Source organism: Pelagibacterium lentulum (assembly GCF_003992625.1).
GTDB lineage: Bacteria > Pseudomonadota > Alphaproteobacteria > Rhizobiales > Devosiaceae > Pelagibacterium > Pelagibacterium lentulum.
In genome coordinates, this window is the sequence record NZ_RZMW01000038.1 from 301 (window position 1) to 56,533 (window position 56,233).

Here is a 56,233-nt window from a genome sequence, read left to right on the forward strand (position 1 = left end):
TGGCGCTGCCCAGCCGGAGGGCCAGTGAAATCCATAGGGCGGCTTTAGCCCGTCATGGATTTTACGGTGCGGCCCGTGAGGCAGAACAAGAAAGCGTTCAGCTTTTCTCGTCGTAGCCTTCAGAATATTTCTGCGCGACGGCATCGAGCACGCCATTGACCATCTTGGGCACGTCGTCTTCATAAAACGCCATAGCCACATCCACATACTCGCGGATGACAACCTTGAACGGGATATCCTTGCGCTGTGTCAGTTCAAACACGGCAGAGCGCAGCAAGGCCCGAAGGGTGGCATCGATCCGCGTGATCGACCAGCCGCCCTTTCGCGTCGTATCGTCAATAATCGGATCGAGCCTGACCTGATTATGAACGACACCCCGCACGATATGGCGGAAATAGTCCGCGTCTGCGGGAAGATATTGCTCGCCTTCGACTTCGCGCCCAAGGCGGTAGGATTCAAATTCAGCGAGTGTGTCTTCAAGCGAAACCTGCCCGACATCCATCTGATAGAGCGCCTGAACCGCCGCCAAGCGCGCCGAGCCTCGCTGATTGGCACGTTTAGGGTCAATTGGTGGCGTGGAGGTCATCGCTCAGTCCTCCAGTTTCGTTTTGAGAGCCGCCATGGCCATGGCGGCAATTGCCGCGCCGCCCCCCTTGTTTTGCTCCGAGACGCGGGCGCGAGCCCAAGCTTGTTCCTCGTTTTCCACGGTCAGGATGCCGTTGCCAAGGGCGATACCGTCGGCAATCGTCAGATCCATCAGCGCACGGGCGCTTTCGTTGGAGACGATTTCGTAGTGGGTCGTTTCTCCGCGAATAACGCAGCCCAAGGCAACATAGCCGTCATAACGGTCACCTTGCAGCTCGCTTGCCATGGCCACTGCCGCCGGAATTTCGAGTGCGCCCGGCACGGTTACGACGTCAAATGTCGCGCCGGCGGCATCGAACGCCTCACTGGCGCCCTTGAGCTGCTCATCGGCAATATCGCTGTAAAAGCGCGCCTCGACGATGAGATAATGCTGCCCCTTGGCGGAGCCGGGCTGAATGGTGAAGCTGTCGCCTGAAGAGGCCATCATTTATTCCTTGTCTGATGCGCTGCGCATGTCGAGCAGGCGGGCGGCATAGCGTGCCATCGGGTCAACTTCAAGATTTACGCTGTCACCCTGCCGGTAATCCGGCCAATTGGTCGCAGAAAGCGTGTGCGGGATCAGATGAACGCTAAACCTGTTGCCCTCGACCCAATTGACCGTCAGTGACGTGCCATTGAGCGCCACGCTGCCCTTTTTGGCAATGAATTGTGCCAGTTCTCCTGGCGCCTCGAGAACGTAAGTGGTCTGATCGCCGATGTCTTTGCGCTCGACAATCGTGGCAAGGCCGTCCACATGCCCCGAAACGATATGGCCGCCCAACTCGTCCCCGACCTTGAGCGATCGTTCCAGGTTGATACGTCGCCCCACTTTCCAGTCTCCGAGCCGGGTGACGTCGAGTGTCTCGCGGGCGGCAAAAACGTCGAACCAGTTGCGCCCCTCGGATTCGCCCCTATCCGTCACTGTAAGGCAAACGCCTTCGCACATGATCGAAGCGCCCAGTTCCATGCCGTCGGGCTCGTATCGGGTCGCGATGCGCAGACGGCGCCCGTCATTGCGCTCGTCCACTTCAATCAAGGTGCCAATATCGGTGATGATGCCTGTAAACATTGCTCAGTCTGACTTTTCAAAGGATGTCAGTCTATCGCACCCCAACGCGCGCCGATCAACCGCCCTGAAGCCCAGTTCAGACAAACGCTCTGATAACGGAAAACGAACGCTGGCTGGAACGCCCTCCGGGCCAACAATCTTGTCGCCTTCCAGCAGTTCAAATCGATCGACCAGCCCTGCGTTTAGCAGGCTCCCGGTCAGTCGTGCGCCCCCTTCGACAAATAGACGCGAGATGCCTCTTTCGCCCAATCTTCGCAGGCCGGCAACCAGATCGGGGGCGCTGCCAACGCCGTCGACCTCGATCAGTTCGACATTTTCAGAAACCGATTCAAGATGGCCTTTTTTTGCAATGACTACAGTATGTTGAACACTCGAATTTGCAAAAAGATTCAGTGCGGGATTGAGTTCATTCTTGCCGGCCAAGATGACGCGCAAGGGCCTGCGATTTTCTAGGCCAGAGAGCCGGACACTGAGTCTCGGATCGTCCAAGCGTGCCGTTCCTGCTCCTATCATGACCGCATCAGAGAGTGCGCGCTGCATATGGGTCCAGCGCTTTGCCGTCTCGCCGGTAATTGGCACATTACCTTTGTCCGGCAACCCGATCATACCATCCTTGGACACAGCAAGTTTTGCCGTTACCAGTGGCCGCCCCGTCAAGATGCGTTTGAAGAACCCCTGATGCAGCTTTCGTGACAGCATATGATCAGGCGCAACGATGACATCGATACCGGCTGCGCGCAGCTTGGCGACACTTTTTCCTGCCGTTCGGGAGTCGGGATCGACGCAGCCACAAATAACCGTTGCGACCTTGGCCGCGATAACTGCGTCCACGCAGGGCGGCGTCCGGCCCCAATGATTGCAGGGCTCCAGCGTTACATAGAGGGTCGCTCCGGCAGCGCCCTGCCCGGCCATTGCCAAGGCCTGCGGCTCGGCGTGCGGGCGTCCGCCCGGAGCCGTCACGCCGCGTCCAAGCAGTCGTCCCTCGGGCGAGACGACTATTGCTCCAACGGTAGGATTTTCGGCGGTCGTCCCCAGGAACGGTAATGCCAGGCGAGCCGCAGCGTCCAGCCAGCGCAATTGAGCTGGCGCGGCTGTGCTCACTTATCGTCCTCGACGAGAATTTCGCCGCTTTCAAGCGTTTCGAGGAAGGATTGGAAATCCTCCGCGCGGGCAAAATTCTTGTAAACCGAGGCAAACCTGACGAACGCAACGTCATCGAGGCCCTTCAGGCCATCCATGACGTACTCGCCGATCTGATCGGAACTGACCTCGACATCGCCAACGCTTTCAAGTTGACGCACGACGCCTGAAATCATGCGCTCAACCGTTTCAGGGTCCACCTGCCGCTTGCGCAGTGCCGTATAGATCGACCGTGAGAGTTTTTCGCGATCGAAGGGAACCTTGCGGCCGGACTTCTTTACGACCGTAAGGTCACGAAGCTGCACGCGCTCAAACGTCGTGAACCGGCCACCGCAGCCGTTGCAAACGCGGCGGCGGCGAATCGCGTTGGAATCCTCTGTAGGCCGGGAATCCTTGACCTGTGTGTCATCGTTCCCGCAGTAAGGACATCTCATGCAGTTTATCCGTAGATCGGGAAGGCAGACGTCAGCTTGATGACCTTCTCTTTGACTTGCGCCTCAACCGCACCGTTATTCTCGTCGCCGTTGACGGCAAGACCGTCCAGAACCTCGACCATCAATTCGCCGACTTGCCGGAACTCTTGCTCGCCAAAACCCCGTGATGTTGCAGCGGGCGTTCCCACTCGGATACCCGATGTAATTGCCGGTTTTTCCGGGTCGAAGGGAATGGCATTTTTGTTACAGGTTATATAGGCGCGCTCCAAAGCAGCCTCTGCGGCTTTGCCTGTCACTTTCTTTGGACGGAGATCGACCAGCATCAAATGATTGTCGGTGCCTCCCGTTGCAATCTCCAGCCCACCCTTGACCAAGGTGTCGGCCAGCGCCTGAGCATTGGCAACAACCTGACGTGCATAGGCTTTGAATTCCGGCGTCAGCGCTTCGCCGAATGCCACAGCCTTGCCAGCAATGACGTGCATCAGCGGGCCGCCCTGGATGCCGGGGAAAATCGCAGAATTGACCTTCTTTGCGATCGCCTCGTCATTGGTGAGAATCATGCCGCCGCGCGGTCCTCGCAGAGTTTTATGGGTCGTGGTGGTGCAGACATGAGCATGTGGCACCGGGTTAGGATAAACACCGCCAGCAACCAGACCGGCCACATGCGCCATATCGACAAGCAGATATGCGCCGACCTCATCCGCAATCGCGCGAAATTCCGCCCAGTCCATCGTGCGCGAATAGGCAGAAAAACCAGCAACGATCATCTTGGGCTGATGTTCCTTGGCAAGTGCCCGCAGCTCGTCCATATCGACGCGGCCATCCTGCTGACGCACGCCATACTGAATCGCATTGAACCACTTGCCTGACTGGTTCGGCTTGGCACCATGCGTCAAGTGACCGCCGGCATCCAGACTCATACCCAAAATCGTATCGCCGGGTTGCAAAAGGGCCTGATAGACCCCCTGGTTGGCCTGGCTGCCCGAATTGGGTTGCACATTGACAAATTCGCAGTCGAAAAGCTGCTTTGCACGATCGATCGCCAGTTCTTCGACGACATCCACAAACTGGCAGCCGCCATAATAACGGCGACGCGGATAGCCTTCTGCATATTTGTTGGTCAGGACCGAGCCTTGCGCTTCCAGCACGGCCTTAGACACGATATTTTCCGAGGCAATAAGCTCGATTTCGTGCTGCTGGCGGTGCAGTTCATCTGCAATCGCCTTAGCGATGACCGGATCACCCTCGGCAATCGATCGCGTGAAAAACTGGGGAAATAGTGTAGCAGTCCCGGTGGCGCTCATGGGCAGACCCTCGACCTTTGTTTGAAGCAGTAAGGCAAGCAAGCGCGATCCGCTTAGCACAGGCATCCGCGCGATTCCAAGCAAACTTAAAATCAAGCAGCGATTTGCCGCTAAACGAGCCGACCAGGACGCGAGTCGGTCAGGATGCCTACCTCTTGTTGCAACCGCCGAACAAGCTTGGCCATGGCCACAGATTTCATATGCTGTTGGCTGGAAGAAACCGGCGCAATAACAACGACTTCGATACCGGTTTCCGAATCTATGGCAGCCACGCGGACCTGCTGGCCCACGTGGTGAAATTCAAACAGCACTTCGCGAGATGAGGCGGATGTCCGGCTCATCTCAAATGCGTCCGCTTAGGAAATCTCGGGAAATTCCGTGCGGCCTTCGCTATCGAAGTCATAGACGTCATCGCGGAAGCTTACGACGCCGTTGCGATTGGCCCAAGCCGTAAAATAGGTCGTGAAGATCGGCACTGGCGAGTTAACCGCGACGTCACGGCGCTCTCGGGAAACAAAAGCCTCGGTGACCGCACCCAGATCATAGCCATTGTCACGCAATACCCAAGCAATGAAGCTGTCCACATCAGCGACACGCACACAGCCTGACGAATGAAAGCGCGCATTTTCCGAGAAAAAGCCGCGCTGCGGCGTGTCATGCAAATACACAGTATGCGGGTTGTGGAAATTGATCTTGGCGTGCCCCATGGCGTTGTTTTCACCAGGATCCTGACGGAACGTATAGTTTGCCGCTTCCTCTGTATTCCAGTTGATGGAATCTTGGGAGATCTGATTTCCACGACCATCCAGAATGCGGATTCCGTATTCATTGAGATAATTTGGATTATCGCGAACCATCGGAATGATATCGCGGCGGACAATCGAGGTCGGGGCCGTCCAATAGGGATTGAAGTTGATCTCGTGGATACGGCTCTGCAGGATCGGGGTTTGCCGATCGATTCGACCGACCACTGCAGTATGTCGCTGGACGACTTGCCGGCTTTCAACCGCTTCAATCGCGGCTGCGGGGATGTTCACGTTGACATACCGGTCGGTCAACCGACCTTCGAGACCGCGCACGCGCTGTAGGTTGAGGTTAATCTGATGCAAGCGGGTCGACGCCGGCACCGTCATTGCCCAATAGGTATATTCGTCCACCTTGCCGGAAATCTGCAAACCATGGCGCGCCTGAAATCCGCGCACGGCCACATCGACATCGGCATCGAACAGTTCCGACATCTCGGCTTCTTGCGAAAGGTCGCCTGTATGCATCAAGTACCGACGCAGGTCACGAACAGCACTACGACTATTGCCCAGCACAAGTCCGAAGACGCCGGTGGGCACTTCAGGCCAACCACCGATATTGACCAGGCGCTCGTAGTACTCAGCGACGCGCTGAAGGTTATATTCGGTATCGAGCGATATGATTGGGTCTGTCGTGCCAATTGCACGCATTGCGAAAATTGAGTTGGCTTCACGGTCAGTGTCACGCAACACGCGCTGCTGTGCGAACTGTCCAAAGATAGATGCCTTGGCAACGGCTGGCGCAAACAGTGTCGCTCCAGCAGTGAAGGCAGCGATCGACTTGATCGCGTTACGTCGATTAGTTGTGGCTTTCTCTTGCCGCATCTGTCCTATCACCATCAAAATCTCAGCATGAACGCTAAATAGCTTTTTGCCGTAAGTCGGGCTTCGCCGCAATCGTCCTCACTACCCTTTTACCGCAATACAAGCCGGGCCAGAGGGGCGCCTTTTCAGCGCGCTCTATACGATGAACTGTTGGAGCTATATAGAGTTTAAGGCGCAAATAAGAAACGCCGACCCTGGGACCGGCGTTTACTAGGCAGGTGTGGCAGCAATATCACAGCAATGCGTACTGTTATAATTTGTAGAGGATCTGATCCACCCAGAAGCGTTCGAGACGCGAAAGCGCTGTATTGAGTCCGGAAAAGTCGGCTTCGCCAAGCCCGCCGACCTTCTCGATAGAATTGAGATGCCGCTCATACAGTTCGTCGATGACTTCAGCGACTTCTTCGCCTTTCGGTGTCAGGCGGATACGAACCGAGCGACGGTCCGTTTTGGAACGCTCCTGGAAGATGTATCCGGTTTCAACCAGTTTCTTGAGGTTGTAGGAGACGTTCGATCCCAGATAATAGCCCCTAGTCCGCAATTCGCCGGCCGTTAATTCGCTATCGCCGATATTGAACATCAAAAGGGCCTGAACAGGGTTGATGTCGTCCCATCCCATGCGGTCGAACTCGTCCTTGATCAGGTCGAGCAGACGGCGGTGCAGACGCTCCACACGGGAAACAGCTTCAAGATAAAGAGGTTTGAGACTGCGTTCCCGTTCTGGAGTGTCAGCCTTCGCTGCAGAAAGATTGTTAGCCATTGGTTATGCCTCACTGTCAAATTCGTCGCACGATTTTTCGTGTCTGTGAGGACAAATTACCCCGAGCCCAATAAGAACGGTTTAAGAGACAGGCTTAACTTTATCTTACGGGAAAACTTGGCATTTTTTGCTTTCCAACCCGTTACACCCGGTGTGAATTTTGTAACCTTTACAGGCTGTGAACAAGTCAGGCAGGCGGCCGAACAGGCTATCCTGTTTGCATAGTGGGCGTTTGCCACGGGTCACGAAAAATTCTTTCCACAGCGCTGAACTTGCGCATGCATTGAGAAAAACGCTTTTGATGGCTAATCGGCACGCTGCCGACGATCAAGGTTATGCGCCAGCACCAAAAGCAATATGGTTGCCAACATCAGCACAAGTTTGAAGATAAACCCAAACAAACCCGATCTAACTGTGAGATTGCCCGCCAGCGAAAAGCCGATTTCGACTGCCAATGCAATAACCAGCAGTACCGCCCCCCACTGCGCCTTCATCCAAAGCCCCAATGCCGCAAAAAGGCGCGAGGTAGAAAGCACGGTGAGCAGAATGAACCCTGTTGGGCCAAGTGTCGCCAATGGGCTTCCAGACGCTCCGGTTACACCCAACAAACGTGCAGCGTCGCTCAACCCCAAGAAGAGGCTGATCACGGCAAGCACCCGCGCATAAATGCCAGTGGGTTCGATTCTGAAATCCATTGCAGAGTCCCTCGGTCGGGACTCTGCTAACGTGATTTGGCGCCGAAGCGCAAGCAAACTAGGCGTTTCGCTTCTGCATCCACATCTTTGTAAGTATGATGCCAGCTACAAACAGCGCCACTCCCGGAACAAGGAAGACGCCGGCCAGGGTCAGGTTTGCAAAATCGAACGTGACAAGAACAAGGGAAGCCAGAACCCAGCCCCAATCAACAGCCAGATGCACGCGATACATGGCGTCTGGTAGGGAACTCAAGCGTGCGCATATGGCGTTAAACACTGCCCAGGCTATCAATGAGATGCCAAGCCAAACAACAGCGACCGGCGGCAAACTGATGCCAAGCCATTCGACTATGAATGGCGCCATAGTCGCAAATATCAGCCCCAGCCCCGCGCTTCCAACCGCGTCAAAGCCATAGATGTTGACCAAGCTGCCACGTCTTTCGAGTCCATGTACCTGTGTCATTTCCAACTCCAAATTTCATTACACCTGGAAAATGACGTTGATAGGTAAGCACAGCAATTACCTCGGAGGTAATGGACGCATATATATATTTGATGGTGTTCAATAAGGCTATGGAGGCACGGTCGATGCTTGGAAGCATTCTGAAACATTGGCGAGACCTGCGAGGAATGAGCCAACTCGATCTTGCTTTGGAAGCGTCCGTTTCGGCGCGGCACCTGTCCTTCATTGAGTCGGGACGAACCCGGCCCAGCGCTGCGATGGTATTGAGGCTGTCGGAAGCTCTTGCGCTCCCTTTACGGGAGCGTAACGCGCTCTTGCTGGCAGCAGGATATGCCCCCCGGTTTAGCGAGAGCGATTGGTCGAGCAGCAGTTTGGAGGCAGTTCGCGCAGCGGCAAAACTAATCCTGCACAACCACGAGCCCTATCCTGCGATTGTCCTCGACAGTAGCTTCAACGTGCTGGAAGCCAATGCAGCCGCCTGGTCGCTGCTTGGCACTGAAGCAACGCAAACCGCAATCAACATGGTCGATGCCGTATTCCTGCCCGGACCGATCCGCGATTCAATTGAAAACTGGGACGAGATTGCCAATTACTTCATTCATCGCTTAAGGCAGTCGGTACGTTTTCGGGGCACCAATTCGGCAGTGGCTGCGAAATTGAAACAGGCACTTTCGGCGCCGGGCGTAAAATCGCTTATCGACCAACCGTTGGGAACGACGAATACCGTCCTGCTTCCTGTAGTTCTGCAAAGCAATGGTGAAACCACACGCTGGTTTACGACGATCACCAGTTTCGGCGGTGCAATGGACGCGCTGGCAGAAGAGATCATGATCGAACAATTTCATCCCGCATAGCGACCAACTGCGGCACACAAGCGCTTTGCGCCCCTGGTCGCGCGCTGCTAAATGTTGCCGCACATATCTATTGGAGTGAGTTACGTGAGCGGAACTTGGGAAAAGCACGACATGGGATTTCTTGCAGGCCGCCGTTTGCGGCGCCCTCGCATGGCCGGTTGGAGTCGCGATCTGGTGCGCGAAACCACGCTTGCGCCGTCCGACTTCATATGGCCCATCTTTGTTGTCGACGGCCAGAATGAGCGCCAGGCAGTTGGGTCGATGCCCGGCGTTGAGCGCATCTCAATCGATCTCGCCGTCGAAGCAGCAAAACAGGCGAGTGCAGAGGGTATTCCGGCACTTGCGCTTTTTCCCAATACAGATCCATCTAAGCGCACGGAAGGAGGAGAAGAGGCCTTCAATCGCGACAATCTTGTCTGTCGCGCGCTTTCGGCGATCAAGAACGCGGTGCCGGAGATCGGTCTGGTCGCCGATGTCGCACTCGATCCGTACACCAGTCACGGTCATGACGGCGTGATGGAAGGCGAGGAAATCCTCAATGATGAGACCGTCGAGATTTTGGTCAAGCAGGCGCTTGTTCAGGCGCATTCGGGCGCAGACGTCATAGCGCCCTCGGATATGATGGATGGGCGCGTCGCCGCCATTCGCGCCGCATTGGATGCCAACGGTTTGGAAAAGACGATTGTCCTTTCCTACGCCGCCAAATACGCTTCTGCGTTTTACGGGCCATTCCGCGAGGCCGTGGGATCGGGAGCGCGACTCAAAGGGTCAAAGCTGACCTATCAGATGGACCCGGCCAACCACGAAGATGCTGTGCGGGAAGTTGGTCAGGATATCGCCGAAGGGGCAGACTGGATCATGGTCAAACCCGGCCTGCCGTATCTCGATATCTGCCGCCAGATAAAGGATCGCTTCGATATTCCGGTTTTTGCCTATCAGGTCTCCGGCGAATACGCGATGATCGCAATCGCCGGTCAGGCAGGTGCAATAGATCGAGAGGCCGCAATGGCCGAAAGCCTAATGGCCTTCAAGCGCGCTGGCTGCTCCGGGATTCTGACCTACTTTGCCCTGGAGATGGCGCGAAAACTCAACGCGTGAGTGTGAAGGACCTTGTTTTTCGCAGCAACCACACCATTTTGTGAGCGAAATGGAGGCAGCTGATATGGCTACAGATTTTTTTGGTCGTATTATTCGTGACGATCTGCCCAATCCGGCGGAATCTCCCGAGTTGTTCGAGGAGATCCTGTCGCGGCGGGTCGTTGCCTTTCTGATTGACTGTATCATCATGGGCGTCCTGATCGTGGCGGCATTCATATGCACTGCGATACTTGGCATTGTTACGCTGGGCCTGGCTTGGCTGACCTTCCCGATCATCGTGCCCATTGTATTTATCGCTTATTATGCAGTGACCCTTGGTTCATCCGCGCGTGCAACAATCGGCATGCGGGCGATGGATGTAGTCCTGACGCCCACGCGCAGCGCCACCCTTGATGGGTGGCTGGCGTTTCTGCATGTCATCCTGTTCTGGATTTCATGCTCGGTTCTAACGCCGTTTGTTTTGGCTGTCGGCCTTATCACAAACCGCAGGCAGTTGCTTCACGACATTGTCGCCGGCGTTTTGATGGTGCGGCGCTCGCCGATGGAACGGCATTGGGTGAACTATCACCGTCCCACTATTGGAACGTGATCGCTATTGCGTGCCTGATTCCGTTGCGCCCGATACAGCTCAAGAGTAGAGTTCCAGCAGGGTAATGCTGTGAACGACTTGAGCAAAAGATGGACCACACACCGGAAAGCGCCCAGTTCTTTTTGACCGCTCCGTTGCCCTGCCCCTACCTTGACGGTCGGCAGGAGCGCAAGCTCTTTACCCATCTGAGTGGCCGCAGAGCGGGATCGCTCCATCAATTGCTTTCCGATCATGGCTTTCGTCGCAGTCAAAATCTGATTTACCGTCCAGCCTGCCTTGATTGTGACGCCTGCCAATCCGTGCGCGTCGTGGCAAATCATTTTCACCCCTCATCGCGCCACCGTCGCAATTTGAAAGCGAATTCCGATGTCGTAAGCACCGCCGTCGCGCCGAATGCATCTAGCGAGCAGTTCAACCTTTTCCGCCGTTATCTCGAAGCCCGCCATCAGGGCGGCGGCATGACCCAGATGTCATATCCTGATTACGAATTCATGGTGGAAGACACGCCAGTCCAATCCATACTTGTCGAGTATCGGCTGACCTCAGACTGCGAGGAGGGTGATAAAGGGCAATTGATTGCCGTTGCACTGACCGATGTTCTGAACGACGGGCTGTCGATGGTCTATAGCTTTTATGATCCGGCCATGCCCAAGCGCGGCCTGGGCAATTTCATGATTCTCGATCATATCCAACGGGCCAGGGCTATTGGTTCAGGCTATCTTTATCTGGGATATTGGGTCCCGAATTCGCCAAAAATGGCCTATAAGGCCACTTACCGTCCGCTGGAAGTGCAGCGTGGTGCCCGGGGGTGGGTGCCGCTCGACGCCGACAGCGATGGTGGCAGCTAACGAGTGATCCTAACTTGGCAGGCCTGAAACGTATTTTCTCAGCACTTTACGTGCTGGCAACGGTTGCCATATTCGGCGCTGCCATAACCGCAGTGCTCGGCTTTGCGCATCCGGCCATGGATTTATTCAATCATATCCAACCGGCGCTGTTTTTCGGGGCGCTGACATTGATGCTCCTGGCGCCGATCGCGGTACAAGCCCATCGCGCACGCGCTGTGGCGCTCGCCCTGGCGGCAACGGCACTTTCTGCATCAAGCATCATCTATATCCCGGAAGTGATTGCCGGATTTGCCGTATCTGCGCCAGCATCGGCCAGCAGCGACAGATCCCAATATCGCCTGATAACCTTCAATGTTTTTGGGCGCAATGACGATCCTCAGGCACTGGTTGCCAACATCATCGCCATAGATGCCGATATTGTCGCCTTGCAGGAGTACAGTCGGGAAGTGCGTCGCGCCGTCCATGGCGAACTGGCGGAACACTATCCCCATTTCCAATATTGTGTGGGCGGGCGCCGGGCCTTTGTTGGCCTTTACTCAAAACTTCCCTTTGAGCCGCTCGATGCTGATGCGTGCTCCGCCAGCGCTGTAAATGACGACCGCACTGCCCGGATTGTCGTGCGGTTTTTGCCTGATGATGCGGCACCCTTTACGCTAGCGACAACTCATAACGATTGGCCAGCGCCAATCACACGCCAGGTCGATCAATTCAACACGCTGCGCGATGCGCTCTCGAACATTACGCAGCCCCTCATACTGGCCGGCGACTTCAATTCCACGCCTTGGTCTTACACCTTGCGCAGGTTTGTGACGGAGGCTGGCATGATCCGGCACACCTTCAATCTGCCGACCTTCCCGACGCTCTGGTACTACTTGGGCGATTGGCGCCCCACTTGGCCTATTCTACCCATCGATCACGTCATGACTCGCGGAGATATTGTCATCCACGAGCTGGAAACAGGTGAACCCAGCGGTAGCGATCACCTGCCCGTCATAGTGACGTTCTCGGTCAACACCTCTTGGTAATTTACGCGATCCAGCAGGCGCTTACCCGGAGAACTTGTTGTTGCGCGGGAATCCGGTTGGCGGTTGACGGCCAGCCTGCGCACGATCTCCCAGCCAATCCTTGAGATCATCGATTGACTTGGTGAAGGTCCGGCCAGAACTATCGGTCCAGGTAAGCCCGTCCGCCGCGGCAAACAGCTTTGCATCCGAGATGCCGCCATCTTTGTACTTCTGCAACCTCACACCCTTGCCGCGCGACATTTCCGGCAGTTGCGTCCTTGGGAAGACCAGAAGTTTCCGGTTCTGCCCGATCACGGCGATCATGTCGCCTTCTGCGGGGACACAGAGCTTGGCTTCATGGGTTCCGCTGACATTGAGCACCTGCTTGCCCTTGCGGGTATTGGCGATGAGATCTTCTTCGGCAACGATAAAGCCATTGCCAATGTCGGAGGCAATCAGACGCTTAGCTCCAGGCTTGTGGACAAAAATGTCCACGATGTCGTGCCCCTCCTCGATGTCCACCATGATGCGCACCGGTTCACCATGACCGCGCCCGCCAGGCAGTTTATCGGCCCCTAGCGTATAGACTTTACCGCCGGTCGTAAGGAGCAGTAATTTATCGGTGGTTTCGCATGTGATCGCGATCTTGAGCCTATCGTCAGTCTTGAAGTTAAGACCGGACGTATCGTTATTGTGGCCCCTAAGCGCGCGAATCCAGCCTTTTTGCGAAAGAACAACCGTGATCGGTTCGCGCTCGATCATTGCCGTTTCGATATCGGCAAGATCTGTGTCAGGGGCCTTGGCAAATTGGGTACGGCGACGCCCCAGTTCGGTGTCAGGTCCATAGGCTTTTTTAAGATCAGTAACCTCGCGGGTTACAATGCCCCACTGCTTGCGCTCGGAATCCAGCAGCGCTTCGAGTTGCGCCTTTTCCTCGGTGAGCTTGTCGAACTCAGTGCGGATTTCGATTTCCTCAAGCTTGCGCAAGGAACGCAGGCGCATGTTGAGAATCGATTCTGCCTGTACGTCCGTAAGATTGAAGCGGGCGATCAATTCGCCCTTGGCGTCATCCTCTTCGCGGATGATGCGGATCACCTCATCGAGATTGAGATAGGCAATCAGATACCCCCCGAGGACCTCGAGCCGGTGCTCGATCTGCCCCAGCCTGTAGCGCGAGCGACGGACCAGAACCTCCTTGCGATGTTCCAGCCAAGCCTTGAGCGCGTCACCAAGGCCTATCACACGGGGGATCATACCTTTATCGAGCACGTTCATATTCAGCGGAATACGCGTTTCAAGCTCGGTGAGCTTGAACATCGACTCCATCAGCAGAACCGGGTCGACCGTGCGTGCCCGTGGCTCCAGAACGACCCGGATATCCTCGGCGCTTTCGTCCCGCACGTCCTTGAGCAACGGCAGGCGGCGGGCCAATAAAAGCTCGGCAATTTTCTCAATCAGACGTGACTTCTGGACCTGATAGGGGATTTCGGTGACGATGATCTGGTAGGTGCCGCGGCCATTGTCTTCGACTTCCCATTTCGCGCGAACGCGGAAACCGCCACGCCCGGTACGATATGCCTGCTCGGTCGCCGCTTCGTCGTCGACAAGAATGCCGCCTGTGGGGAAATCCGGTCCGGGCACAAAGCGTATCAAATCTCGGGCCGTTGCATCCGGGTGCATCAGAATGTAAAGCGCAGCCTCGCAAAGCTCGGCAACATTATGCGGCGGGATCGATGTCGCCATGCCCACGGCGATCCCGCTGGAGCCATTGGCCAACAGGTTGGGGAAATTGGAGGGCAGAACAATCGGTTCCTCGTCTTCCCCGTCATAGGTCTGGCGGAAGTCGACAGAATCTTCCGTGATCCCTTCCAATAGCCGCTGGGCCACCTCGGTCATCCGGCTTTCGGTGTAGCGCATGGCGGCAGCGCCATCGCCATCGATGGAACCGAAATTGCCCTGGCCATCGACCAGCGGATAGCGAACGGCGAAATCCTGTGCCAGCCGGACCAGCGCATCATAAACCGACTGGTCGCCATGCGGGTGGTACTTACCGATAACGTCACCCACGATACGGGCTGACTTCTTATAACCTTGGCCCGGATCCAGTTTCAAAAGACGCATCGCATGCAAAATGCGGCGATGAACCGGCTTGAGGCCATCGCGCGCATCAGGCAAAGCGCGTTGCGTAATCGTTGAAATGGCATAGGAGAGGTAACGCTCCTCCAATGCCTCTTTCAGATCGACTATGCGCTCGACGCCTTGGGGCGGATCGACGAGTTCGGCCATAAAGCCTCCTCAAACAAGAAACGAATCAGTGTTGAATTATAGCCTGCCGGACAACCGGTTCGTCAGCCATTCGCGTGTCGAAGGCATCTCAATTTGCCGCGCTGTCCACACATGCCTGTCCAGAAAGTGTCCCGTCAGGGCAAATGCGGCCGCGACGTCATCGACAGAGGCTTCCGCATCGCCAATTAAAAACGCCGGCAACGGCAGCAACCTATCGAGGTAGGGCGCCGCAGCAGCTTGGCAAACCGCCCTGCCCGTTTTGGGTGAAACGTACGTAAGATTCTCAAGCGCCCCCGTAACAGCGCAGGCTTCGAGATCAAGACCAAAACCGAGCTCATCGAGCAACATCATCTCGAACCGCGCCAGTTCGCCTCCCAGTTCAAGAGGCGCCCATTCTGCGTCCAGAAACATTTCAACCGCGGTTAGCAACCGGTCATGCGGATCACGCTCCGGCAGCAGGCGCAAATGTTCGGCCAAGAGTTGCGCCAGATACAATCGCGTTCGGTCAGCAATGAGATTTGCTGCACGCATTCGCGTGACTTCCGCCGTGAATGTGCCTAAGTGATCTTCTAGGCGAGCGCGCCATGTCAACTTCGCCGAATTGCCCGGCTGCAATGTTGCTGCCTGCTTGGGCGCCCGTCCTCCCCGCACCAGCCCCAGGCATCGCCCGCGGCCCGGCACCATTGTTTCAAGGATCAGGCTGGTTTCACCATGCTTGCGCACGCCGATAATCAGCCCTTCAGCCGACCATTCCATGCCGTATCCTCTTTGTGTGCGGACCTATTTGGTCCAGTCCAGTCCCATTTCGCGATAACGCTCGGGATCGTCGGCCCAGTTCGCGCGCACCTTGACGAAAAGGAACAGGTGAACCGGCACCTCGAACATCTCCATCATTTCCCTGCGGGCTTCTGCGCCAATCGCCTTGATGGTCTGCCCCTTGGCACCAAGCACGATCTTTTTGTGTGTGTCCCGCGTGACATAGATCACCTGATCGACCCGGTACGAGCCGTCATTTTGCACCTTGAAGCTCTCGGTTTCCACCGTCGCTTGATACGGGATTTCCTCATGAATGCGCAGGAACAGCTTTTCCCGTGTGACTTCAGCGGCCGTAAGCGCCAGCGTCAGATCGGTTAGATGCTCCTCCGGGAAATGCCATGCCCCCAACGGTGCCTTCTGTACGCACCAGTTGATGAAATCGGTCACACCATCGCCATTGAGAGCCGAAATCATGAAGGTCGTTTCAAAACGCGCCTTCTCGTTGAGTTCCTGGGAAAGCTTGAGCAGCGTTTCCGGCCTGACCTTGTCGATCTTGTTGAGAATCAAAACCTTGGGCTGACGGATGTGGTCCAGACCCGCGATCAGTGCTTCAATCTCGCTATTGATCCCTTTCAGGGCATCGACAATAAGCGCCACCATATCCGCATCGCCTGCCCCACTCCAGGCGGAATTGACCATCGCCCGGTCCAGTCGACGCTTGGGGGCAAAAATGCCGGGCGTATCGATAAACACAAGCTGGCTTTCATCGAGCGTGAGGACACCGCGGACCTGCGCCCGCGTCGTTTGCGCCTTGTGTGTGACTATCGAAACTTTGGTGCCTACGAGCGCGTTGAGCAATGTTGATTTGCCCGCATTGGGAGCACCGAGCAAAGCGACAAAGCCGCAGCGCGTTTCCGTGGTAGGCGTGCTGGTTTCACTCATCGATCTTCTTTCCACACGTGTTCGCGGATCAGGAATTTTTCTGCCGCCTGATGCTCCGCCAGTTTCTTGGACGTGCCGCTCGCCGAAATCGGTTCGTAGCCAAGCACCGAAACCGATATCGTGAAAACCGGAGCATGATCCGGTCCCTGTCGTGCTGTTTCCGTGTATAGCGGCGGTTCGAGCCCCTGCGCCTGTGCCCATTCCTGCAAAGCCGTTTTGGAGTCGGCTCGCCGGGCCTGCGCAACATCGAGATTATCGCCAAACATTGCGGAAACGAACTGATAAGCCGGTGTCAATCCGCCATCGGCATAGATCGCTCCGATTACGGCCTCGCAGACATCGCCCAATATCGCATCTTTTTCGGCGCCCCCGGTGCGCGCTTCGCTGTCACCGAGGTTAAGAAAGTGCCCAAAGCCGAGTTTTCTCGCCACTTTCGCGCAGGTTTCCTTGCGCACAAGACTATTGAGGGTTCTGGACAACTCGCCCTCATTGGCCGCAGGCAAGCGATTCAAAAGCATGTCTGCGACCACCAGGCCAAGCACCCGGTCCCCCAGAAACTCCAACCGCTGGTAGCTTTCCGAAGTCCGTCGCGATGGAGATATCGCACTGGAGTGGGTCAACGCACGCTTCAGCAGCGCCGGGTCCTTGAATGTGTAACCCAACCGCGATTCAAGCTGCTCGCGATCCTGCGCTCTCAGGCTCATTCGTAAACCGAAGTGAACATACGATCGAGGCGAACGTTGCCGGGCCAACGCCAGATCTGCCAAGGCGGAATATTGTCCTGAATAGAGAAGAACCGCCACTCGGCCTTGCCGACAAAGTTCTCGAACGGCACGTAGCCCACCGAACTGAGAGAGCGGCTGTCGAGTGAACGATCGCGATTGTCACCCATCATGAAATAATGGCCGGCAGGCACCACGTATTCCGATGTATTGTCAAACTGTGCGCTGTCAGAAACTTCCTGGATTTCGTAACTCACCCCGCTGGGCAGGATTTCTCGGTATACGCTGACGGGAAGCGTCATGCCATTGCTGTCACGATCTTCACGGCGTTCAATAAACTCGCGCTCAACGGGTTCGCCATTGATGTTGAGGATGCCATCAATCATCTGAATGCGGTCACCTGGCAGCCCTACAACCCGCTTGACGTAATTTTCCGACTGTGGAACCGGCCGAAACACCGCCATATCGCCGCGCTCGGGAGCGTTGCCCAAGATGCGACCGCGCCATGGTACTTCGCTGTAAGGCAATGAATAACGCGAGTAGCCGTAGCTGTACTTCGACGCAAGAATATAGTCCCCAATGAGCAAATTGGACTGCATCGATGCTGTTGGAATGGAAAATGGCTCGAAGGCAAATGTGCGGAACACAAGTGCGATCAATAGCGCCTGCACCAGAATAACAATTGTTTCGCGCAATTCGCCCTTGCCGGACTTTTTCTTCTTTTCGGCATCCGACATAGGTTTGCTCATCTTTTTAAACTCTATCGAAAATTTGTGTTATGCGAGCGGTCAGGCCCGGTCAACCGACAGGGCCTCGATAATCACGAAGGCTTGCGCCAGACCGTTATCGTCGGTGATGGTGACATGGATATGCGCCTCATAGCCTTCAGGCACAAGCGTTTCCAGCCGTTTTGCCGCACCGCCGGTCAGTTTCATCGTCGGTTTACCACTGGGCAGGTTCACCACGCCCATGTCGCGCCAAAATACGCCATTTGAAAGGCCGGTTCCCAAAGCCTTCGCGCAGGCTTCCTTTGCAGCAAAACGCTTTGCATAGGATGCTGCGCGCAAGCGGCGCCTGTCGGATTTGGCGCGCTCGATTTCGGTAAAGCATCGATGTGTGAACCGCTCTCCGAAACGGGCAAGCGTGCGCTCCACATGCGCAATTTCACAAATATCGTTGCCCAGCCCAATAATCATTGCAGTCCCCTGCTCCCAGGCTTGACTGCGGGTATGGCCGCCAGCTCTGGTGGCAAATCGTCTGGAGCGTAGGCAGGCACCTTATATTGCGTCAAGGCGACCAGCGGTACGCCAATATCCGCTTCGCCCGCGGACCGATCAACGATGCAAGCCGCCGCCACGACGTCAGCGCCCAGCGCCTTGATGCAATCGATGCACTCGCGAATGGAGAGCCCGGTCGAAACGATGTCTTCAACAACGATAACTTTTTCGCCTGGCTCGACGGTAAAACTGCGACGCAATTCAAACTCGCCGCTGACCCGCTCGGTGTAGATTGCAGGCACCCCCAGATGCCGCGCAGTCTCATAGCCGGGGATAACGCCGCCCATTGCAGGCGAAACGACCTGGGAAATATCCGAGAACCCTTCAGCACGGATTTTCTCGGCGAGCGCCTTGCACAGCTTTTCGGCCTTGTCAGGGTGCATAAAAACGCGAGCCTTCTGCAAGAAGACCGCGGACCGCAAGCCTGATGACAGGATGAAGTGGCCCTCGAGCAACGCATCGCATGAGCGGAAAATATCGAGAACTTCATCTTGTGTCATTGTTCAGTATCCAGCTTGGTTTCAAATACCCCTTCCATGCCGGTAATCGCACTTGCCTGCAAGACCGTAGCCCTTTGAACCTTGGTGAGGCCCGGCGTACGCTTGAGCGTTGCCAGCACGTCGGTCAATTGCGCGAGGTCTCGCACCTCAAGCTCAAAAATGAGCTCATGGAAATCATTGGCAAGCGCGCGCATTACAAGGTTGGAGATATTTGCATCACAGGCCGCAATCGCAGACGAAATCTGCGCCAGCGCTCCAGGGCGGTTCGCGGAATGCATTGAGATCGCAACTTTATGAAGCCTGTCGGTATTGCCTGCAAGATCCCATCGGACATCGATCCAGCCCACATCCTGATCGTGGTAGTGGGCCAGCGCATCGGAATCGATTGGATAGACCGTCATCGTGCCACTTTGATGCAGAATGCCAACGAGTCGATCTCCCGGCACCACCCCCTCGCGCGACACGCTCACGGGCATATTGAAATCGAACCCTACCAGCGCGGCAAAGCGCTTAACCGAACTGTGCTGCCCGCCCGGCATCCGGAACTTGAACAGTTCCCCTTGCCGCAGCGAGAACCAACCTTCCGCGTTGTCACCGACCGGCAAGCTGAGCTTGCTTTTGCGCCGCCTCTTGCCCTTAAGCGCCGCTGCTTCGCGCGAGAGGTCTTCAGCGGTAATCGTCCCCTCTCCGACCTCAACAAGCATTTCCTTGCGGCCCGGTTGATCAAGTCTTGCAGCCAGGGCCGCGACGTCCTCGTCCGTGAGCGTGAGATTTTCGCGCTCCAGCACCGCCATCAGAACCTGTTCACCGAGCGAATGGGCACGTTGCTGGGCGCCAATACGAACTGCTCTGCGGATCGCAGAACGCGCCTTCCCAGTAACCGCGATGTTCTCCCAGTTCGGCGGAGGAACATGGTCGGGATCGCGCATGATCTCGACCTCGTCACCCGAATGAAGTTGGGTGATCAACGGCATCACCGCGCCGTTGATCTTGCAGCCGACGCAGGAATCTCCAACGTCGGTATGCACCGCATAGGCGAAATCGATAGGTGTGGCGCCACGTGGCAGGGCAATCAAGCGCCCCCGAGGCGTGAAGCAAAATACCTGGTCCTGAAAGAGTTCAAGCTTTGTATGCTCGACAAATTCTTCCGGATTATCACCTTGCGTCAGGTGGGCAATCGTCGTCCGAAGCCAGTTATAGGCCTGACTTTCAGCTTCAAGGCGCCCCATATCGCCTGAAATCGCCTCTTTGTACAAGGCATGCGCGGCAATACCGTATTCGGCTATCGCGTGCATTTCATGCGTGCGGATTTGCAGTTCCACGCGCTCGCGGCTTGGACCTACGATTGTAGTGTGGATCGAACGATAATCGTTGTGCTTGGGGACCGAGATATAGTCTTTGAACCGGCCCGGTACGACTTTCCATTTGGTGTGAACGACCCCGAGTGTGTGGTAGCACTCGTCAATCGTATCGACGATGACGCGAAAGCCGATCATGTCGGACAGTTGCTCGAGAGCGATGGCTTTGCGCTCGATCTTTGAAAAGATCGACCAGGCCGATTTCAGCCGAGAGGATACCTCGGCCTTTATGCCCTTCTCAGACAAGTAGTTTTCAAGCTCGGTGCGAATCTCGGTGATGATTTCACGGTGGGACTGCTCCATGGCAGCCAATCGCCCAGTGATCGCAGCATAATGCTCAGGATGAAGCGACTTGAAGGAAAGGTCTTCAAGCTCGGATCGCATGTCCTGCATACCCATGCGTCCCGCCAGCGGAGCATAGATATCCATGGTTTCCTGGGCGATCCGGCCACGCTTATGCATGGGCATGAATTCGAGCGTACGCATATTGTGCAGCCGATCTGCCAGCTTCACCAGCAGAACGCGCACATCCTGCGAAATCGCAAGAAGCAGCTTGCGTAGATTTTCCGCCTGCGCTTCCTCACGGCTCATCAGATTGAGCCGTTCGATCTTTGTAAGACCATCGACGATCTGGCCGATCTCGGTGCCGAACATCTCATCGATCTCGGCGCGCGTAGCATCTGTATCTTCGAGCGTATCGTGAAGCAGCGCCACGGCAATCGTCGCATCGTCGAGCTTGAGCTCGGTCAGGATCGCTGCAACCTCCAGCGGATGCGCAAAGTAAGGGTCGCCGGAGGCCCTGGTCTGACTCCCGTGCTTCTGCATGCCATACACATAGGCCTTGTTAAGCAATGCTTCATCGGCCTTGGGATTGTAGGCCAACACGCGCTCGACCAATTCATACTGACGCATCATGCGTCGAGGTACTCCGCTCTACCTGTTCAAACAATAAAGGCGCCGGACTGAATGCCAGACGCCTTTTTAAGACAATACAGGCAAAGCCCGATTGCAATCAATCGTCACGACGCTCCGGAGGAGCCAGGGATTCGATGCCCCGCAGAAGCTCTTCTTCGCTGATCGTGTCGAAGACCGGGCCGTCCTCGTCGTTGGACGTGGAGATCATCGGAGCAGTTTCATGTTCAGGCTCGTCAACCTCAACATATTTCTGCATCGAATGAATGAGATCTTCCTTGAGATCTTCGGGTGAAATCGTTGCGTCGCCAATCTCGCGAAGAGCCACAACCGGGTTCTTGTCATTATCGCGATCAACAGTAATCGAGGCGCCAGAGGAAATCATGCGCGCCCGATGCGCTGCGAGCAGAACCAGATCGAACCGGTTCGGGACTTTATCAATGCAATCTTCTACGGTGACGCGTGCCACAGCCGGTCTCCATTGCTTTAGGGGAGAAAGAACGGCTCTCTTACACGAGGCCAATGCCAAACACAAGGGTTCCCGCGCGCGATCGCCGCGATATTCGCGTTCGGTCCTTGACGCCATTATTGTTTGCAGATCGGCAGTTGTGAACCAATCCGGGCCCTCCGGCGTTGTTCAACCATTGATACTGCACTCATCTCATTTATTCGAGGCATTTGATTCAATGTTTGATTCCCGAGAGAAGATGGTTCTGTTCATTGACGGAGCCAATCTCTACGCCACATCCCGCGCTCTGGGCATCGATATCGACTACAAACGGTTGCTCGGAGAATTCCAGGAGGCCGCCTATCTCCTACGCGCCTATTATTACACAGCCTTGGTTGAGGATCAGGAATACTCTTCCATTCGGCCACTGATCGATTGGCTCGACTACAACGGCTATACAGTCGTAACGAAGCCGGCCAAAGAGTTCACCGACGCCCAGGGCCGACGCAAGGTCAAGGGCAACATGGACATCGAGCTGACCATAGACGCCTTGGAGCTGTCTTCATGCTACGATCATCTGGTGCTGTTTTCCGGTGACGGCGATTTCACGGCGCTGGTTGCAGCACTGCAGCGAAAAGGCAAAAAGGTAACTGTCGCATCCACTCTGAAGACACCGACGCCAATGATTTCTGACGATCTGCGCCGGCAGGCCGATTATTTTCTTGAAATTGCGACTTTAGCCAAGACAGTGGGGCGCAGCCCTGTTGACCGTTCGGTTCCGACTTATCAGGATGCCGACAACTGATCGAAACCCTGAGTCCCCTGCCCTTGCTACAGACCAATCCCGAGCACGACTGCCCGCTATGCCCGCGCCTTGTTGCCTATCGGCGCGAGAACCAGCAACAGTTTCCCGACTGGTTCAATGCTCCTGTTCCCCACTGGGGCGATCACGAGCCGAGCCTGATAATCGTTGGCCTTGCGCCTGGCGTACGCGGGGCCAATCGCACGGGCAGACCATTTACAGGCGATTATGCGGGCGACCTACTCTATGCAACGATGTCGAAATTCGGTTTTGCCTCGGGCGAGTATCTGGCCGATCCTGATGATGGGCTGGAACTGCGAGATGCAATGATTGTCAATGCCGTACGCTGCGTACCGCCGCAAAACAAGCCGACCGGTGCAGAAATCAAGACCTGCCGACAATTCCTTTCGGCAACGCTCACGGTGAACACGAAGGCACATGCCTATCTTGCGCTTGGCCGGATTGCACATGAATCTTTCTTGCGCACACTGGGCCTGAAGCTGGCGGACTATCGCTTTGCTCATGGCGCCGAGCATAAATTACCCGATGGACGTGTCCTGTTCGACAGCTACCATTGCTCCCGCTACAACACCAATACCGGGCGGCTGACCGAAGCGATGTTTGAAGCCGTATTTGCACGCATCAGGCGAACGATTGGCGGTAACTGAGCCCGATCAGCCCTGCTTGAGAAGGCGCTGCTTGTCGCGAGACCAGTCACGATCCTTGAGCACCGCGCGCTTGTCGTAGTTCTTGCGCCCCTTGGCCAAGCCGATCAACAGCTTGGCGATGCCGCGGTCATTGAAGTAGAGCTTGAGCGGAACAATCGTATTGCCCGCCCGCTCCACCCCGCGGGTCAGCTTTGCCATTTCCTTGCGCGAAACCAGCAACTTCCGGCTACGTTTTTCGTCGTGATTGAAGCGGTTTCCTTGCACATATTCGGGAATGTTTGCGTTGATCAGCCAAAGTTCGCCATCCTCAGGCGAAACATAGGATTCGGCGATCTGCGCCTTGCCGTTCCGCAAGGATTTCACTTCAGTACCGCGCAGAACGATGCCGGCTTCCATGGTGTCGAGGATCTCATAATCAAACCGGGCACGGCGATTATCCGCAACCATGCCATGTTCGAGAATGCCTTTGTCCTTCTTGGGAGCCATATCAATCCTGTTCGGTCTGCGCCTTATTCAACCGCAGACTTGGGCGCTGTCGCTTACCAATTCAAGCAGCCATCGGCTCCAGCCCCGCATGGGCAATCGCAATGTCGATAACCTTGCGGGTCTCGGCCGTTACCGGAACAAGTGGCAATCGCAGTTCTTCGGAACACAATCCGATTTGCGACGCCGCATATTTCACACCGGCCGGGCTGGGTTCGATAAAGAGCGCTTTATGCAGCGGTGCCAGGCGATCCTGAATCGTTAGCGCTGTAGCAAAATCTCCGGACTGGCAGGCGCTCTGGAATGCTGAGCAAAGCGCTGGTGCAACATTGGACGTCACTGAAATGCAGCCACGGCCGCCATGGGCGTTAAATCCAAGCGCCGTAATATCTTCCCCAGACAGCATTACAAAGTCCGGCCCAAGCAGATTGCGCTCCATGCTGGCCTTGCCCATATCAGCCGTTGCATCCTTGATACCGATGATATTAGGGCAAGCGTCGCGCAAACGCTTGATCGTATCTACGGCCAGATCGGCGATAGTGCGTCCGGGCACGGAATAAAGGATGACAGGCAGAGCAACCGCCTTAGCGACCGCTCTGAAGTGCTCAAACAATCCCTCCTGGTTCGGCTTGTTATAGTAGGGCACAACAGTAAGAACCGCATCGGCCCCCGCTGCCTCGGCAAACTCGGCCAGATGAATGGCTTCGCGCGTCGAATTAGAACCGGCACCGGCAATTATGGGCACGCGCTTTTGCGCCGCCTCGATGGTGATCTCGATTATGCGGCGATGTTCTTCATGGCTCACCGTCGGCGACTCGCCGGTTGTGCCTACCGGCACCAAGCCATGCGTGCCTTGCTCGATTTGCCATTTGACGACGCGGGCCATAGCGTCTTCGTCAACTGCACCATTGCGAAACGGCGTAAGTAGCGCCGTGATCGACCCGCTGAACATCAGGTAGTCCTCATTTCGTGCCTCCGGCGTGCCCGGCGGCAAAGTTCATATTTTTGTTCTTCAAAAAGGGATTCGCATGCCCTTATCCTGAAAGTGGAGCGCACCATAGTGCCAGATTTGCGGCACGACAAGCAGCTAAAACGCAGGCATTCGGCATTGCTCGAACCGATGGGCGTGATAAGAGAAGTCATGTTCTGGCGCAAGACCTCAAATACCGATCTGCCGCAATTTGCCGGAATGCCGGTGAATTCCATTTGCGTTGGCCATGCGGATCGAATGCTTGCTGTGCATATTCACGGCGACCTCCGCCAATCACAGATGCCGATTGTCTGCCTGCCAGGATATGTGCGCAATATGCTCGACTTTTCCGAGCTTCCCACTGGCCTTGGTCGCGGCACTGCACCGGTGCCCCCGCTCGTTATGATTGACCTTGCTGGACGGGGCCGATCCGCACCACTGCCTGCCAAAGTCCCTTATTCAACATTATCCGATGCACAGGACGCTCTTGCCGTGCTCGATGCCCTTGGTATTGCGCGCGCAGTTATCTGTGGTCAGGGGCATGGCGGGCAGGTTGCGATGGTCATGGCGCGAGATCGCCCACGATTGTTTGGTGGAACGATCCTTATCGACGCCGGACCGGCGGTCGATCCACGCGGTCTGGTCCGGCTGCGCAACAATCTGCGGCATATAACGGGGCTCAAGGATTCCCGGCTCGTATCGGCTGATCTGCGGAAAATCCTTCTGACCGATTACCCCGACGCCAACGAAACGAAGCTGGAAAAGCTCATCGAGCGCTTATTTCGCCTTGATTCTCGCGGCCGTGCACATGGTCTATATGACGACCGACTGGTTTCCCAGCTTGAGCATCTCAGCTTTGACGATGTGCTTGAGCCGCAATGGGCGCTTTTCGATTGCCTGAGCCATGCGCCGATGCTGCTGATGCGGTCGCAGTTCGGCGATACACTGCGCGGATCAACCTTTGATGAAATGGCGAGACGACGACAGGATGCCAGAACGCTCGTCATCGAAGGTCGGGGAAGCCCTGCCCTTCTGGAAACGGCTCAAGAGTTGGACGCAATCGCAAGTTTTGCTGCCGATTGCGAGCCACCGACTAGCGAAGCCGATGATTAGGCTGAGGCTTTTGCCTTGTTCAGCGCCTTGGCCTGCCGCACCCAGTCGTCGCGCTTGATGCGCCCGCGAGCATTGAGCTTGGCATCCATCTCATCGATCGTACGCGCGCTCCAGCCCGCGATCTGCGCATAGGTCAGGATACCGGATGCCTTGAGTTCATTCTCAAGTTTTGGGCCTATGCCACTGATCTTCTTGAGGTCGTCCTCTTCCGTTCCGGCATCTATGGCTTGACTTTCAGCGCTGTCGGACTGTGGCGGCGTCTGTTTCCGGGCAGCGGGCCTGGCACCCTTTTTTGCCGGCGCAGCCTTTGTTGGCGAAGCAGCGGCAACTTTCTTCTGAGGCTTGGCCCCAACGGGCGCTTCTGCCTTTGTTGAGACGAGCTTGCTGGGCTTGGCCAGGAACCTGCGCAGCACGAAACCGATCGCGCAACCGATAAGGAAAGTTGCGAGCAGCAACAGCGCGCTTTCGAGAATATGGGGAGTGAAAGTCATAGAATAATCCTATTCCTGAACTGGCGCATCATCGTAACTGTACCAACCAGTCGCGATACCAATCAGCAAGGCCAGAACAAGAAATATCCAGTAAGTTTCAAGCAGATAAAAGACAGCTTCAAATGACATCCCAAACCTCTTTACTGCGCGGCAATGTCTTCGAAATTGAAGACGATACGCCGATTTTGCCGCCTGCCTTCCGCAGTTGCGTTAGACGCAATCGGCAAGCTGGCACCATATCCAACAGCATATAGGCGCGTAACCGCGACACCAAGATCAATCAGTTCATCAACCACGGTTTCAGCACGCGCAATCGACAAACGCAGATTGAGGGCGTCGCTGCCGTCAGAGTCTGTATGCCCTTCTACATAAACAGGCTGTTCGGGGCAAATGTTCAACCGCTCGGCAATGGCGGGTAAAAGTTCGCGTGAACTTTCGGTCAACTGAGCACTTCCCGAACCGAACAGCAATGCATTGGCGCTCATAAACTCGGCAATCGCCGCGCTGCAAACTTGCCCCGCCTTTGGCGCGGTGATCATGGTGCGCCAAACGCCATCTTCGCTCAGTCGTGACAGGATCGCTTCGGCTGCGTTTTTCTTTGTGTCAATGTCGGCATAACCGGTCAGCAGCCAATTACCATTGGCAAAAGCCACCTGACCGCTATCGAGTTCGCGCAGGGCTGAAATTCCGGCAAAGAGCGTTTGCATGAAGCCTTCCGGCGCGCCTTGGGCGACCGACACATTGTCGAGATCGTCAGCGAGATAGGACAGCAGGTTCCGGGACGAATTATCCGGCACCATGCCGCGAAAGGCCAGATTTCCCGATACGTCAAGTGTAGCCGACATCCGATAACTCGGATCGGCAAGAACTCCGGCGTTGACAGTTTCTTCCAACTGTTCGGTCAATTCCGCGTCGTCCCCGGCTTGTTCGATCACCGGCTCAGACACTTCCCCTTCGATACCGCCCGGTTCCTCATCGTCGCTGAGGTCCATTTCTTCAATCGACGGCGTATCGTCGTTCTCAACCGCGTCTGTTGCCGGCTCCTCGACGACCAGTTCCTGGTACTGCGCCAGCACGAGAGGTCGATCATTTGCCAGGGCGACAGCAGGGATCAATCCCAAACTGAAAAGCGCTACCCCTCCGAGCTTCATCAATTTGAACAGCGACGAAGCGGAACGATGAAGCATCAATGGCACCTTTTGGCGGCTGGGAGAATCATTGCGTGATATTAACAAGTTAGGCGGCGCTGTTAAACGCCAACGCCCCCCTCGAGGCAAAAGAAAAGGCCCGGCGCGAGGCCGGACCTTTCCATGTTTCGCTTAACGCGAAAGCCCTGATTAGAAGGACTTCGAAGCGTTGAGGTCGACGCGGTAAGCACCGTAGGAGTTGACGCGCAGCTTGCCGCCGGTGGCGAAACCGCCGCCAGGAGCATAAGCAAGACCAACTTCACCGTAGAATGCGCCATCATCTGGGATGCCGGCTGTGGTGAGGTCGTAAGCTGCAACGTTGATGTTGCCTGCGTTGGAGCCTGCGGCTTCATAACCGATCGTACCGGTAGCAGTGAGGCTTTCAGACACTGACGCAGCAACCTGCAGAGCAACGTCCCAGATCTCGGTGTTGTCTGCAACCTTGTTGCCCGAGTCTGCATCCCAGTAACGACCGCCAAGGTTAAGCGCGATCATGTCGGTAACCTGGAAGCCTACCGATGCACCGAAGCCAAGACCAACCAGGTCTTCGCCGGTGTTGTTGCTGGAATTGCCGGCGCCAACCGATGCGAATTCACCCGAAACAGCAAGGGTAAACAGATCGAAAGTACCCTTACCCGAGAGAACACCACTGAAGAACTCGTTGGAGTTGCCAGCGAGAGCTGCAGTTACGGCGAACTGGTCGAGGTTGGCAGTTGCACCGGTGTGGAATGCAAATACGCTGTCTTCAAAGCCGTTCAGAGCGTCGTCAACCATAAGGGTCAAGTGAGCGCCGCCCCAAGCACCAGTGGCTTCAACGAAACCAACAACGGTACCAGCGCGCGGATCGGTGATGATGTCGTTAACCATCCGGTTAGGGTCACCAGCAGGATTCGGAGTTGCCCAACGGTTGATGTTTTCAAGACCAACACCAGCACGGAAGCCATCACCGAATTCGCTTACAACGCTGAAGCCAGTACCGCCGGTGCGAACGTGATCGCCAAAGCGCCAGTCAGCACCACCAGCCGAGTCAGCTTCGTTGGCATTTACGAGGCCAAGGAAGTTGTAAGGCGAACCGTGACCAGTGCGAGCGATCGAAGGCTTCATACCAGCCGAAAGAACGGTGGTGTCGCCAAACGAAACATAAGCCTGCTCGGCACGGAGGTGGTGACCGCGATCGGTCGCGTTGTCACCGCCGCCCGAACGCTGACGCTCACGCAGACGGATTACAGCGCGAGCAGCGCCTTCGTCGGTCTGGGTGGTTGCTTCGAACTGAAGGATGGTTTCGAGACGCGAACGCCAATCGATTACACCATCATCATTGATGATGGAGGAGGTGCCGCCACCGTCATGATAGAAATAACCACGAGTCGTAGCAGGACCGTAGTCACCCCAACGGAATTCGTAGCTTACGCTACCCGAAATCTTCAAGCAGGTGTCGTCCGACGCAATGGTCAGACCGGAGATGCCGTATGCATCGCAAACGTCGAGCGATACAAAGCTGGCAATCGGATCAGCTGCCTGAGCACCCGTCGACAGGGCCAGAGCGGCTGCAGAACCCAAAAGAAGGCTCTTAAGTTTCATAATTGACCTCCAAAGTCAGTCATTCAAGTTGCCGGGCTATCCGGCGGTTTGTCGAAACGCGACCACATTATTGTTGGTGTCGTGTGTTGCCGTCGCGTTGCGACCGACAAACGATCCCATGCATGGATTCGCAAGACACACTCTAGCGATGACGGGAAAGCGCGCAACAAGGCAAATGCCCTAAATGGGGCCTTAAGGCAGGGTTGTGACGGCGCTGTTGCAATTTGACCACACATCTGGAAACTACTTGTTAATACATTCCTATTCGTTTGGTTTACGCAGCATTAACCCTCGATGTGACTCGCAGCGTGTACGGCCTTTTGTCTTGTCGCACGGGCCGTACCGTGAAATCCATGACGGGCTAAAACCGCCCTATGGATTTCACTGGCCCTCCGGCGGGGCGGCCAAAACGTTGGCCGGGGTCGTCACTCCGTTCCTCCGGGAGCGAGCCGGACAAGCATCTGGCTCTCCCTCACCCGCCAGTGGTATTTATTTATCAATCACTCCGCTCTAAGAGCGTCTCCGCATCACATTTGCGAGACAGGCGTCAAGCGCTCCAATTTCGCCACAAAGCCGCCGCCATGCGATATATATGTCATCTGGCAAGGGCGGAGACAGAGTCGGTTTGAGGACTATATTTATGAAATCTGGTGCCTGCCTGGCCCTTGGTACTGCGTTCATACTGGCATTGGCGGGAATGGGACAAAGCGCCAGCGCGCAAGAGTTGTCCGATGATGCGCGCGAGCAACTTCTGAGCGAACTCGACGCCATGATCATCGGAACCTCCGTAACGACCCGATGTGCACTCTATGATACCACGTTGACCTATCTCTCGCCCCTCGAGACCACAGGCGCCGAGTTGCGGATCGGGCAACTTCGCTCGACCCTTTCGGAATTTGTCGAGGAATTACCAGATCTTATGGCAACCATGCGCAGCGAGGCGAACGACATAGACTGCGGCAACCAGGGGCTTGAGCCCTTTATCGCGTTCAGCCGGGAAACCGCGCAGGATGTTATAGACATCGCGCTTTCGGTTTGGCGCGAGGTCTCTATCGACCATTGCTCGTATTTCGCCGATGACGGGTTCATGGATTCGGTCAAACATACCAAGATTTTGGCGGCGGAAACGACTGTGGAAGGACCGGACGTGCGGCGCGACTATATCGCGGAAAATGCCACCGTCTGGGTCCGGATTTTCAATGAAAACTGCTTCAATGTGAACTTTGATCCAGTGCCGACATTGCCCGGCCGGATTGCGCTTTCAGTGCCGATAGAGGAGTGAGATTCGGCAGAGGTGCATTTTTTCTTCGTTTTCTTAGCGGGGCGCAAAACCTGTTTATCCCCGCGCATTCACTTTGGGACCATAAATGTATAAAGCTCGCTCCAAACTACTGAATAACGTGTGTGGAGGTCGGTTTGAAAATCCTGGTTCCGGTCAAGCGGGTTCTTGATGCCAATGTAGCCGTGCGGGTGAAACCCGACGGATCGGGCGTCGAACTTGCAAACCTCAAGATGTCGATGAATCCGTTCGACGAAATTGCCGTCGAAGAAGCGGTTAAGCTGCGCGAAGCGGGCACGGCCAGCGAAGTGATCGTTGTGTCCATCGGCCCGGCCCAGGCAGCCGATACGCTGCGGTCCGGGCTGGCGATGGGTGCGGACCGCGCCATTCTGGTCAAGACCGAAGACGCGTTGGAGCCACTGGCAATCGCCAAGATCCTGAAACATATTGCGGGCACCGAAGCGCCGGACCTCGTTATCATGGGCAAGCAGGCGATTGACGACGATTGCAACCAGACCGCGCAGATGCTCTCGGCACTGCTGGATTGGCCGCAGGCCATGTTTGCCTCCAAGGTCGAGGTTTCCGGCCAGAGCGTGACGGTTACACGCGAGATCGATGGCGGGCTGGAAACGCTGGAAATGGACCTGCCGGCTGTGATTTCCACCGACCTGCGGCTCAATATCCCGCGCTATGCGTCCCTGCCCAACGTGATGAAGGCCAAGAAAAAGCCTTTGGAAGAGATCGCGGCAGAATCGCTGGGAATTTCTCTGGCGCCGCAACTGCATGTGGTCGCGACCAATCCCCCGCCCGAGCGCAAGCCCGGCGCGATGGTGGATTCCGTTGATGCCCTTGTTGAAAAGCTCAAGTCGGAGGCGCGCGTCCTATGAGCACGCTGATTCTCGCTGAACATGACAATGCCCACCTCAACCCGGCGACGGCCAAGGCGGTTTTCGCCGCGGCGCAATGGGGCGGTGGTATCGACATTCTCGTTGCAGGGCATAATTGCGCTGCCGTTGCCGAGGCTGCGGCAAAGCTGGACGGCATCAACAAGGTGTTGGTGCTGGACGATGCAGCCTATCAGCATGGGATGGCCGAGCCGCTGAGCGCCGTATTGGTTCATCTGGCGCCGAGCTATACCTACATTGCCGCAGCGGCAACCAGCTTTGGCAAGAATGTGATGCCGCGTGTTGCTGCCCTGCTCGACGTGATGCAGGTGTCCGACATAACCAAGGTTGTGAACCCCACAACGTTCGAGCGCCCGATTTATGCCGGAGGAGCAGTGCAGACGATCGAGGCCAAGTCCGAAAAGATCGTTGTCACCGTTCGTGCATCTGCGTTCGATTCGCAACCCGAGGGTGGCTCGCCTGCTCCAGTCGAGGCCATCAGCTTCGATGCGCCTGCGCCAAAGGCACGCTTTGTTTCCCGCGAAAGTGCGGGCGGCACTGGCCCCGATCTCGCGACCGCGCGCGTGGTTGTTTCAGGCGGGCGAGCACTCGGCTCGAAAGAGCAGTTCGATTCGCTACTTACGCCGCTGGCCGAAAAGCTCAACGCTGCACTGGGCGCCAGCCGCGCGGCCGTGGATTCGGGTTATGCGCCAAACGACTGGCAGGTTGGCCAGACCGGAAAGGTGGTGGCGCCCGATCTTTATGTTGCGGTCGGGATTTCCGGCGCGATCCAGCATCTGGCGGGCATGAAGAACTCGAAGGTCATCGTCGCCATCGACAAGGACCCCGAAGCGCCCATTTTCAAAGTGGCTGATTACGGGCTGGTGGCCGACATCTTTGAAGCCGTGCCGGAATTGACCGAAAAGCTTTAGAAAATGGGGCTTCCCTTGCCTCACGCGGCGCACCGGATTTGCGATGACGCTAGCCGCTATCGCAAATCCTGCCGCTCCGGCGGGGGCGCGCGAAACATCGCGCGAGGTCGTCGTCCAAGGCTCCTCCAAGCTCTTTCAAAGTGGCTGATTACGGGCTGGTGGCCGACATCTTTGAAGCCGTGCCGGAATTGACCGAAAAGCTGTAGCAAGCCGCCGCTGGCGATTGGATTCCGGACACACTCCCGGAATCCAATGAGCTGGTGAGGCACTGCACCACAGAATACCGTCGCGCGGAGCTTCCTTTTGCCGAGCCTTGCTTCGCCCCCTCTATTGCACCTCGATGATCGACCGGCCAAGCACCGCCTGGTTGCCGATGTCGAGAAAGCGGAACTCGTAGCTTCCCGGCGCATCGGGCATGGTGAACTTGGTTGCCTTTTCCGCGTTGGCGGGCTGCGCTTCGATCCAACTGAAATCAGCCTGATCGGCACGCGCGAGCGAAACACGGGCATTTTCGGCGTCTCCCGTCCAAGTCACCGTGACCGATGCTCCGGGTGCGGCGCTGGAGGGGGCCGATAGCCCTGCCCCTTCGTCGAGCGGCGCATCGGCGGCGACAACTTCAAACGTGTCGCTGGCGATCAGGCGCCGTCCAGCATCGAGCACATAACGGACTTCGTAAAAGCCTGGCTCGTCCGGAGCCGTGAACGTCGCTTGTGTGTCGCTACGCACCCGCTTGTAGCTGGCGCCCAATGAGCCGGATTCGCTGCCCGCAGGAACGACTGCAACGTAGTCGTTGGAATTGACGGTGTTGCTCCATGATACTGAAATTTGCGTGCCTGCCCTCACGGTTCCGGGGCCAGTGACGATGACCTCGGAATCGATAAGTTCCAATGGCGCCGATGCCAGCGTGACGCCTCCTTCTGCAAGAACATAGCGCACTTCATAAAAGCCCGGTTCGGACGGCGCGACCAGTTCACCCTGGGTATCGGACCGGACGCGCGCATAATTGCCATATGAGCCTTCATTTGCGCCCATGGACACAATGGTCACATAATCATTGGCGTTGACGGTGCCGGACCACGAAACGGCGATGCGAGAGCCAGCAGCAGCCTGTCCAGGTGCAGAAACAGTAACCTCGGCAGCGGTGACTTCAATGGGCGCGCTTGCCATTGTACGCCCGCCTTCCGCGAGCACGTAACGCAACTCATACAGCCCGGTTTCCGGAGGGGCAGTGAGTTCACCCTCACTGGAATCGCGGACCCGGATATAGTTGCCATAGGAGCCTTCCGCCGCGCCGAGTGCAACGATGGTGACGTAATCGTTAGGGTTGATGGCTCGGCTCCACGATATAGGAAAACGCGATCCGGTCGTAACCTGTTCGGGCCCTGAGACCGCCTGTTCCGCATCGGTAACTTGCACCAGAACGCCCGCCTGAGTGACGCCACCCTCGGCAAGCACATAGCGCACTTCATAAAGGCCCGGCTCAGCCGGGGCCGTCAGTGTGCCTTCACTGTCATCGCGGACACGGATGTAATTGCCATAGCTGCCTTCGCGCGCCGATACATCGACAATGGTGATGTAGTCGTTGCTGTTGACGCTCTGAGCCCAGGATACGTCAAACCGCGCGCCGGTCTCGACCTGTTCCGGCGCGGAGAGGATGACGACCGACTCGATGACTTCGACGTACGCAGTGCCCATTGTGCGGCCGTCCTGATCGAGGACGTAACGCACCTCGTAAACTCCTACTTCGGAAGGCGCGGTTAACTCGACTTCATCATGATCGCGGGCGCGAGCATAATTGCCGTAACTGCCTTCGCGAGCCCCGGCTTCCACGATTGTCAAATAGTCGTTGGCCGCGATTGTCGGTGTCCAGCCGACCGTGAACCTGGCGCCCACCGTGACAGTGTGTGGGGCTTTGACAGACACCTCGATTGCCGGATCGGGCTCTGGCTCTGGAGCGGGTTCCGGTTCGGGCTGGGCCTCGATCACCGATTGCACCTGGGCAACGGCTGCAGCGAGTTGCTGCGCATCGTCTGCCGGAACGAAAATGCCGCCGGTATTTTCAGCTATGCAAGCGAGCTTTTCATGATCGTCGGACGCAATATCAAAGCCGATGACATGGGTGGTGAAGGCCACGCCCTGCTGGGCAAGCTGCGCGGCAAGCGCGCAGGGATCGGCCTGACAATTTTCGATACCATCGGAGATCAGGACCACTGTGGCCGGGTTGTCGCGATAGGCGAGTGCTTCGGCAGCATGTTCAACAGCCGCAGAGAGTGGCGTGCGGCCATGCGGGGTGATGGCATTGACCGCATCAAGATAGGTCGCGGGCGAGATCGGCTGCGGTTCGATGATGGTTTCAATGTCTCCGCAATCCCCTTGGCGCCGATGTCCAAAGGCCACGAGGCCGAGATTGGTATCGGCGGGCCACGCATTGACAAGGCCGGCCATCACATTCCGGGCGATCTCGATTTTGCTGACGCCGTCGATCTGGCCCCACATCGAGCCTGATGCGTCATAAACCACCATTACATCTTCGGCGGCGTGAACCGCGCCAAGACTGCCGCCTGCCAAAAGCAAAAACGCCAGAGAAGTTCTGATAGCCGGTTTCATGCGTCCCCCACTAGCTAAAAAAGCAGATGAGCGACAGTTAAGCCCGATACTTTCCACAATGCAATTGATGTATTTTTAAGCGTGTTTATTGCGTTTGGGCTACGCGCAACTTGTACCGATCAGAACGGCTGGGCGCCGATATTTGTGACGGCGCGGGCGCCAGAATGAATTGCAAGCTCAAGGCAGGCTTCCGGTGCTTCCCCGCGCAGGCGGGCGGCGAGGAAACCGGCGAGGAAGGCGTCCCCAGCGCCGGTCGTGTCCTGAACGACGACGCTTTTTGCCGGCTTGGAGATCGGCTCGGCATCGCGCGTGGCCAAGAGCGCGCCATCGCCGCCGAACTTGAGCACTACGGTTTGATAATCGGCCAGCAGTAAGGGCCATTGCTCCTGCCGGGCGATCTTGCCGGTCAGCAAGGCGGCTTCATCGGCATTGGGGAAGAGAAAATCGGCGCCGCGTGTCCATTCGATAAAGTCGGCACGGCCGACTTCAGCGAGGAAAGCCGTTGAGGCGGGGTCAATGCTGACGGCGATGTCGCGTTGCTTGGCAATCGCGACCAGATCGAGCACTGCAGCACGCGCGCCCGGCTCGAACAGGGCATAGCCAGAGATATGAACGATTTCGATGCCATCGAGCAGCGATGGCGGCAGGTCGTCGGCATCGAGTTGCGCATTGGCGCCGCGATCGGTGAGAAAGCTGCGCTCGCCGTCAGGATCGATGAGGCAGACGATCTGGCCCGTGGGAAAATCGTCATCGGCGGCAAGGCAAGGCTCAACACCGAGGCCGGAAAAATACGCCGTCAGCCGGTTCTTGTCGGTGCTGCCCACACGCGCCGCAAAGCGCACCTCGGCGCCAAGCGCTGCCAGCCATGCCGCCTGATTGGCACCCGATCCACCATTTGTGTGCCGGATGGTTGCCCGCGTATCGGTGCCGCGGGCAATCGGGCCGAATGGTTTGACCACGATGTCGTTGATGACATCACCGATAACGAGAATACCGCCTGCCATCTTACGTTATCGCGATGTGGCGAGCGCTGCAGCGATCTGCGCGGCGACTGCGGCGTTGTTTTTGACCAGCGCGATGTTGGCAACAAGGCTCTTACCGTCCGTCAGCTCGAAAATACGGTTGAGCAGATAGGGCGTGAGATCCTTGCGGGTGACGCCTTGTGCCTCAGCATCGGCAATGGCCGAGGCAATGCGGGCGTTGATTTCATCGGCCTCAAGAGCATCAGCCTCCGGGATCGGGTTGGCAACGAGAACACCGCCAGCCATGCCCAGATCGGACTGGATGGCAATGAGGCGCGCAACTTCTTCTGCCGTATCGGCGCGATAATCTACTGGATAGCCGCTTTCGCGCGCAAAGAAGGCCGGGAAGGCATCGGTGCCATATCCGATGACGGGAACGCCATTTGTTTCAAGCACTTCCAGCGTTTTTCCAATATCGAGAATCGACTTTGCACCCGCGCAAACAACGGCAACCGGGGTTTGCGACAATTCGGTGAGATCCGCAGATATGTCAAAGGTGGTTTCCGCGCCACGGTGAACGCCGCCAATACCGCCGGTTGCAAAGATTTTGATGCCAGCGAGCGCCGCGATCTGCATGGTGGTGGCTACCGTTGTGCCTGCCGTTTTGCCCTTGGCGAGAATGGCGGCAAGGTCGCGCCGTGAGGCTTTTGCAGCGTCCAGCCCCGTCCGGGCGAGCGTTTCGAGATCATCGCCAGCAACACCGACGCACAGCTTGCCGCCCATGACCGCGATGGTTGCCGGAATGGCGCCGTTGTCACGCACGACCTTTTCGACCGCGAGCGCGGTTTCGAGGTTTTGCGGATAGGGCATGCCGTGGGTGATGATTGTGGATTCGAGGGCGACAACGGGTTTGCCCGCATCGAGCGCAGCCTGAACTTCAGGGCTTATGGAGAGATAGGCGTTCACACGATAACCTTTGTGTCTTGCAACTGGCGCAAGCCAAATCACAAAGCGGGGCAAACCGCAACCGCGCTAAATCTGTGTCGAGCGATAGCTCTGATTGGCAAGGTCGAGAAAGGCGTGAACCGAGGCCGCAAGGGCCCCTTTCTTGCGGCGCGCGATCAGCAATTGCCGTTTGGCCCAATCTTCGGACAACGGGGCGTAAACAAGGTCGGTCCCCGCCAGAAGATGAATGGAGGAATTTCGCAAGAATCCGATGCCGAACCCGGCTTCGACCATGCGCACAAGCGAGGGAAAGCTTTCGACATTTACGCGCTGACCCAGCGTACGCCCGGCCTTGTGCGCGGCTTCATTGAGCAGGCGGTCCAGCGCACCGGTATGGTGGACGCCCACCACCTCGTAATGCACCACTTCGTCAAAGCTGATCGGCTTGCTTTTGGCGAGTTGGGTGCCCAGCGAGTGATCGGGCGAGGCGATGACCCAGACGTGATCGTCCTCGAAAGGGGTCACTTCAAAGCGCGTGAAATCGTAATTATCGGCGACGATGGCGACATCGACCTGCGCATCTTCGAGCGCGGAAAGCGCGGCACGGGCCACCATCTCACGGATGTCGAGGGCAACATCAGGATGGGCACTTGCATACTCGGCCAGAATTTCCGGCAGGCGACCCGAGAGCGCCGAACTGGACGAGGCAATGCGCAACTGACCGCCCTGCCCCGAAGCAAAGCGGGTCATGCCGGTTTCCAGATCAGCGATTTCGCGGAAGATGCGACGGCAGCCTTCGGCATAGGCGGTGCCTGCATGAGTGAGCGTTACGCCGAGCGCAGAACGATCAAACAGTACGGCACCGAGGCGGCTTTCCAAATCGGCAATGCGGCGACTGATCGCCGAAGGGGCGATGCTTTCGCGCTCGGCCGCCTTGGCAATCGATCCGTCGCGGGCCAAGGCGAGAACCAGCCGTGCGGTTACCGGATCGAAATTTGTCATTTAGGCCCTGCTCATCAGCGAATCTCTACGCGCGGAAATTATAGCAGGTTTTGGCGCACGCATCCGAAGTTGAGCGGCGCTTGCGATTAACGTACGCTCAGTTGCTGGCCCCCGGGAATGAATCCCGGGGCGACGGTGGTGTTTTTTGCCAGGCGTTAGTGAAAGAACCGAGAGGGACGCATAAGCGTAGCGTTATACGATGCCGCCGGAGCCGCCGGTGACTGCAGGACGTTCGGCAGCAACTTTGGCCCGATAGCCTGCTGCGCGATAGGCAGCGATGGGATCGATAGCTGCGCCTTTGCGCTGACGCGCCATGGCGAGTATGGGCTCGACATCTGTGCGGAAAGCCTTTTTGAGCGTCTGGGCAGCCATAAGCGCGTCATTATCCTCTTGGAAGGACTTGAGCGCGCCGCGATCAACCAGAAGCGCCTGCGCATAGGCGCGTTGCACTTCCATCGCACTCTGCATGAGGCTTTCGATGGGATCGGTCACGTTATGGCTCTGATCGAGCATGTGGGCCGGATCGAAGCCTTCTGCGCCGCGCTGTTCGGCATCGACAAGTTCATTGAACACAAGGAAGAGCCGGAACGGATCGATTGAGCCGGTATCGAGGTCGTCGTCACCGTACTTGGAATCGTTGAAATGGAAGCCGCCCAGCTTTTTGAACTGGATCAGGCGGGCGACGATCATCTCGATATTGACGTTGGGGGCATGGTGGCCGAGATCGACAAGGCAATAGGCCTGCGGGCCCAATTCCTGCGCGATCATGTAATTGGTGCCCCAATCCTGCACGACGGTGGAATAAAAGGCCGGTTCGTACATCTTGTGCTCGGTGAAGATGCGCCAATCGGCAGGCAGTGCCTTGACCACATCCTTCATGGCATCGAGGTAGCGCTCGAACTGGGTGGTGAAATTGGTCTGGCCGGGGAAGTTGGAACCATCACCAATCCAGACCGTGAGCGCCTTGGATCCGATGGCCTTGCCGATTTCGATACATTCGATGTTGTGCTCGACGGCCTGTGCGCGGGTGGCGGCACTGGCGTGGCTAAGCGAGCCGAATTTATAGGAGTGCTTCTGGCCTTCTGCGTCGGAAAAAGTATTGGAGTTCATGGCATCAAAGCCGAGCCCGAGGGTATCGGCCTTTTCGAGCAGGGCTTTGGGGTCGGCCTTGTCCCACGGAATATGCAGCGAGACGTTGGGGGTGGCGCCGGTCAACTGGTGAATAACGCCGCAATCGTCGAGCTTGTCGAAGATGTCGCGCGGTTCGCCAGCGCCGGGGAAGCGGGCAAAGCGCGTGCCGCCGGTGCCAACGCCCCATGAGGGGACGGCCACGCCATAAGCGGAGACTTTTTCGACGAGTTTTTCGATGTCGATATTGCGTCGCGCCAGGTGTTCGCCAAGGGCCGCGTAATCGGCGTACAAGGCCTTGGCGTGCTTGTCGTTATTGGCTCCAATCTGATCGGAGCCGATCTTGTATTCAGCCATTTTTTCCTCCCAGAGAGCCAATCAGCGCGTGAAGCTTTGTGCGTTGCCCGCGTCGACGTTGATGATGTTGCCGGTCGATTTTGCGGATGCTTCCGAAGCCAGGAAATAGATGGCTTCAGCAATATCTTCGGGGAACACCGAACGCTTGAGCATGGAGCGTTGACGGTAGTGCTCTTCGAGCTCGTCGGTATCCATGTTGTAGGCGGCGGCGCGCTGTTCTTTCCATTCCCCGGTCCAGATCTTGGAGCCGCGCAAGACAGCGTCAGGATTGACGACGTTAACACGGATCTGATCGGCGGCCCCTTCAAGCGCGAGGCAGCGCGCGAGGTGGATTTCGGCGGCCTTGGCCGTGCAATAGGCCGAGGCGTTAGGCGACGCGGCAAGCCCGTTCTTTGAGGCGACGAAGACAATGTTGCCGCCGATTTTCTGGGTATGGAACAGGTTGAACGCAGAGCGGCTGACAAGGAAGTAACCTGTCGCCAGAATGTCCATGTTCTTGTTCCAGAGCGCCAGTGTGGTTTCGCCAATCGGTGCCGAGGATGCCAGACCGGCATTGGAAACGAGAATATCGAGGCCGCCGAACTCGCGGGCCGCATTGGCAAAGCCATCGATGACGGCCTGCTCGTCGGTCACATCGACCCGAACCGCGCGCACGCTGTCCTTGCCGAAGGCGCCGGACAATTCCTCGCTTGCTGAGCCGAGTGCCTTTTCATCGATGTCAGCGAGGATGACGCAGGCGCCTTCGCGCAGCAGCCGGACTGCAGTTGCCTTGCCAATCCCCCCTGCTCCGCCGGTCACAAGCGCGATCCGGCCTGCCAGCGATTTGGGCTTTGGCATACGTTGCAGCTTTGCTTCTTCAAGCAGCCAATATTCGATGTCGAAGGCTTCCTGTTCATCAAGGCCGCGATAAGTCGAGACCGAGGACGCGCCGCGCATGACATTGATAGCGTTGATATAAAATTCAGCCGAAACACGGGCCGTGGCCTTGTCCTTGGCGAAGGTAATCATGCCCACGCCGGGGATGAGATAAACAACGGCGTTGGGATCGCGCATGGCGGGCGAGTTGTCCCGCTTGCAGCGCTCGTAATATGCGGCGTAGCCCTCGCGATATTGGGCGATTGCACCTTCGAGACCCTCCAGCACTGCATCGACATCAGGCATTGCCGGATCGAAATCGATCACCAGCGGCGCGATCTTGGTGCGCAGGAAGTGATCGGGGCATGAAGTGCCTAGCGGCGCGAGATCGGCCAGCGCGTTGGAATTGACGAAATCGAGAACAGTCGCGGAATCGTCGAAATGGCCAACCTTATGGCTATCGGCCGAGATCATGCCGCGAATGGCGGGCATCAGCTTGCTAGCAATCGCCTGACGCTGAGCGGCATCGAGCGCCTTGACCTTTTCGCCGCCAAAAGCGGGTTTATCGGCCGTTTTCTGATCGAGCCAGGCAATGGCCTTGTTGATGGTGGCGATGGTGGTTTCGTAACAGGCTTTCGGCGTATCCCCCCAAGTGAACAAGCCGTGGCTTTCGAGGATCACGCCTTTGGCATCGGGATTTTCAAGACAGAACTTTTCCAGCCAAAGGCCGAGTTCAAAGCCGGGGCGCTTCCAGGGTAACCAGCCGATTTCATCGCCGAAAATCTCCTGGGTCAACGCCTTGCTGTCAGCACTGGCGGCAATTGCAATGATCGCGTCCGGGTGCATGTGATCGACGAATTTGCGCGGGACATAGGCGTGGAGCGGTGTATCGATGGAGGCAGCGCGCGGATTGAGATTGAAGGTACAATGGGGCAGATAGCCCACCATCTCGTCTTCATATTCAACGCCGCGATAGATGTCCTTGAGCGCGCGGAGCTTGTCCATGTAAAGCGTTGAAAAGCCATCGCGCTTGATGGTGCCGACATCGCCGCCCGAGCCCTTGACCCAGAGGACTTCGACCTCCTCGCCGGTCAGCGGGTCCTTTTCCATGATTTTGGACGAGGTGTTGCCGCCGCCGTAGTTGGTGACGCGCATGTCCGAGCCCAGCAGGTTGGACCGATAAACCAGCCGGTCAGCCTCGTTCATCGATGCCGCTTTGACATCATCCCAAAGATTGTCGAGACGCGTGGACGCGACGGTAACGGCCATTGGATCCTCCCAATACAGAAATGGCGAGCATTTGCCCTTTGTTGGCGTTTTGCACCTAACACCCGCGAGTGTCAATCATAAACGATCATAAACAATCATAAAACATCATGTTTCACGAGATGGGCGCGAAATATGATTGACATTGATTGAAATTGGTGAAAACGATAGTGGCAAGGGAGAACTATTCAGATGCATGAGCGTGAGCGCCACAGGGTCATATTGTCCGCGGTACAGTCGCGGCCAGTCGCCACGGTGACGGAACTTGTGGAGCTTACCGAAACCTCGGAAGCAACCATTCGGCGCGATATTGCGGCTTTGCATGTGCAAGGCAAGCTGCGGCGCGTTCGCGGCGGTGCAGAAGCGCTGACCCCGCCCACGCAGGCGGGCCTGATCGGGCGTCCCTTTTCGGTCAACGAAACAATCAACATCAATCTCAAGCGCGCAATCGCCAAGGCGGCGGTCGAAATGTGCGCCGACGGCGATTCCATTATCATCAATGGTGGTACAACCACCTATCAGATGGTGTTTCACCTTGCGCATCGGCGCTGTCAGGTCTTTACCAATTCCTTTCCCATCGCCAGCCACCTGCTCGCCAATTCGCGCAACAGTGTGATCGTACCGGGCGGAACGATCTATCGCGAGCAGAATATCATCCTGTCTCCGTTCGAGAGCGATGTGACAAAGCATTTTTATGCACGCCGCATGTTCATGGGTGCGCAAGGAATCGGAGCGCATGGCGTTACCGAAGCGGACCCGCTCTTGATCCAGGCCGAGAACAAACTGCTCAATCAGGCCGATGAACTGGTGGTGCTGGCCGACTCCTCGAAATTCAAGCAGCGCTCAAGTCTGATTCTGTGCCGGCTGGAGCGCGTGCATACCATCATTACCGATCGCGGGTTGCGCGACGAGGACCGCCAGATGCTCGAGGACAAGGGCGTCGATGTCATCGTAGCAGAGGCCGGAGAAGCCGAAAAACAAGAATCTTCATCGGTCGCGTGACGACCGGGACAATAGCCAAAAGCCAAAAAGCTCACCATATTCCAAGGGAGGAAACCATGAGCCTTGTAAAATCACTCATTGCCACAACTGCGCTGACCGCAGCGATGTTTTCATTCGCTGCCCCCGCGCAGGCCCAGACACGCATTGCGCTGCTGGTGAAATCGCTCGGCAACGGCTTTTTTGAGGCCGCTGCGCGCGGTGCCGAGGAGGCCGCTGCTGAACTTGGCGATGTTGAAATCATCTATACCGGCCCGACTGAGCCAACAGCCGAAGCCCAGATCGAGGTCATCAACGCACTGATCGCCCAGCAAGTGGACGCGATTGCCATTTCGGCAAACGATCCGGATGCGGTCGTGCCGGCCCTACAGCGCGCGATGGATCGCGGCATCACCGTTATTTCCTGGGATTCAGGCGTAGCCCCTGAAGGGCGTGCAATGCATCTCAACCCCTCGTCCAATGAGTTGATCGGCAATACCATCATCCGGCTCGCCGCCGATCATCTGCCTGAAGGCGGCGAGGTTGCCATTCTCTCGGCAACGGCAACCGCAACCAACCAGAACATCTGGATCGAGGAAGCGCGCAAGGTCTTGCCCGAATACGAAGGCATCGATCTCGTTGCCGTGGTTTATGGTGACGATCTTTCGGACAAGTCCTATCGCGAGGCCCAAGGCCTGATGCAGACTTATCCAAATCTCGACGCGATCATTGCACCGACCACGGTTGGTATCGTTGCTGCTGCGCAGGCTGTGACCGATGCGGGTAAGATCGGTGAGATCAACGTCACTGGCCTTGCGCTGCCTTCGGAAATGGCGGGGCACATCCATTCGGGCGCCAGCCAGTCCTTTGCGATCTGGAACCCGATCGATCTGGGCTATTCGGCGGCCTATATCGCCCACGCCCTGGCAACGGGTGAAGCGACAGCCAACGAAGGCGACATCATCGGAATCGGCCGTGTAGGCGAAGTCATGATCGGTGAAAACGGCGAAGCGGCAATGTCCGATCCGTTCACCTATGATGCATCAAATGTGGATGAGTTCGCCGAAATCTTTTGATCGGCTTCACAAATCCGGCCCGGAGATTTCGACCGGGCCGGAAACCCTATATTTACGCCTGACGCCTGACGCATTCGTCTCACTCGGGTGTTGCAGATTTTGCCATGAGCCAAACGATGCACAAGGTGCTTGAAACAGAAGCGGCCGCGCCGAGCCTCACCCTTTCGGGGATTTCCAAATCCTTCCCCGGCGTCAAGGCCCTCGACAACATTGCGCTGGAGCTATACCCCGGCCAAGTGACCGCGTTGATTGGGGAAAACGGGGCAGGCAAATCCACGCTGGTCAAGATCATGACGGGCATTTACCAGCCCGACGGTGGTGCGATAACGCTCAATGGCCAAGACATAACCCTGCCAACCGCTCATGCGGCGCTGGGCCTCGGGATTACCGCGATCCATCAGGAAACCGTGCTGTTCGACGAACTTTCGGTTGCTGAGAACATTTTTCTTGGCCATGCGCCCCGCACGCGGTTCGGGATGATCGACTGGCGCAAACTGCGTGCCGAAGCAAAGGACATCCTTGCGTCAATGGGGGCGCCGATCGATCCTAACGCGCGCCTCAAGGACCTCTCGATCGCCAACAAGCATCTGGTCGCTGTTGCGCGTGCCCTCTCGATTGAGGCGCAAATCGTCATCATGGACGAACCGACCGCTGCGCTGTCACACAAGGAAATCGAGGAACTGTTCGTTCTGATCGATCTGCTCAAGCAGGACGGCAAGGCGATCCTTTTCATCTCGCACAAGTTCGATGAAATCTTCCGGGTTGCCGACCGCTACGCCGTCTTTCGCGACGGGGAGATGGTGGGTGCAGGGTTGATGAAGGATACCGAGCAGTCCCAACTTGTGCGGATGATGGTCGGGCGCTCGGTCGAACGCGCTTTTCCCAAGCTGGATGTAACGCCGGGCGATGTGGTTCTCGATGTCAACAATTTGAGCCATCCCACTGAATTTGAAGATATTTCCTTTTCTCTGCGCGAAGGCGAAATTCTTGGCTTTTACGGGCTTGTCGGTGCCGGGCGCACGGAAGTCATGCAGACGTTGTTCGGGATCACCAAGCCTTCCGGTGGCAGCGTGAGGCTGGATGGAAAACCGGCATTAGCTAAAAACCCGGCAAAGGCGATTGAGAGCGGCATCGTTTATGTGCCCGAAGAGCGCGGGCGACAAGGCGCCATCACGGGGCTGCCGATTTTCCAGAACATTTCCCTGCCCTCGCTCAAGAAAACGTCGAAATCGGGTTTTTTGCGACTGGCCGAAGAATTTGCGCTGGCGCGCAAATATTCCGAACGGCTGGACCTGCGCGCCTCCTCGCTCAGTCAGGAAGTCGGCACCCTTTCGGGCGGCAACCAGCAGAAGGTCGTGATCGGCAAATGGCTGGCGACGGCGCCACGGGTCATCATTCTGGACGAGCCGACCAAGGGCATCGATATCGGATCCAAGGCGGCGGTGCATGAATTCATATCCGAGCTGGCGGCGGACGGCCTGGCCATCATTATGGTTTCGTCGGAGTTGCCCGAAATCATGGGTATGTCGGACAATGTAATCGTCATGCGCGAGGGGCGGATTGCCGGGCGTTTTGCGCGGGAACATCTCGATGCGGAAACGCTGGTGCGGACCGCGGCGGGCATTGAGGGAGATCCGGCATGAAAGCGCTTCTCAAGCATCGCGAACTGATCCTTGTAGCGGCGATTGCGGTTCTGATCGGTCTGATTTCGCTGCGGTTTCCCGCCTTTATTGCACCGCGCAACATGGTGCGCGTTTTCGATGACACATCGATCCTCGCCATTCTGGCATTGGGGCAGATGCTGGTGATCCTGACACGCTGCATCGACCTATCAATGGCTGCGAACCTTGCGTTGTGCGGCATGGTCATGGCCATGCTCAATGCTGCATTTCCCGGCATCCCAATGCCGCTATTGCTCGCGGTCGGGATTTCGCTAGGCGCAGGTCTCGGGGCGATCAACGGGCTGCTGGTCTGGAAGCTGGATATTCCCTCGATCGTTGTAACGCTTGGCACAATGACGATTTTCCGCGGCTCGATTTTCCTGCTTTCGAGCGGGCAATGGGTGAATGCCCACCAGATGAGCGATGCGTTCAAGGCGCTGCCGCGCGCGGTGATGCTGGGATTGCCTGTCTCGTCATGGATCGCCATTGCGGTGATCGGATTGTTTGTCTTGCTGATGAGCCGGACGCCGTTGGGGCGCTCGTTTTACGCTGTGGGCGTGAACCCGACTGCTTCCGTTTACACCGGCATCGATGTGGGCCGGACGCGGTTCTTCGCCTTCACCATTGCCGGGGCAGTCGCCGGGCTGGCAGGGTATCTGTGGGTGGCGCGCTATGCCGTTGCCTATGTGGATATTGCGGGCGGGTTTGAGCTGCAGATCATTGCGGCGTGTGTGATCGGGGGCATCTCGATTGCCGGTGGTATCGGCACCGTGGGCGGTGCTGTGCTGGGCGCATTGTTCCTTGGAGTGGTCAATAATGCCCTGCCTGTCATCAATGTTTCGCCCTTTGCCCAGATGGCCATTTCGGGCGCGGTGATCGTGATTGCCGTGATCTTCAATGCCCGCAATGAACGCAAGAAGGGCCGTATCATTCTCAAAAAGGCCGAAAAGGCAGAGGTTGCCCCATGAGCGCGGTAAGCCATTCTCCCCGCAACATTCCCGACCGGTTGGAAAGCCCGTTCAAATCGGCGCTGAAAAGCTGGGAAATGCTGCTGATTATCGTCGCGATTGCGATCTTTGTCGCCAACAGCTTCGCCTCGCCCTATTTTCTCAATCCCTGGAGCCTTTCGGACGCGACATTCAATTTCACCGAGAAGGCGATCATCGCGCTGGCCATGGCGATGGTGATTATTTCAGGCGAAATCGACCTCTCGGTCGCCTCGATCATCGCGCTGGCCTCAACAGCAATGGGCTTTGCGCTGCAATTTGGTGTCGATACGCCGACGCTTGTCGCCATCGGGCTGTTGGTGGGCGTTGCCTGCGGCGCGTTTAATGGCATGCTGGTGAGTGGCCTCGGCCTGCCCTCGATTGTCGTCACCATCGGCACGATGAGTCTTTTCCGCGGCATTGCCTATATCGTTCTGGGTGATCAGGCGTTCCGGGGCTATCCGTCCGATTTCGCCTTTTTCGGACAGGGCTATGTCTGGTGGGTGATCTCGTTTGAGCTGGTGCTGTTTCTGGCGCTGGCGGTTGTGTTTTACATCATATTGCACCGCACGAGCTTCGGGCGTTCGGTGTTTGCCATCGGCAATAACCCGGTGGCGGCGCAGTTTTCAGGCATTCGCGTGCGACGCATCAAGTTCATCCTGTTTATCCTGACAGGGCTGATGTCGGGAGTGGCGGCGGTGCTGCTGACCTCGCGGCTGGGCTCTACCCGCCCCTCAATTGCGTTCGCGTGGGAGCTTGAAGTGGTGACGATGGTGGTGCTGGGCGGCGTTTCCATTCTCGGCGGCGCGGGCAGCATTTTCGGGGTGGTGATCGCGGCCTTCATCATGGGGCTTGTGACCTTCGGGCTGGGGCTTTTGAACGTGCCGGGGATCGTGATGTCGATCTTTATCGGGCTGATGCTGATTTCCGTCATCGGGTTGCCGGTGGTTATTCGGCGCGTGCGGGCAAGGATGGCGGCGTGACGACGTATGTAGGCGTTATCGATATTGGCAAAACCAATGCCAAATGCGCTATTGTGGATATGGACCGGTTGGAGGAAGTGGCGGTTCTGACGACGCCAAACCGGGTGCTCGATGGCGCGCCTTACCGCCATTTCGATATTGAAGGTATATGGGCGTTCCTCACTTCGGCGATTGCCAAGCTCAATGTGGAATACAGGCTTTCGGCGCTATCGATCACAACGCATGGCGCCTGTGCGGCGCTTGTCGCCGAGGATGGCGCGCTGGCATTGCCGGTGCTCGATTATGAGAGCGATGCGCCGGATCGGTTCGCTGCCGATTATGACGCGGCAAGGCCCGATTTTGCAGCAAGCTATTCGCCGCGCCTGCCCGGTGGGCTTAATCTTGGCGCGCAGCTTTACTATCAGGCGCAGGCCTTTCCGAAAGCCTTTGCTAAGACCAAGTGGATTTTGACCTATCCGCAATATTGGGCATGGCGGCTGACGGACGTGGCGGCGAGCGAGTTGACCTCCATCGGGTGCCATACGGACCTTTGGGATTTCGGCGCCAATGACTTTTCAGCGCTGGTGAAAGACAATGGCTGGACGGCGCAATTTCCGCCAATCCGCAAGGCATCCGATGTGCTGGGGCCGGTACGTGAAAATTTGATTGGTGCGCTTGGGCTGGACGCTGGCATTCCGGTTTATTGCGGTATTCACGATTCCAACGCTTCGCTGGTGCCGCATATCCTCGGACGAGAAGGCAGCTTCTCGGTGGTTTCGACCGGAACCTGGGTGATTTCCTGCACGCCAAATGGCGCATTGAAGGGACTTGACCCCGAACGCGACAGCCTTGCCAACATCGATGCGTTCGGACGTCCGGTGCCGTCGGCACGCTTTATGGGCGGACGTGAATTTTCGTCACTCATTACGCAAAAGAATCCAAGCGCTGATAGCGCGAGCATGGCGCGCGTACTGGATGAAGCGATCATGCTTTTGCCGTCCGTTCAACAGGGATCGGGGCCATTCCCAAACAGGAAAGCACGCTGGAGCCAGCCAGCCGATAGCCTGCCACAGGCAGAACTTTATTGCACGGTCTCGTTTTATCTCGCGATGATGAGTTCTGTCGCGCTGTCGATGACCGGTGGGTGCGACGACATCGTGGTCGAGGGACCGTTTGCATCGAACCTGCCCTATTGCCGGATGCTGGCTTCGGCGACCGGGCGCCCGGTTATCGGCACGAAGGCCGCAACGGGCACCAGCATCGGGGCGGCGCTGCTGACGCGGATCGAGCAGCCGCTAGAGACTATAGAAGGGGCTTCGCAACGCCATCTGCCGGAACCGGGCATGGCGCTTTATGCAAAGCGTTGGTTAGAGGCGGCTTAGGCATCTTCTTGCCAATGGCGGCATTTGGAGGTGTGGCCAATACCAGGGTTGAAGGTGTTTGTCGGGTCGAGGGACTTGTAGAAGGCCGCAAGTTCGGGCTTGGCATGATAGAGGTGCCCAACATTGTGCTCAGCCGGATATTCGGCACCGCGCGCATCGAGCAGCTTCCACATCTCATGTTCGAGCGCGAGGCAATCCTCGCCCTTTTTGACCAGATATTCCTGATGCAGAACGTGGCAGAAGAAATGCCCGCAATAGATCTTGTATTCGATCTTGTCTTCGATTTCCGGTGGCAGCGTTTCAAACCAGTCGACCGTGTTGCGCGGTAGGGCAATATCGAGCGCCACAATGTCCTCGACCGTTTTAGTGTGCACAGCCCGATAGCGCACAACCGACCCGCCAACGGCAAAACGCAGCATGAAGGCGGCCCTGCCCTCCTCCTCGCTGCATTCAAAGTAATCGCCATTCTGCGTGGGGAAAGCCTTTGCAAGATATTGCCGCGCTTCTGCGATCCCGGCACCACCCATCTTGAGCATCAGGTGATGGGTATAGCGGTCGCGATAGGCATTCAGGCGTTTGGGCAGATGTTCGGGAAAAAGCCGTGTCACCCATTGCAGCAGATGATCGGAAATATTGCCCTTGAGGCCGAGCTTTTCCGTGATGCCATCGAACCAGCTTTTGGCGGCGAAGGCTTTGGGAATATGGTCGGTGCCGACATATTTCAAAAAGAGGAACAAGTCCTTTCCGTAGCGGCGGGCGGCATCGTAGGCGCCTCGATGGATATATTCGCCTGCAATCGGAAGGTTCTCGAAGGTGGAAAGGATATCGCGGCGGACGCGGCCAAGGTCTTCGGGGTCGTTGCTGCCGATATAGAAAACCGCAGTCTCCTTATCGGCCTCGAACGTATCGAGGCGCAGGGCGAAGACGGCAAGCTTTCCGGCAGAGCCCGAAGCTTCGTAATGGCGGCGCGGATCGGCATTGAAGCGCGCAGGCGTTGCGGCGGCAATTTCGCGGATGTGGTTGTGATATTCCCTGTCGGACGCCCATTGGTTGGCGCTCGACGCAATATCTGCGGGCGTATATTGCCCGGAATCCAAGCGGGAAAGGATGGTTTCGGGATCTTCGCCCAATTCGACGCCGAGGTGATTGACGAGTTTGAGCGAGCCGTCCGCATCACGCTGGGCAAAGAGCGCAAGCTGAGTATAGGCCGGGCCGCGCTGAATAAGCGAGCCGCCAGAATTGTTGCAGACGCCGCCAGCAACAGACGCGCCGATGCAGGACGAGCCAATCACCGAATGCGGTTCGCGTCCAATGGCGCGCAGGCGCTTTTCGAGCTTATCGAGCGTAGCACCGGGCAAGGCGATCACCTGCCTGCCCTCCTCGATCAGATCGATACGATCCATGCGCATGGTGTTGACGATAACGATGGGCCGGTCATAGCCGTCGCCGAAGGGTGTGGAGCCACCCGTCAAACCGGTATTTGCCGCCTGCAGAATCACAATAACATCGGCAGCGACGCAGGCCTTGAGCACCTGCCACTGCTCGACCAGGGTGCCGGGACGCACGACGGCCAGAACTTCGCCATCGCCATAGCGATAACCCTTGCGATATTGGCGCGTCGCACGGTCGCCAACCAGCACATGCCGACGCCCGGCAATGGTGCGGAAACTATCGATCAATTCTTGCATGAAATCGTGGAACCCGGCTCGTTTCGGCGCTGGACATTCAGCGGATCAGATGAAGGCAATAACACCCTCCAAAGAGATGTTTGCCCCCATAACCGGGCGCGGTCAATGGGTGGGCGGCAGGCCGTTGCTGTTCACCAGGTAGCGGCAGGAATCGTTTTTGTCACATGTGACGACATGGTTTGCGCTAATTGTGTCTATCTGCACTTTTCCGTATTTTACTCAATAATTACAGCATGTTAGATTGTTATTGAATTGTCATTCAACGGACATAAAACTGTTTTGCACCCCTCATAGGTTGCTTCAACACCCCACGCTGGAACAGCGGCTGACGGAGAATTGTATGCTGCCTCATATTCTAGTCGTTGAAGACGAAGCCGATATTTCCCTGCTCCTGCGGTACAATTTTGAAGCTGAGGGATTTTCGGTCTCTAGCGCGGAAAGCGGAGACGAAGCCGACCTGCAGATTCGTGAAGCCAAGCCCGATGTGATCGTGCTCGACTGGATGCTGCCGGGAGCATCGGGGATCGAATTGTGCCGTCGCTGGCGTCTGCGCGAGGAAACGGCGCGCGTGCCGATCATCATGCTGACCGCGCGCGGCGAGGAAGAAGAGCGCGTACGCGGTCTAGCCATCGGTGCCGACGACTACATGACCAAGCCCTTTTCGATGCCCGAGTTGATCGCGCGGGTTAAAGCCCTGCTGCGCCGCTCCAGTCCGCATCTGATCGCTGCGGTTCTGAGCGCTGGCGAACTGGAACTGGACCGCTCAACCCATCGTGTGCGCCGGAACGGCAACGAACTGCATCTGGGGCCAACGGAATACCGGCTGCTGGAGTTTCTGATGCGCAATCCAGGCCGGGTTTATACGCGCGAGCAATTGCTCGACGGGGTATGGGGCGCGGATGTTTATGTCGACGAGCGCACGGTGGATGTCCATATCGGGCGGCTACGAAAGGCAATAAACAAAGGCCGGGCTAAAGATCCGATCCGCACCGTTCGCGGCGCGGGATATTCTTTCGATGAGAACTTCGGCTCCGGCGCCAGGCGTTAGAAAAATGGCGGGGCGGCATTAAAGCCGCCCGGAACTCCGCTTATTCGGCGCGGGCGGCCCAGTTGAGGCCACGACGCAGGATAGTTTTCATCTGCGGCACTTCAAATTCGCTGGCCACATGGCCTAACGAAGAGAAGAAGACCCTGCCCTGCCCGTAGCGGCGCTTCCAGACGACAGGCATGACAACGCCATCGATCCAATCGGCATGTTCGCCGGTGAATGTCGTGGTGGCCAACACCTCGTTGGATGGGTCAACGTGCATGTAATATTGCTCGGAGCGATAGGGAAAGCGTTCGATGCCCTCCATCACCGGGTCGTCGGGCCGGGTTACATCGACATGGTAATCGATGATGTCGCCCGGATGAGCGACCCACTGGCCGCCGCACATGAACTGGTATTCGGGAACCTCGCGGAACGCATCGCACATGCCGCCATGAAAGCCGCCGAGGCCAACGCCGGACTTGATGGCGCTGGTGAGGTTGTTGACCTCTTCCTTTTCGATTTTCGACATCGAGGCGATAGGCACGACGAGGTGCATGTCCTTGATGCCGGGATCGGCAAAGGCTTCGGTGGTGTCGTGGACATAGACCTTGAAGCCTTCCTCCTCGAGCATATCGCGCACGACCTGGGCGCATTTTTCCGGCTCATGGCCACTCCATCCGCCCCAGACGACCAGTGCTTCACGCATGAAATATTCTCCTCTAACAGTTTTAGGCCAGAACGCCGTTTTCAATGTTGTCCTTGAGCGGGGCTGGCCGTGCGGGCTGTGTGGTTATCGCAATGGCCGAACCCGATTTGGCCGAGCGCTCGATTGTTTCCATCACTTCGAGCGCATGCAGCGCCAGTTCGGCGCTTGCCCTATGCGGACGGCCCGTGCGGATGGCATGGGCCATATCGGCAAGTCCGATAGACCGGAAATTGCCATCCCAGTAGGGCATTTCGATGGAGTGGCTCTGCCAGTCCTCGCCTGTCTGGCGACTCTCTATCTCGCCGCCGAAGTGATTGGGATCGGGAACCAGCAGGCTCCCCTTGGTGCCGTAAAGTTCGAGCGGGGTGTGCTTGTGGCCTGCAACGTCAAAGCTCATGGTGATCTGAACGATGGCGCCATTGGCAAATTCGAGCATGCCGGCAATGTGGGTGGGCACCTCGACATCGATCATCTGGCCCTTCAATGGCTCGCTGCCGATGGGTCGCGATTTGCGCAGCATGGAAGCCATGCCGCTGACGCGCGTGACCGGGCCAAAGAGATTGACAAGATCGGTGATGTAATAGGGGCCCATATCGAGCATGGGCCCGCCGCCAGCCTGATAGTAGAAGGCCGGGTTGGGATGCCAGCGCTCATGGCCTGGGCACATGAAATATGCCGAACCGCCAACGGGTTCGCCGATGATGCCGGAATCGACGAGATTGCGGCAGGTCTGGTGCGCGCCGCCGAGGAAAGTGTCCGGAGCACAGCCGACGAGAAGGCCGGTTTCCTTTCCCTTTGCAACAAGGCGCTGGCCGTCCTCAAAGGTTACGGCCAACGGCTTTTCCGAATAGACGTGCTTGCCGGCCTGAAGGGCATCGAGGCCAACCGGTACGTGCGCCTGCGGGATCGTGAGGTTGAGGACCAGTTCGATCGCGGGATCGGCCAGCAGCGCGTCGACCTCGACGGCATTGGTGCCGAACTCGGACGCCTTGGCGCGTGCTGCTTCCATATTGAGGTCGGCAACGGCCACGATGTCGAGAATTGGAAAATTGGCGGCAGCCTTGAGGTAGGCCGCCGAAATGTTTCCGCACCCTATGATTCCGACTCCGACCGGTCTGCTATCGACCATGATTCTCTCCTTGAATTCCGTTTTTATAGGCATGTCGCGCTGGCCCGGTCGTACTCCAAGGCGCGCCATAAAGCTCGCGGAGCGCCAATGCAGCCGCGCCGCGTGCCCATGCAGCATCGCCCGGCATGCTGACGACGATTTCCGAAACACCGGCCAGAGGCTCGGGTGTTGCATCGGCCAATGTCGCGATCAGATCGTTGAGCAAATGGTCACCAAGTGCGAGCGAGGATCCAACGAGAAATATCCGCGGCGGCGCCAGCATCGTTACGATGTTTGCAAGCGCCAGCCCCAACGATTTTCCCGCGCGGGTGGCGCTGAGAATGAGTCCTTCGTCGCCGCCTTCGATCCGTTTGACGATCTCCTGGGCGGCCTCCCCACTGCGTGCGCTTTCGCGCAGGGATTCAACGTCCTCGCTGCCGGCAATGATCGCCTCCTGCTCGGCAATCGTGGCCAAGCGTACTGGAGCAGCGCGGTCCGGTCCGCTGACAATAAGATCGCCAAGGTTGGGCGAAAGGCCGAGAGCTCCCCGGAAAAGCTGCCCCTCGTGCATGACGGCCAGCCCGATGCTATTTTCTAAGGATACCAAAACAAAGTCTTCAAGCGCACGCGCCTCGCCAAACCAGTATTCCGCCTGCGCGACGGCATTGGCGTCACTTTCAACGATTGTCGGGATACCCAAGCGCGCGACCATGGCCTCGGCAAGCTGGGCGTCAGGCTCAGCGATCAGGGCGCTGGCGCGCACACAGCCGGTGCCATATTCCACCACGCCGGGCAACGCCACCGAAAGGCTCGTAATCGCCTCAATGGTCAAACCGGCCTTGGTGACACAACTCCTGACCCCATCTTCTATGAGATAAGACAAGACAATCAGCGGTTCACGGTCCAGACGCACGGGAAGCCCCAACTCGCTGAGAACATCGCCCTGAAAATCGGTCACGACAAGGTGCATGCGATAGGGCGAAATCTTGACGCCAACGATACAGGCAGCATCGGGATTTAACGTAAGCATGACACGCGGGCGCCCCCGCCCGCCATTGCGAAGGTCGCCAATATGCTGCGGGGCAACAAGGCCATCGTCGATGAGCGAAGCGGTGATTGCCGAAACCGTGGTAGCCGACAATTCTGTACGCTCACAGATTTCCACGCGCGCAATTGGCCCGTGCCGGCGGATGGTATCGAGCACATGAAAGCGATTTATCGCCCGCATCAATTCTGGATCTGCTGTCTTCATCTCCCCGCACTACACACTTATTTTTATACCGATCACGGATTAATTTCTTGTCTTTTCTAGGCAGGCACCTCTTGAAACGCAACGGAAAACTTGGATTTCCAACGATTTTCACCAAGCCCGCTTGACAATTGGCCGCCTTGTGACGTTATTTTATCCGCAATAAAAAATAATTAATTGTCATGAAGAGGAGGAGAAATCATGACCCTGCGTTTCGACAAGCGGACCTTACTCGCCAGCACCGGATTCGCACTGGCAAGTTTGATGACGGTGGGAGCCGCATCGGCCCAAACCGAAGTGCGTTGGATGCACATTGAGGCCAATGCCGCCTATCTCGCGGTATGGGAAAGCCTTGTGGAGCAGTACAACGCGGAAAATCCCGATGTGAATGTCACCATGACATTCCTTGAAAACGAGGCATTCAAGGCGCGCCTGCCAACGCTGCTGCAATCGGACGCGGCACCCCATCTTTTCTACAGCTGGGGTGGGGGTGTCTTGCGCGCCCAGGCGGAAACCGGCCAGTTGATGGACCTGACCGATGCCATGATGGAAAATGACGGGGAATGGGCCAATTCTTACACCCCCGCATCGCTGGGTGGTCTGACCTTCGACGATCGGATCTGGGCAGTACCCTACCAGATGGGCACCGTAAGCTTCTTCTACAATCGTGACATTTTCGATGACGTCGGAATCAATTCCGAAGATCTGACCGATTGGGAATCCTTCCTTGATGCCGTCGAGCAGATCAAGGATGCTGGATACGTACCCATCGCGGTCGGTGGTGGCGAGCGCTGGCCGGTTCACTTCTACTGGAGTTATCTGGCCATGCGCATCGGCGGTCAGGAAGTGGTCGACAATGCCAAGACCGGTGCAGGAGAAGGCTTCAGGCATCCCGCATTTGTCCGGACTGGTGAGGAACTGGCCAGACTGGGGGCGCTTGATCCGTTCCAGCCCGGTTATCTTGCAGCCACTTGGCCCCAGACTCTGGGCTATTTCGGTGACGGCAACGCCGCCATGATCCTTTCGTTCCAGAACACCCACCCGCAACAGGCGAACAATGCGGCCGATGGCCAGGGACTTAGCCAGGACCAGCTCGGACGCTTCCCCTTCCCCTCGGTTGAAGGCGGAGACGGGCTGGTTACCGATACGCTGGGCGGGCTGGACGGCTGGGCGGTCAGCGCCGGTGCGCCTCCCGAAACTCTGGACTTTCTCAAATGGTTCACCAATGAGGAGAACCAGCGGATCATGGCACAAAACCGGATGATTATTCCCGTTGCCGTTGGCGCCGAGGACGGTGTGGAAGATCCGCTGATGCTGGAATCGGCTTTGCAACTGGGTGCGTCGACCTGGCACCAGAACTATTTCGATCAGGATTTCGGACCCTCTCTTGGCCGCGTCATCAACGACATCTCGGTTGAAATCGTCTCCGACAACATGTCGCCCGAACAGTCGGTACAGATGCTCGAAGACGAGTTCATGCTGCAATAATCGGCGCGATTGAAGACTCCGGCACCCGCATTCTGGTAAAATGCGGGCGCCGGATTAACTTGGGCGCATCAGGGAAATTGGCAGCCTATGACAAGCGGTATTCAGGCCCTGGCTAACACGGTCGGGCAAAAGATTCGAGAGAACAGCAGGCCGGTCCGCCATGATCGCCCCATAGGCCCGGCGCGCTGGCCTGTTATCATTCTCTTTCTGCCCCCTGCGCTGATGCTGTTCACGCTTTTCGTGATTATGCCCATAGGGGAAGCCGCCTGGTATTCGATGTATAACTGGACGGGCTACGGGCGGCCGGAGAACTTCGTCGGCACGCGCAATTTCGAGGTGCTGTTCCGCAACAATGCTTTCCGGCTGGCGCTCTGGAATACCGGCCTTATCATGCTGGTCTCCATCGTCATTCAGGTGCCGCTCGCGCTGTGGCTCGCGATGCTTCTGGCGCGCAAGATGCCGGGCGTTGTCGGCTTCCGGCTCATTTTCTTTCTGCCCTACGTTCTGGCCGATGTGGCGGCCGGCCTGATCTGGCGCTTTGTTTATGACGGCGATTATGGATTGTTTGCGGCCCTCTTTGGGTTTTTCGGGCTCGATTCCCCACACGTTCTGGCAGATCGCAATGTGGCGATTTACGCGGTCCTGGCGGTTGTGGTGTGGAAATATTTCGGCTTCCACATGATGCTGTTTATCGCA

General features: G+C 57.1%; 55 protein-coding genes and 1 pseudogene (1 of these 56 cut by a window edge). 21 read left to right on the forward strand and 35 right to left on the reverse strand.

Features of this window, described 5'->3' with window-relative positions:
- Positions 1-97 precede the first annotated feature (97 nt).
- From nusB to EO133_RS12345, 11 genes are all read right to left on the reverse strand, one after another.
- Positions 98-586, reverse strand: coding sequence for a transcription antitermination factor NusB (gene nusB / locus EO133_RS12295; protein WP_127072951.1), 489 nt, complete (start codon positions 584-586; stop codon positions 98-100).
- A gap of 3 nt (positions 587-589) precedes the next feature.
- Positions 590-1,069, reverse strand: a complete 480-nt coding sequence (locus tag EO133_RS12300; protein WP_127073005.1) for a 6,7-dimethyl-8-ribityllumazine synthase — start codon at positions 1,067-1,069, stop codon at positions 590-592.
- 3 nt (positions 1,070-1,072) lie between these two features.
- Positions 1,073-1,693 carry a riboflavin synthase gene (locus EO133_RS12305; RefSeq protein WP_127072952.1) on the reverse strand — a complete coding sequence of 207 codons (621 nt, stop codon included), beginning with the start codon at positions 1,691-1,693 and terminating at the stop codon, positions 1,073-1,075.
- Between the two features lie 3 nt (positions 1,694-1,696).
- Complete coding sequence (gene ribD, locus EO133_RS12310; protein ID WP_127072953.1) at positions 1,697-2,794, reverse strand: bifunctional diaminohydroxyphosphoribosylaminopyrimidine deaminase/5-amino-6-(5-phosphoribosylamino)uracil reductase RibD; 1,098 nt, start codon at positions 2,792-2,794, stop codon at positions 1,697-1,699.
- Positions 2,791-3,267, reverse strand: a complete 477-nt coding sequence (gene nrdR / locus EO133_RS12315) for a transcriptional regulator NrdR (RefSeq protein ID WP_127072954.1) — start codon at positions 3,265-3,267, stop codon at positions 2,791-2,793. The genes ribD and nrdR overlap by 4 nt, the downstream gene beginning before the upstream one ends.
- Positions 3,268-3,272: 5 nt before the next feature.
- The gene (gene glyA, locus EO133_RS12320; protein WP_127072955.1) at positions 3,273-4,571 is read right to left on the reverse strand and encodes a serine hydroxymethyltransferase; all 1,299 of its coding nucleotides are present in this window, start codon (positions 4,569-4,571) and stop codon (positions 3,273-3,275) included.
- Positions 4,572-4,681: 110 nt separating this feature from the next.
- Positions 4,682-4,912 carry a DUF6898 family protein gene (locus EO133_RS12325; protein WP_127072956.1) on the reverse strand — a complete coding sequence of 77 codons (231 nt, stop codon included), beginning with the start codon at positions 4,910-4,912 and terminating at the stop codon, positions 4,682-4,684.
- Positions 4,913-4,927: 15 nt separating this feature from the next.
- Positions 4,928-6,199, reverse strand: coding sequence for a L,D-transpeptidase family protein (locus tag EO133_RS12330; protein WP_164735000.1), 1,272 nt, complete (start codon positions 6,197-6,199; stop codon positions 4,928-4,930).
- Positions 6,200-6,449: 250 nt separating this feature from the next.
- Positions 6,450-6,959, reverse strand: coding sequence for a transcriptional regulator LdtR (ldtR, locus tag EO133_RS12335; protein WP_127072958.1), 510 nt, complete (start codon positions 6,957-6,959; stop codon positions 6,450-6,452).
- Between the two features lie 305 nt (positions 6,960-7,264).
- Positions 7,265-7,654, reverse strand: coding sequence for a DUF6163 family protein (locus EO133_RS12340; protein ID WP_127072959.1), 390 nt, complete (start codon positions 7,652-7,654; stop codon positions 7,265-7,267).
- Positions 7,655-7,712: 58 nt separating this feature from the next.
- Positions 7,713-8,117, reverse strand: coding sequence for a hypothetical protein (locus EO133_RS12345; protein ID WP_127072960.1), 405 nt, complete (start codon positions 8,115-8,117; stop codon positions 7,713-7,715).
- A gap of 125 nt (positions 8,118-8,242) precedes the next feature.
- Between EO133_RS12345 and EO133_RS20830 the strand changes: the two are divergent.
- From EO133_RS20830 to EO133_RS12370, 6 genes and pseudogenes are all read left to right on the forward strand, one after another.
- Positions 8,243-8,419 (forward strand): annotated as a pseudogene (locus EO133_RS20830) (helix-turn-helix domain-containing protein); the annotation flags it as partial.
- Between the two features lie 12 nt (positions 8,420-8,431).
- Entirely contained in the window at positions 8,432-8,971 is a 540-nt protein-coding gene (locus tag EO133_RS12350; RefSeq protein WP_244640764.1) for an MmyB family transcriptional regulator, read from the forward strand.
- Positions 8,972-9,082: 111 nt separating this feature from the next.
- A complete protein-coding gene (hemB, locus tag EO133_RS12355) occupies positions 9,083-10,069 on the forward strand; it encodes a porphobilinogen synthase (RefSeq protein ID WP_127073006.1) in 987 nt (328 codons plus the stop codon).
- 64 nt (positions 10,070-10,133) lie between these two features.
- On the forward strand, positions 10,134-10,658 hold the full coding sequence (locus EO133_RS12360) for an RDD family protein (RefSeq protein WP_164735001.1): 525 nt from the start codon (positions 10,134-10,136) through the stop codon (positions 10,656-10,658).
- 89 nt (positions 10,659-10,747) lie between these two features.
- Positions 10,748-11,506: an arginyltransferase gene (locus tag EO133_RS12365; RefSeq protein ID WP_127072963.1), complete on the forward strand. Its 759-nt coding sequence runs from the start codon at positions 10,748-10,750 to the stop codon at positions 11,504-11,506.
- Between the two features lie 14 nt (positions 11,507-11,520).
- The gene (locus EO133_RS12370; RefSeq protein WP_127072964.1) at positions 11,521-12,531 is read left to right on the forward strand and encodes an endonuclease/exonuclease/phosphatase family protein; all 1,011 of its coding nucleotides are present in this window, start codon (positions 11,521-11,523) and stop codon (positions 12,529-12,531) included.
- 21 nt (positions 12,532-12,552) lie between these two features.
- On the opposite strand, the gene parC is transcribed toward EO133_RS12370, so the two are convergent.
- The 9 genes from parC to rpoZ all read right to left on the reverse strand — a co-directional run bounded on the left by parC (position 12,553) and on the right by rpoZ (position 21,732).
- Entirely contained in the window at positions 12,553-14,796 is a 2,244-nt protein-coding gene (gene parC, locus EO133_RS12375; protein WP_127072965.1) for a DNA topoisomerase IV subunit A, read from the reverse strand.
- A 36-nt stretch (positions 14,797-14,832) separates the two neighbouring features.
- A complete protein-coding gene (gene recO, locus EO133_RS12380) occupies positions 14,833-15,552 on the reverse strand; it encodes a DNA repair protein RecO (protein ID WP_127072966.1) in 720 nt (239 codons plus the stop codon).
- 24 nt (positions 15,553-15,576) lie between these two features.
- A complete protein-coding gene (era, locus tag EO133_RS12385) occupies positions 15,577-16,494 on the reverse strand; it encodes a GTPase Era (RefSeq protein WP_127072967.1) in 918 nt (305 codons plus the stop codon).
- A complete protein-coding gene (rnc, locus tag EO133_RS12390) occupies positions 16,491-17,198 on the reverse strand; it encodes a ribonuclease III (protein WP_127072968.1) in 708 nt (235 codons plus the stop codon). The genes era and rnc overlap by 4 nt, the downstream gene beginning before the upstream one ends.
- A complete protein-coding gene (gene lepB, locus EO133_RS12395; protein WP_244640762.1) occupies positions 17,195-17,965 on the reverse strand; it encodes a signal peptidase I in 771 nt (256 codons plus the stop codon). Before lepB ends, rnc begins: the two co-directional genes overlap by 4 nt.
- Positions 17,966-18,004: 39 nt before the next feature.
- Entirely contained in the window at positions 18,005-18,412 is a 408-nt protein-coding gene (acpS, locus tag EO133_RS12400; RefSeq protein WP_127072969.1) for a holo-ACP synthase, read from the reverse strand.
- Positions 18,409-18,993: an orotate phosphoribosyltransferase gene (gene pyrE, locus EO133_RS12405; RefSeq protein WP_127072970.1), complete on the reverse strand. Its 585-nt coding sequence runs from the start codon at positions 18,991-18,993 to the stop codon at positions 18,409-18,411. Before pyrE ends, acpS begins: the two co-directional genes overlap by 4 nt.
- On the reverse strand, positions 18,990-21,266 hold the full coding sequence (locus tag EO133_RS12410) for a RelA/SpoT family protein (protein ID WP_127072971.1): 2,277 nt from the start codon (positions 21,264-21,266) through the stop codon (positions 18,990-18,992). The genes pyrE and EO133_RS12410 overlap by 4 nt, the downstream gene beginning before the upstream one ends.
- Positions 21,267-21,363: 97 nt before the next feature.
- Complete coding sequence (gene rpoZ / locus EO133_RS12415) at positions 21,364-21,732, reverse strand: DNA-directed RNA polymerase subunit omega (protein ID WP_127072972.1); 369 nt, start codon at positions 21,730-21,732, stop codon at positions 21,364-21,366.
- A gap of 217 nt (positions 21,733-21,949) precedes the next feature.
- On the opposite strand from rpoZ, the gene EO133_RS12420 reads away from it, so the two are divergent.
- Both EO133_RS12420 and EO133_RS12425 read left to right on the forward strand, forming a co-directional pair.
- Complete coding sequence (locus tag EO133_RS12420; protein WP_127072973.1) at positions 21,950-22,516, forward strand: LabA-like NYN domain-containing protein; 567 nt, start codon at positions 21,950-21,952, stop codon at positions 22,514-22,516.
- 23 nt (positions 22,517-22,539) lie between these two features.
- Positions 22,540-23,181, forward strand: coding sequence for a uracil-DNA glycosylase (locus EO133_RS12425; protein ID WP_244640760.1), 642 nt, complete (start codon positions 22,540-22,542; stop codon positions 23,179-23,181).
- Positions 23,182-23,187: 6 nt separating this feature from the next.
- Here the strand turns inward: EO133_RS12425 and smpB are convergent, their stop codons facing one another.
- The gene (gene smpB, locus EO133_RS12430) at positions 23,188-23,667 is read right to left on the reverse strand and encodes an SsrA-binding protein SmpB (RefSeq protein ID WP_127072975.1); all 480 of its coding nucleotides are present in this window, start codon (positions 23,665-23,667) and stop codon (positions 23,188-23,190) included.
- A 61-nt stretch (positions 23,668-23,728) separates the two neighbouring features.
- The gene (gene dapA / locus EO133_RS12435) at positions 23,729-24,616 is read right to left on the reverse strand and encodes a 4-hydroxy-tetrahydrodipicolinate synthase (protein WP_127072976.1); all 888 of its coding nucleotides are present in this window, start codon (positions 24,614-24,616) and stop codon (positions 23,729-23,731) included.
- Positions 24,617-24,724: 108 nt separating this feature from the next.
- Between dapA and EO133_RS12440 the strand changes: the two genes are divergently transcribed.
- Positions 24,725-25,747, forward strand: coding sequence for an alpha/beta fold hydrolase (locus tag EO133_RS12440; RefSeq protein WP_127072977.1), 1,023 nt, complete (start codon positions 24,725-24,727; stop codon positions 25,745-25,747).
- Here the strand turns inward: EO133_RS12440 and EO133_RS12445 are convergent.
- The 3 genes from EO133_RS12445 to EO133_RS12455 all read right to left on the reverse strand — a co-directional run bounded on the left by EO133_RS12445 (position 25,744) and on the right by EO133_RS12455 (position 29,006).
- The gene (locus tag EO133_RS12445) at positions 25,744-26,238 is read right to left on the reverse strand and encodes an NADH-quinone oxidoreductase subunit E (RefSeq protein WP_127072978.1); all 495 of its coding nucleotides are present in this window, start codon (positions 26,236-26,238) and stop codon (positions 25,744-25,746) included. The genes EO133_RS12440 and EO133_RS12445 overlap by 4 nt on opposite strands.
- A 140-nt stretch (positions 26,239-26,378) precedes the next feature.
- Positions 26,379-27,425, reverse strand: a complete 1,047-nt coding sequence (locus tag EO133_RS12450) for an OmpA family protein (protein ID WP_127072979.1) — start codon at positions 27,423-27,425, stop codon at positions 26,379-26,381.
- 150 nt (positions 27,426-27,575) lie between these two features.
- The gene (locus EO133_RS12455) at positions 27,576-29,006 is read right to left on the reverse strand and encodes a porin (RefSeq protein WP_127072980.1); all 1,431 of its coding nucleotides are present in this window, start codon (positions 29,004-29,006) and stop codon (positions 27,576-27,578) included.
- 640 nt (positions 29,007-29,646) lie between these two features.
- Here EO133_RS12455 and EO133_RS12460 point away from each other — a divergent pair.
- The 3 genes from EO133_RS12460 (at position 29,647) to EO133_RS12470 (ending at position 32,101) form a co-directional block, all read left to right on the forward strand.
- Entirely contained in the window at positions 29,647-30,288 is a 642-nt protein-coding gene (locus EO133_RS12460; RefSeq protein ID WP_127072981.1) for a hypothetical protein, read from the forward strand.
- Positions 30,289-30,422: 134 nt separating this feature from the next.
- Positions 30,423-31,172 (forward strand): electron transfer flavoprotein subunit beta/FixA family protein, encoded by a 750-nt coding sequence (locus EO133_RS12465; RefSeq protein WP_127072982.1) that lies wholly within the window; start codon positions 30,423-30,425, stop codon positions 31,170-31,172.
- Entirely contained in the window at positions 31,169-32,101 is a 933-nt protein-coding gene (locus tag EO133_RS12470) for an electron transfer flavoprotein subunit alpha/FixB family protein (RefSeq protein WP_127072983.1), read from the forward strand. The genes EO133_RS12465 and EO133_RS12470 overlap by 4 nt, the downstream gene beginning before the upstream one ends.
- A 327-nt stretch (positions 32,102-32,428) precedes the next feature.
- Here EO133_RS12470 and EO133_RS12475 read toward each other — a convergent pair whose 3' ends face one another.
- The 6 genes from EO133_RS12475 to EO133_RS12500 form a co-directional block, all read right to left on the reverse strand.
- On the reverse strand, positions 32,429-34,708 hold the full coding sequence (locus EO133_RS12475; RefSeq protein WP_127072984.1) for a VWA domain-containing protein: 2,280 nt from the start codon (positions 34,706-34,708) through the stop codon (positions 32,429-32,431).
- A 119-nt stretch (positions 34,709-34,827) separates the two neighbouring features.
- Positions 34,828-35,712, reverse strand: coding sequence for a carbohydrate kinase family protein (locus tag EO133_RS12480; protein ID WP_127072985.1), 885 nt, complete (start codon positions 35,710-35,712; stop codon positions 34,828-34,830).
- A 6-nt stretch (positions 35,713-35,718) separates the two neighbouring features.
- On the reverse strand, positions 35,719-36,636 hold the full coding sequence (locus tag EO133_RS12485; RefSeq protein WP_127072986.1) for a pseudouridine-5'-phosphate glycosidase: 918 nt from the start codon (positions 36,634-36,636) through the stop codon (positions 35,719-35,721).
- A 66-nt stretch (positions 36,637-36,702) separates the two neighbouring features.
- Positions 36,703-37,617, reverse strand: coding sequence for a LysR family transcriptional regulator (locus EO133_RS12490; RefSeq protein WP_127072987.1), 915 nt, complete (start codon positions 37,615-37,617; stop codon positions 36,703-36,705).
- Positions 37,618-37,809: 192 nt separating this feature from the next.
- Entirely contained in the window at positions 37,810-39,102 is a 1,293-nt protein-coding gene (gene rhaI, locus EO133_RS12495) for an L-rhamnose catabolism isomerase (protein WP_127072988.1), read from the reverse strand.
- 21 nt (positions 39,103-39,123) lie between these two features.
- Positions 39,124-41,226 (reverse strand): bifunctional rhamnulose-1-phosphate aldolase/short-chain dehydrogenase, encoded by a 2,103-nt coding sequence (locus EO133_RS12500; protein WP_127072989.1) that lies wholly within the window; start codon positions 41,224-41,226, stop codon positions 39,124-39,126.
- A 189-nt stretch (positions 41,227-41,415) separates the two neighbouring features.
- Between EO133_RS12500 and EO133_RS12505 the strand changes: the two genes are divergently transcribed.
- From EO133_RS12505 to EO133_RS12530, 6 genes are all read left to right on the forward strand, one after another.
- Entirely contained in the window at positions 41,416-42,225 is an 810-nt protein-coding gene (locus EO133_RS12505; RefSeq protein ID WP_127072990.1) for a DeoR/GlpR family DNA-binding transcription regulator, read from the forward strand.
- A gap of 56 nt (positions 42,226-42,281) precedes the next feature.
- Positions 42,282-43,277, forward strand: a complete 996-nt coding sequence (gene rhaS / locus EO133_RS12510) for a rhamnose ABC transporter substrate-binding protein (protein ID WP_127072991.1) — start codon at positions 42,282-42,284, stop codon at positions 43,275-43,277.
- Positions 43,278-43,381: 104 nt separating this feature from the next.
- The gene (locus EO133_RS12515; protein WP_127072992.1) at positions 43,382-44,920 is read left to right on the forward strand and encodes a sugar ABC transporter ATP-binding protein; all 1,539 of its coding nucleotides are present in this window, start codon (positions 43,382-43,384) and stop codon (positions 44,918-44,920) included.
- Positions 44,917-45,906 carry an ABC transporter permease gene (locus EO133_RS12520; protein ID WP_127072993.1) on the forward strand — a complete coding sequence of 330 codons (990 nt, stop codon included), beginning with the start codon at positions 44,917-44,919 and terminating at the stop codon, positions 45,904-45,906. Before EO133_RS12515 ends, EO133_RS12520 begins: the two co-directional genes overlap by 4 nt.
- On the forward strand, positions 45,903-46,907 hold the full coding sequence (locus EO133_RS12525) for an ABC transporter permease (RefSeq protein WP_127072994.1): 1,005 nt from the start codon (positions 45,903-45,905) through the stop codon (positions 46,905-46,907). The genes EO133_RS12520 and EO133_RS12525 overlap by 4 nt, the downstream gene beginning before the upstream one ends.
- Positions 46,908-46,966: 59 nt before the next feature.
- Positions 46,967-48,268 carry an FGGY-family carbohydrate kinase gene (locus EO133_RS12530; RefSeq protein WP_371870919.1) on the forward strand — a complete coding sequence of 434 codons (1,302 nt, stop codon included), beginning with the start codon at positions 46,967-46,969 and terminating at the stop codon, positions 48,266-48,268.
- Here EO133_RS12530 and dld read toward each other — a convergent pair.
- On the reverse strand, positions 48,265-49,956 hold the full coding sequence (dld, locus tag EO133_RS12535; protein ID WP_127072996.1) for a D-lactate dehydrogenase: 1,692 nt from the start codon (positions 49,954-49,956) through the stop codon (positions 48,265-48,267). The two genes, EO133_RS12530 and dld, sit on opposite strands and share 4 nt — an antisense overlap.
- Positions 49,957-50,296: 340 nt before the next feature.
- Here dld and phoB point away from each other — a divergent pair, with 340 nt between their 5' ends.
- Positions 50,297-51,004, forward strand: a complete 708-nt coding sequence (gene phoB / locus EO133_RS12540) for a phosphate regulon transcriptional regulator PhoB (RefSeq protein WP_188681886.1) — start codon at positions 50,297-50,299, stop codon at positions 51,002-51,004.
- A gap of 40 nt (positions 51,005-51,044) precedes the next feature.
- Here phoB and EO133_RS12545 read toward each other — a convergent pair whose 3' ends face one another.
- From EO133_RS12545 to EO133_RS12555, 3 genes are read right to left on the reverse strand one after another with little or no spacing between them, the layout of a single operon-like run.
- Entirely contained in the window at positions 51,045-51,692 is a 648-nt protein-coding gene (locus EO133_RS12545) for a ThuA domain-containing protein (protein WP_127072997.1), read from the reverse strand.
- Positions 51,693-51,714: 22 nt separating this feature from the next.
- Positions 51,715-52,821 (reverse strand): Gfo/Idh/MocA family protein, encoded by a 1,107-nt coding sequence (locus EO133_RS12550; protein WP_127072998.1) that lies wholly within the window; start codon positions 52,819-52,821, stop codon positions 51,715-51,717.
- On the reverse strand, positions 52,811-54,052 hold the full coding sequence (locus EO133_RS12555; RefSeq protein ID WP_127072999.1) for an ROK family transcriptional regulator: 1,242 nt from the start codon (positions 54,050-54,052) through the stop codon (positions 52,811-52,813). The genes EO133_RS12550 and EO133_RS12555 overlap by 11 nt, the downstream gene beginning before the upstream one ends.
- Positions 54,053-54,250: 198 nt before the next feature.
- On the opposite strand from EO133_RS12555, the gene EO133_RS12560 reads away from it, so the two are divergent.
- Both EO133_RS12560 and EO133_RS12565 read left to right on the forward strand, forming a co-directional pair.
- The gene (locus EO133_RS12560) at positions 54,251-55,537 is read left to right on the forward strand and encodes an ABC transporter substrate-binding protein (protein ID WP_127073000.1); all 1,287 of its coding nucleotides are present in this window, start codon (positions 54,251-54,253) and stop codon (positions 55,535-55,537) included.
- Positions 55,538-55,624: 87 nt separating this feature from the next.
- Positions 55,625-56,233 carry the 5' portion of a carbohydrate ABC transporter permease gene (locus EO133_RS12565; protein ID WP_127073001.1) on the forward strand. It continues 339 nt past the right edge of the window, so only the first 609 of its 948 coding nucleotides appear in the window; it begins with the start codon at positions 55,625-55,627; its stop codon lies beyond the right edge, outside the window.

What these genes read in the sequence shown, in the direction of transcription:
- lepB (WP_244640762.1), bottom strand. Translation starts at nt 17,965, where the DNA reads ATGAGCAAACCTATGTCGGATGCCGAAAAGAAGAAAAAGTCCGGCAAG.
- EO133_RS12505 (WP_127072990.1), top strand. Translation starts at nt 41,416, where the DNA reads ATGCATGAGCGTGAGCGCCACAGGGTCATATTGTCCGCGGTACAGTCG.
- EO133_RS12300 (WP_127073005.1), bottom strand. Translation starts at nt 1,069, where the DNA reads ATGGCCTCTTCAGGCGACAGCTTCACCATTCAGCCCGGCTCCGCCAAG.
- EO133_RS12305 (WP_127072952.1), bottom strand. Translation starts at nt 1,693, where the DNA reads ATGTTTACAGGCATCATCACCGATATTGGCACCTTGATTGAAGTGGAC.
- parC (WP_127072965.1), bottom strand. Translation starts at nt 14,796, where the DNA reads ATGGCCGAACTCGTCGATCCGCCCCAAGGCGTCGAGCGCATAGTCGAT.
- EO133_RS12460 (WP_127072981.1), top strand. Translation starts at nt 29,647, where the DNA reads ATGAAATCTGGTGCCTGCCTGGCCCTTGGTACTGCGTTCATACTGGCA.
- EO133_RS12530 (WP_371870919.1), top strand. Translation starts at nt 46,967, where the DNA reads ATGGACCGGTTGGAGGAAGTGGCGGTTCTGACGACGCCAAACCGGGTG.
- rnc (WP_127072968.1), bottom strand. Translation starts at nt 17,198, where the DNA reads ATGAGCCTGAGAGCGCAGGATCGCGAGCAGCTTGAATCGCGGTTGGGT.
- EO133_RS12520 (WP_127072993.1), top strand. Translation starts at nt 44,917, where the DNA reads ATGAAAGCGCTTCTCAAGCATCGCGAACTGATCCTTGTAGCGGCGATT.
- EO133_RS12365 (WP_127072963.1), top strand. Translation starts at nt 10,748, where the DNA reads ATGGACCACACACCGGAAAGCGCCCAGTTCTTTTTGACCGCTCCGTTG.
- EO133_RS12480 (WP_127072985.1), bottom strand. Translation starts at nt 35,712, where the DNA reads ATGGCAGGCGGTATTCTCGTTATCGGTGATGTCATCAACGACATCGTG.
- EO133_RS12455 (WP_127072980.1), bottom strand. Translation starts at nt 29,006, where the DNA reads ATGAAACTTAAGAGCCTTCTTTTGGGTTCTGCAGCCGCTCTGGCCCTG.
- acpS (WP_127072969.1), bottom strand. Translation starts at nt 18,412, where the DNA reads ATGATTATTGGGCTGGGCAACGATATTTGTGAAATTGCGCATGTGGAG.
- recO (WP_127072966.1), bottom strand. Translation starts at nt 15,552, where the DNA reads ATGGAATGGTCGGCTGAAGGGCTGATTATCGGCGTGCGCAAGCATGGT.
- EO133_RS12420 (WP_127072973.1), top strand. Translation starts at nt 21,950, where the DNA reads ATGTTTGATTCCCGAGAGAAGATGGTTCTGTTCATTGACGGAGCCAAT.
- EO133_RS12545 (WP_127072997.1), bottom strand. Translation starts at nt 51,692, where the DNA reads ATGCGTGAAGCACTGGTCGTCTGGGGCGGATGGAGTGGCCATGAGCCG.
- rhaS (WP_127072991.1), top strand. Translation starts at nt 42,282, where the DNA reads ATGAGCCTTGTAAAATCACTCATTGCCACAACTGCGCTGACCGCAGCG.
- EO133_RS12475 (WP_127072984.1), bottom strand. Translation starts at nt 34,708, where the DNA reads ATGAAACCGGCTATCAGAACTTCTCTGGCGTTTTTGCTTTTGGCAGGC.
- pyrE (WP_127072970.1), bottom strand. Translation starts at nt 18,993, where the DNA reads ATGACACAAGATGAAGTTCTCGATATTTTCCGCTCATGCGATGCGTTG.
- rhaI (WP_127072988.1), bottom strand. Translation starts at nt 39,102, where the DNA reads ATGGCTGAATACAAGATCGGCTCCGATCAGATTGGAGCCAATAACGAC.
- EO133_RS12560 (WP_127073000.1), top strand. Translation starts at nt 54,251, where the DNA reads ATGACCCTGCGTTTCGACAAGCGGACCTTACTCGCCAGCACCGGATTC.
- ldtR (WP_127072958.1), bottom strand. Translation starts at nt 6,959, where the DNA reads ATGGCTAACAATCTTTCTGCAGCGAAGGCTGACACTCCAGAACGGGAA.
- EO133_RS12500 (WP_127072989.1), bottom strand. Translation starts at nt 41,226, where the DNA reads ATGGCCGTTACCGTCGCGTCCACGCGTCTCGACAATCTTTGGGATGAT.
- EO133_RS12325 (WP_127072956.1), bottom strand. Translation starts at nt 4,912, where the DNA reads ATGAGCCGGACATCCGCCTCATCTCGCGAAGTGCTGTTTGAATTTCAC.
- era (WP_127072967.1), bottom strand. Translation starts at nt 16,494, where the DNA reads ATGAGTGAAACCAGCACGCCTACCACGGAAACGCGCTGCGGCTTTGTC.
- phoB (WP_188681886.1), top strand. Translation starts at nt 50,297, where the DNA reads ATGCTGCCTCATATTCTAGTCGTTGAAGACGAAGCCGATATTTCCCTG.
- EO133_RS12340 (WP_127072959.1), bottom strand. Translation starts at nt 7,654, where the DNA reads ATGGATTTCAGAATCGAACCCACTGGCATTTATGCGCGGGTGCTTGCC.
- glyA (WP_127072955.1), bottom strand. Translation starts at nt 4,571, where the DNA reads ATGAGCGCCACCGGGACTGCTACACTATTTCCCCAGTTTTTCACGCGA.
- EO133_RS12525 (WP_127072994.1), top strand. Translation starts at nt 45,903, where the DNA reads ATGAGCGCGGTAAGCCATTCTCCCCGCAACATTCCCGACCGGTTGGAA.
- EO133_RS12515 (WP_127072992.1), top strand. Translation starts at nt 43,382, where the DNA reads ATGAGCCAAACGATGCACAAGGTGCTTGAAACAGAAGCGGCCGCGCCG.
- hemB (WP_127073006.1), top strand. Translation starts at nt 9,083, where the DNA reads ATGGGATTTCTTGCAGGCCGCCGTTTGCGGCGCCCTCGCATGGCCGGT.
- EO133_RS12410 (WP_127072971.1), bottom strand. Translation starts at nt 21,266, where the DNA reads ATGATGCGTCAGTATGAATTGGTCGAGCGCGTGTTGGCCTACAATCCC.
- EO133_RS12555 (WP_127072999.1), bottom strand. Translation starts at nt 54,052, where the DNA reads ATGAAGACAGCAGATCCAGAATTGATGCGGGCGATAAATCGCTTTCAT.
- EO133_RS12470 (WP_127072983.1), top strand. Translation starts at nt 31,169, where the DNA reads ATGAGCACGCTGATTCTCGCTGAACATGACAATGCCCACCTCAACCCG.
- smpB (WP_127072975.1), bottom strand. Translation starts at nt 23,667, where the DNA reads ATGGCTCCCAAGAAGGACAAAGGCATTCTCGAACATGGCATGGTTGCG.
- EO133_RS12330 (WP_164735000.1), bottom strand. Translation starts at nt 6,199, where the DNA reads ATGCGGCAAGAGAAAGCCACAACTAATCGACGTAACGCGATCAAGTCG.
- EO133_RS12360 (WP_164735001.1), top strand. Translation starts at nt 10,134, where the DNA reads ATGGCTACAGATTTTTTTGGTCGTATTATTCGTGACGATCTGCCCAAT.
- EO133_RS12550 (WP_127072998.1), bottom strand. Translation starts at nt 52,821, where the DNA reads ATGGTCGATAGCAGACCGGTCGGAGTCGGAATCATAGGGTGCGGAAAC.
- dapA (WP_127072976.1), bottom strand. Translation starts at nt 24,616, where the DNA reads ATGTTCAGCGGGTCGATCACGGCGCTACTTACGCCGTTTCGCAATGGT.
- nusB (WP_127072951.1), bottom strand. Translation starts at nt 586, where the DNA reads ATGACCTCCACGCCACCAATTGACCCTAAACGTGCCAATCAGCGAGGC.
- EO133_RS12490 (WP_127072987.1), bottom strand. Translation starts at nt 37,617, where the DNA reads ATGACAAATTTCGATCCGGTAACCGCACGGCTGGTTCTCGCCTTGGCC.
- EO133_RS12345 (WP_127072960.1), bottom strand. Translation starts at nt 8,117, where the DNA reads ATGACACAGGTACATGGACTCGAAAGACGTGGCAGCTTGGTCAACATC.
- dld (WP_127072996.1), bottom strand. Translation starts at nt 49,956, where the DNA reads ATGCAAGAATTGATCGATAGTTTCCGCACCATTGCCGGGCGTCGGCAT.
- EO133_RS12445 (WP_127072978.1), bottom strand. Translation starts at nt 26,238, where the DNA reads ATGACTTTCACTCCCCATATTCTCGAAAGCGCGCTGTTGCTGCTCGCA.
- nrdR (WP_127072954.1), bottom strand. Translation starts at nt 3,267, where the DNA reads ATGAGATGTCCTTACTGCGGGAACGATGACACACAGGTCAAGGATTCC.
- EO133_RS12450 (WP_127072979.1), bottom strand. Translation starts at nt 27,425, where the DNA reads ATGCTTCATCGTTCCGCTTCGTCGCTGTTCAAATTGATGAAGCTCGGA.